This window comes from Xanthobacter sp. NM-59, from assembly GCF_021401125.1.
In the GTDB taxonomy this organism is placed as follows: domain Bacteria; phylum Pseudomonadota; class Alphaproteobacteria; order Rhizobiales; family Xanthobacteraceae; genus Xanthobacter.
Map to the genome: position 1 here is coordinate 168,889 of NZ_JACBFQ010000008.1, position 56,305 is coordinate 225,193.

The following is a 56,305-nucleotide window of genomic DNA, read 5'->3' on the forward strand; positions in this document are numbered from 1 at the left end:
GGTGTTCAAAGCGTTGCCCGCCAACGCGCTGCCCGGCCCCGCCCCCAATGCTTCGCCCCCCCGCTCTCCCCGTCAGCACGAACGGCGGCGCGTGGCGCCCCTTTGCGCTTGGCAGCAGCCTCGCCAGGCTCGGGGGCCGGCAACTTCATCCCCGCCGTGGCGCTGTTGCGACCGGCGGGTGTGCCCGAGCCCGGCAGGTGGCGTCGGGCAATCGCGGCGAGATTATTTAATAAAATCAAAATTATCCGGCTCAGGTGGGGGCAGGCGCCGGATTTTGGGCGCGGGCGGGCCGTGAACGCTTGACGCGAGATATATCTAAAGATACAAACGACTCAGGTCATATCGAAAGATACATCTTAGGAGTCTAAAAATGTTTGGATGCAGATCCCATCGAGAAGGTCGCCGCTTTGGTGAGGACCATTTTGCCGAAGCGCGTTTCGCCGACATGGGCGACCGGGGTGAGATGCGCGGCCCGCGCGGTGGCCGGGGGCGTGGGGGCGGCGGAGGCGGCGATATGTTCCGCATCGGCCGCATGCTCGCCCATGGCGACCTGAAGGTTCTGGCGCTCGCGCTCATCGCCGAGCAGCCGCGCCACGGCTATGAGATCATCAAGGTGATCGAGGAGAAGACCGGCGGCTGGTATTCCCCGAGCCCGGGCGTGGTTTATCCCACTCTTACCTTCCTGGAGGAGGCGGGCTACGTGACCGCGACGCCGGACGGGGCCAAGAAGCTCTATTCCATCACCGAGGAAGGCACCGCCTATCTCGACCAGAACCGCGACTTCGCCGACGCCATCCTGGCCCGCCTGTCCCAGCTCGGCGAGAAAATGAGCCGCGTGCGCAAGTGGATGGGCTGGAGCGAGAACGGCCCTAATGGCGGCGCCGAGCTTCCCCGCCTGGTGGAAGCGGCGGTGGAGAACCTGCGGGACGTGGCCCAGCAGAAGCTGGGGCAAAGCCGCTCGGCTGAAACCCGCATCGTCGAGATCCTGGCCCGCGCCGCCAACGACATTCGCGAGGCCTGACGCAGGGTCCGGAGCTCGGCGCTCCGGTTCCCCGCCCGTGAAACGCCCCGCGCGCCATTTGCGATGTGGCGCGCGGGGCTTTATTGAGCGCGCATGTTCGCGCGGTTCCGCGCCCCGCTTTTTTCCGCGCGCTGCTCCTGGACCCTTCCATGTATCCTCCCGAGACCGGCCTTCCCTTCGACGACATCCGCGCCCTCATCGCCACCATGCCCGGCCCCGATGAGGGGGCCCGCGGCGCGGCGCTGAAGCGCCAGGGCGAACTGGTGAAGCCGCCGGGCGCGCTGGGCCGGCTGGAGGAGATCGCCATCCATGTGGCGACCTGGCAGGGCAATTCCATGCCGCAGGTCAACCGGCCCATGGTGGCGGTGTTCGCCGCCACCCACGGCGTGGCCGACCGCGGCGTGTCGCCCTATCCGGGCGCGGTGACGCGGCAGATGCTGGACACCTTCACCGCCGGCAAGGCCGCCGTGAACCAGATCTGCGCCACATTCGACGCCGGCTTGCGCGTCTTTGACCTCGCCCTTGATTTTCCCACCCCCGACATCAGCCGCGAGGCGGCGCTGGACGAGAAGGCCTGCGCCGCCACCATGGCATTCGGCATGGAGGCTATCGCCGGCGGCTCGGACCTGCTGTGCCTGGGCGAGATGGGCATCGGCAACACCACCATCGCGGCGGCCATCTGCCATGGTCTTTATGGCGGGACGGCCGAGGAGTGGGTGGGCGCGGGCACCGGCTCCACCGGCGAAGTGCTGGCCCGCAAGATCGAGGTGGTGCGCGAGGCTGTGGCCCTGCACAAGGACCACCTGAAGGACCCGCTCGAACTGCTGCGCCGGCTCGGCGGGCGCGAGATCGCGGCCATGGCGGGCGCCATTCTCGCGGCCCGGCACGAGAAGGTGCCGGTGATCCTCGACGGCTATGTGGTGACCGCCGCCGCCGCCGTGCTCCACGCCATCGACCCTACCACCCTCGACCACTGCCTGGCCGGCCACGTGTCGGCGGAGAAGGCCCACCGTGCGGTGCTGGACCGGCTGGGCCTGAAGCCCATCCTCGATCTTGGCATGCGGCTCGGGGAAGGCTCCGGCGCAGCACTGGCCATCGGCGTGGTGAAGGCGGCGGTGGCCTGCCATCGCGGCATGGCCACCTTCGCGGAAGCCGGCGTTTCCGGCGAGGAGTGATCGCGCGCTGATCACCGCCCTCGCCCCTCAGGTCCGCAGTTCCCAAACCCCCTGTTTGCCGGTAGGATCATTCCATCCAACGTCAACCAGGGGGCGAACCGATCCGGCGTCACGATCACGTCGCGCCCATGTGCGATGACTTGACCCGGCAGAACACGCGACAATGCAGAAGCCCCGCAAGCTTTATGTGAAATCCTTCGGGTGCCAGATGAACGTCTACGACTCGCAGCGTATGGCGGACACTTTGGCGCGCGAAGGCTATGAGGAGACCCAGGACCCGGCCGACGCCGACCTCGTCATCCTCAACACCTGCCACATCCGCGAGAAGGCCGCCGAGAAGGTCTATTCGGAGCTGGGCCGCCTGCGCAAAGCCAAGCAGGAGGCGGCCAGCGACACCATGATCGCGGTGGCCGGCTGCGTCGCCCAGGCCGAGGGTGCCGAGATCATGCGCCGCGCGCCGGTGGTGGACCTCGTGGTGGGCCCCCAAAGCTACCACCGCCTGCCCGAGCTCCTGGCCGAGGCCAAGACCGGCAAGCGTATGGTGGATACCGAATTCCCGGTGGAGGACAAGTTCAACCACCTTCCCGCGCCCAGTCTGGCCGTCACCCGCTCCCGCGGGCCGGCCGCGTTCGTGACGGTGCAGGAAGGCTGCGACAAGTTCTGCACCTTCTGCGTGGTGCCCTATACGCGCGGCGCCGAGATGTCGCGCCCGGTGGCCCGCATCCTCGACGAGGCGGCCCGGCTGGTGGACCAGGGCGTACGCGAGATCACCCTCATCGGCCAGAACGTCAACGCCTTCCATGGCGAGGGGGAGGACGGGTCCACCTACGGGCTGGCCCGCCTGCTGGAGCGGCTGGCGCGCATCGATGGGCTCGCCCGCCTGCGCTACACCACCTCTCACCCGCGCGACATGGACGATGGGTTGATTTCCGCCCATCGCGACCTGCCGCAGCTGATGCCCTATCTGCACTTGCCGGTGCAGTCCGGCTCTGATCGCATTCTTGCGGCCATGAACCGCAAGCACGGGCGCGAGGACTATTTCGCCATCATCGAGAAGATGCGCGCAGCACGACCGGACCTGGCTTTGTCGTCGGATTTCATCGTCGGCTTCCCGGGCGAGACCGATGCCGATTTCGAGGACACCATGGACCTGGTGCGGCGCATCGGCTTCGCTAGCGCCTATTCCTTCAAATACAGCCCCCGCCCCGGAACCCCCGCCGCCGACCGCGACGCCCAGGTGCCGGAAGACGTGAAGAGCGAGCGGCTCGCCGTGCTCCAGAAGGAGCTGGAGGCCTCCAAGGCCGCCTTCGACGCGGCGTGCGCGGGCCGCACCTTCGATATTCTGCTGGAGAAGCCCGGGCGGCAGGCAGGCCAGCTCATCGGCCGCTCGCCCTATCTCCAGAGTGTGGTTGTGAATGATCCGCCGGCCCGCATCGGCGACATCATCACCGTCACCATCACCGACGTGGGGCCCAACAGCCTCGCCGGGCGTTGCGAGGGCGTCGCCCCTTCCCGCGCCCCCACCGACAGCCTGGCGCCTTTGGAGGCCTGAAGCTTGCGCAGACCCGGCAGCGACCGTGATCGTCCGGACCGACCCGCGCCCGGCCCCGCCCGCGCGGCGGTGACCGCCCCCTGGGCCCTGAGGGAAGACGAGACCCCCACCCATGTGGTGCTCGCCTTCGATGACAACCAGCTGGCGACCCAGCTCTTTGGCCATTACGGCCGCAACCTCGCTTTGCTTGAGCGCAAGCTGGGCGTGAAGGCGGATTCGCGCGGCAACCACGTGACCCTCGAAGGGGGCCAGGAAGGCTGCGAACAGGCCAGAGCGGTTCTGGAGCACCTCTACGACGCCCTAAAGAAGGGCCGCGACATCTCCCAGGGCGATGTGGACGGAGCGATTCGCGAGGTCACGTCCCAGGGCTCGCTGTTCGATTTCGACCCCGCCGCCCAGCGCCAGACCTTTGACGAGATCCAGCTGCGCCGCCGCCCGGTGCGCGCCCGCACCCCCGCGCAGGATGCCTATATCCGCGCGCTCAAGCGGCATACCCTGGTGTTCGGCGTGGGCCCGGCGGGCACCGGCAAGACCTGGCTCGCGGTGGCCTATGCGGTGCACCTCCTGGAACGCCGCATGGTGGACCGCATCATCCTGTCGCGGCCGGCGGTGGAGGCGGGCGAGCGGCTCGGCTTCCTGCCCGGCGACATGAAGGACAAGGTGGACCCCTATCTGCGCCCCATCTATGACGCGCTCTATGATCTGATGGACCGGCCGTTCGTGGAGCGGGCGCTGCAATCGGGCGAGATCGAGATCGCGCCGCTCGCCTTCATGCGCGGGCGCACGCTCTCCAACGCCGCCGTCATCCTGGACGAGGCACAGAACGCCACCTCCATGCAGATGAAGATGTTCCTGACCCGCCTGGGTGAGAACTCCCACATGATCGTCACCGGCGATCCCAGCCAGACCGACCTGCCCGGCGCCCAAACCTCGGGCCTTGCCGAGGCGGTGGGCCTGCTCGGCAATGTGGAAGGGGTGGGCGTGTGCACCTTCAAGGCCGAGGACGTGGTGCGCCATGAGCTGGTGGGGCGTATCGTCGCCGCCTATGAACAGGCGGGCGCGCAGCGCAGCCTGCGCGCGGAGGGCTGAGCCATGCCGGACGACACCACGCTCACGGCCGCAGCCCTGCCCCCCGACGCCATCGAAATCGACGTGCAGGTGGAAGCCGCCCTCTGGTCCGAGCTGCCCGACGCCGAGAGCATCGCCGTGGGCGCCGCGCTGGCGGCCCTCGCGGCCGTGAGTGAGGAAGTGCCTTCCCCGGCGGAAATGAGCATCACCCTCACCGACGACGCCCACATCCAGGTGCTGAACCGCGAGTGGCGCGAGATCGACAAGGCCACCAACGTGCTCTCCTTCCCGGCACCCGAGCTGCCGGAGGACCTTGACGAGGCCGCCCAGCCCCTAGGCGACGTGATCGTTGCCTATGAAACGCTGAAGCGCGAGGCGGAGCTGGAACAAAAGCCCATCGCGCACCATCTCACCCATCTGGTGGTGCATGGGACCCTGCATTTGCTAGGGTATGATCACCTCGAAGACGACGAAGCAGAAGAAATGGAGGGCTTGGAGCGCCAGATCCTCGCCGGGCTTGGGATCGATGATCCCTATCGCCTGCCGCAGGACGGTGGCTGAAGCTGAAGAGAGGCCATGGCCAATACCGACCAACCGACCGAGACCAGCTCCTCGGAGCCGCAAAGTTTTCTCGATCGATTGCGTGCCCTCCTCGGCACGTTCCGACCGCACGGTTCGCTCCGCACTGACCTGACGGAGGTGCTGGACGCGTCGAGCGCACCCGGGGAGGAGAGCGAATTCACGCCCGCTGAGCGCAAGATGCTGCGCAACATCCTTCACCTGAAGGAAGTGGGCATCGGCGATATCATGGTGCCCCGCGCCGAGATCGTCGCCGTGCGCAAGGACATTTCCCTGGGCGAGCTCCTGAAGGTGTTCGTCTCAGATGCCCATTCTCGGCTGGTGGTCTATGATGACACACTGGACGATCCGGTAGGCATGGTGCATCTGCGCGACCTGATCGGCTTCCTGGCCAGCGGCATCACCTCGAGCCCGCCCGGCGCCAAGCTGGACCTGTCCAGTGTCGATCTCGACAGCACCCTGGAAGAGGCCGGCCTCACCCGTCGCCTGCTCTATGTGCCGCCCTCCATGCCGGCGGTGGACCTGCTGGTGTCCATGCAGGCTGCGCGCACCCACCTCGCCCTCGTCATCGACGAATACGGCGGCACCGATGGCCTCGTTTCCATCGAGGACGTGGTGGAGGAGATTGTCGGCGAGATCGAGGACGAGCACGACGAGGCCGCCGAGAGCCTTCTGGAAGCCCAGGAGGACGGCAGCTATCTGGTCGATGCCCGTGCCCCGCTTGAATCCATCGTCGAGGTCCTGGGCCCCGGCTTCGCCTCGGAAGACGAGCTGGAGGAGGTCGACAGCATGGGCGGCCTGGCGGTGCGCCTGGCTGCGCGCGTTCCCGAAACGGGAGAGGTCATCACCCTGCCCGGGCAGTACCAACTGGAAGTGGTGGAGGCCGACCCGCGCCGGGTGAAGAAGCTCCGCATCATTCCGCCGCCAAAATCGAGCGGCACTGAAGACACCGTCGCCGCCGGAGAGGCATAACCGGCGGCGGCCGCCCGGCGGGGTTGGCTGAAGCCATCGCCGCCGGCTTCCACGCCGCGCCAGCGGCCCATTCAGGGTCTCCCATGACATCCACCACTACGGCCGCGCCTCTGGGGTCACCTCGCGCGCGCAGCTGGCGCGGGCGTCTTGCCGAACGCCTGCGGAGCCTGCGCGACCTGAGCGGTTGGCGGCGCCTGCTGGCGGCGATGGCCGCCGGGGCCAGCGGCGCGCTGGCCATGCCGCCGTTCGGGCTGTGGCCCGTGCTCGCCCTCGCCTTCCCGGCCCTGGTGTTGATGATTGACGGCATTCAGGGCCGTCCATGGGCGCGCCTGCGGACGGCCGCCGCCGTGGGGTGGGCATTCGGCTTCGGCTATTTCCTGGCCTCCCTGTGGTGGATCGGCGCCGCCTTCCTGGTGGAAGCGGACGTGTTCGCCTGGCTGCTGCCATTCGCGGTGCTCGCCATGCCGGCCGGGCTCGGCCTGTTCACCGCGTTCGGTGCGGTCGTGGCCCGGTTGCTGTGGTCGCACGGGCCGCTGCGGCTGTTTGCGTTCGCCTTCGCGTTCACAGCTGCCGAATGGCTGCGAGGCCACGTGCTCACCGGGTTTCCCTGGAACACGTTCGGCTACGCCTTCGCGCAATCGTTGCCGCTGATGCAGAGCGCGTCGCTCATCGGCGTTTACGGGCTCACCTTCTTCGCCCTGCTGCTGCTGTCGACACCTGTTCTCGGCCTCGCTGGCGGGCGCCGGAACCTCATGGGCATCGCCGCAGCGGCGCTGGTGATCGCGGGTGCCGCCGTGTGGGGCGAGGCGCGCCTCAACGCCAACCCCAGCCGCTTTGTCGCGGATGCGCATCTGCGGATCATGCAGCCGGCCCTGCCGCAGGACCAGAAATTCAACTACGGACGCCGCGAGGAGATCTTCGCGAGCTACCTGCAGCAGAGCGCGGAGGCCTCGCCCACCTATCCGGGCGGGCTGAAGGACGTGAGCGTGCTGATCTGGCCCGAAAGCGCCCTGCCCTTCATCTATGAACGCGAGCCGTGGGCCGGCGCGGCGATCGCAGCCACCCTGCCGCAGAATGTCACGCTGGTGACCGGCGCCGTGCGTTATGGCGCCCCGCCCAGGGGCCAGCATTCGCCCTTCTTCAATTCTGTCCGCGTGATCGACCACGACGGGAACGTCTTGCTGAGCACCGACAAGTCCCACCTCGTTCCGTTCGGTGAATACTTGCCGTTCCAGGATGTCCTGGAGAGCTTAGGAATAGAACAACTCACGCGTGTGCGCGGCGGATTTTCCTCCGCAGCGTCGCTGCGGGCGCTGGAGGTCCCCGGCCTGCCCCTCGCAGCGCCGCTGGTATGTTATGAAATTATCTTTCCTGGAAACGTGATTCCGGAAGGCAAAAGACCACGTCTGCTGCTGAATCTGACCAATGATGCATGGTTCGGCACCACGCCGGGACCCTACCAGCACTTTGTCCAGGCAAGGTTGCGCGCGGTTGAGGAAGGCCTGCCTCTGGTACGCGCAGCCAATACGGGCATTTCCGCCATCGTCGACCCAGTGGGGCGAATCGTCGCATACGGAGCGCTGGGCGAGCGGGTGGTGGTGGACGGGCCGTTGCCCCAACCGCTGGAAACGGTTCCCCTTGCTGCACTGCATGCAGGATCGTTCCTGTTTTGGGTGCAATTTTTCAGTCTTCTCCTTGCGCTATTACCTCTTGCGAGGCGTATTACACGCAAAAGTTGATCGACGCTCACCCGTTGTATGCCTATGTTCGCGCTCAATCAGGGCAGCCTTCGCATTGCGAAGTAACAATACTCTTTTCCGACATAGCCGGAGAGACCATGGCCAAGAAGGCGCCGAACCCTATCGATAAGCATGTTGGCTCACGTGTACGCATGCGTCGCATGATGATCAGCATGAGCCAAGAGAAACTGGGTGAGCACCTCGGCATCACGTTTCAGCAGATTCAGAAGTACGAAAAGGGGACCAACCGCATCGGGGCGAGCCGATTGCAGCAGATCTCCATAGTGCTGGGCGTGCCCGTGGCGTTCTTTTTCGAGGGAGCTCCCACCGTGGGGCCGGAACCCGACGGTTTTGCGGAGGCCCAGTCCCCCGCTTACGTGTCGGACTTTCTCGCCACTTCGGATGGACTTGCCCTTACCCGCAACTTCATGCGCATCCAGGATGCCCGCGTTCGTCGCCGCATCGTGGATCTCGTCATCGCCATCGCTGGCGAGGCGGAAGGCTGACGTTCGATTTGACGAACGCTGTTCCCTCGGTGATCTTGACCGCACCCCGCCGCGTTGCGAAAAGCAACACCCGTAACGCGGTGCGGGCGCAAGAAAGGCCGAAACATGGCGCGTCAATCCTACCTGTTCACGAGTGAATCCGTCTCCGAGGGGCATCCGGACAAGGTGTGCGACCGCATCTCCGACGAGGTGGTCGATACGTTCTTCCGAACTGCCGAGGCCGAAGGCTTCGACCCGACCCAGGTCCGTGTCGCCTGCGAGACCCTCGCGACCACGAACAAGGTGGTGATTGCCGGCGAAACCCGCGGCCCGGCCTCCATCACCCATGACCTGATCGCCCATGTGGCGCGCCTTGCCATCCGCGACATCGGCTACGAGCAGGCCGGCTTCCACTGGCAGACCGCCGACATCGACGTGGTGCTGCACTCCCAGTCGGCCGACATCGCCCAGGGCGTGGACATCGCCGGCAACAAGGACGAAGGCGCCGGCGACCAGGGCATCATGTTCGGTTACGCCGTGCGTGAGACCCCGGAGCTGATGCCCGCTCCCATCTATTACGCCCACAAGATCCTGAAGACCCTGGCGGAAGCGCGCCATTCGGGTGCCACCACCGCGCTGGGTCCGGATGCCAAGAGTCAGGTCACCGTGCGCTACGAGAACGGCAAGCCCGCCGGCGTGACGCAGATCGTGCTCTCCACCCAGCACCTGGACGAGCACCTGTCCTCTCAGGACGTGCGCGCCATCGTCGAACCCTACATCCGCGCGACCCTGCCCGATGGCTGGATCTCCAAGGACACGGTGTGGCACGTCAATCCCACCGGCAAGTTCGTGATCGGCGGGCCTGATGGCGATACTGGCCTGACCGGCCGCAAGATCATCGTGGACACCTACGGCGGCGCGGCGCCCCATGGCGGCGGCGCCTTCTCCGGCAAGGATCCCACCAAGGTTGACCGCTCCGCCGCCTATGCCGCGCGCTACCTGGCGAAGAACGTGGTTGCCGCCGGCCTTGCCGATCGCGCCACCATCCAGCTCGCCTACGCCATCGGCGTGTCGGATCCGCTGGCGGTCTATGTGGACCTGCACGGCACCGGGCAGGTGGACGAGGCCAAGCTGGAGACAGTTCTGCGCGAGGCGGTCAATCTGCGTCCGCGGGGCATCCGCGAGCATTTCGGCCTGTGCAAGCCCATCTATGCGCGCACCGCGGCCTACGGCCATTTCGGTCGCCCGCCGGAGGCCGATGGCGGCTTCTCCTGGGAGAAGACCGACATCGTGGACGCACTGAAGTCTGCCTTCGCCTGAGCGCGAAGCGTCTGGTGACCGGCGCGCGATGCCAAACGTGTCATGGCCGGGTCCGTCCCGGCCATGTGCTTTTCAGCCCGGCGGTTGCGCCTTCCCCACAACGCCTTACCCAGGCATCGGGAACGAAACCGGCGCGGTGCTATTTTCAACCCTGACCGCTTGTGGAGTCGCGAACGGAGGCTCCGCTGGCATCCTCGCAAACTTCCATGCCCTGCGGCATGACGAGTGCTCCAGCTTGGCCAATCCCAATATCCGCCCCTCCGCCGCCGACCCCTTGAGCCCCGGCGCCTTCTATGGACGCCGCATCGGCAAGGCCCTGCGCGCGACCCAGCAGGACGCCATGGGCCGCCTGCTGCCCCGCTATCGCTTCAGCCTGGACGAGGCAGAGCGGCCCGCATCCCTGTTTCCCTTCGTTCCGGAGGACCTGTGGCTGGAGATCGGGTTCGGCGGCGGCGAGCATCTCATCGACCATGCGGCGCGCCGCCCGCGCACCGGCTTTCTCGGCGTCGAGCCGTTCATCAACGGCATGGCGCGCATGCTGGTGGATCTGGAGAAGAGCGAGCGCGACAATATTCGCCTGTTCGATGCCGATGCCGCCCTCTTGCTGGAACGCCTGCCCACAGGCGTGCTCGCGGGCGCCGATCTCTTCTATCCCGACCCCTGGCCTAAGAAGCGGCATTGGAAACGCCGTTTCGTGCGGCCGGACAATCTCGATCGCCTTGCCCGCGTGATCCGGCCCGGCGGCCTGTTCCGGGTCGCGTCCGACGTCACCGATTATGTGGGCTGGACGCTGGCCACGGTGCGCGCCCACGGCGCCTTCCGCTGGACCGCCCGCGCCGCGGCCGACTGGACCCAGCCCTATGCCGACTGGCCCGGCACCCGCTACGAGGCGAAAGCCCTCCAGGACGGGCGCATTCCCAGCTATTTGACGTTTGAGCGCATCTAGGCCGTTTCGGTTTCCATCGAGACACCGAACCGGTCCGTACGTCCCCCAGAGGTGCCCCTAGACCGCGCGGCCTTCGCCAGCGGAGGCCAGGGCATCGAGCCCTTCGCGATAGGTGGGGAAGGCCAGCTCCACGCCCAGCTCGTCCTTCAGCCGCCGATTGGACACCCTCTTGCTCGCACCCCAGAAGCTGAGCGCCATGGGCGACATGGTGCGGGCAGCCTCCTCGAACGGCACGATCGGCGGTGGCTCGCACCCCAGCAGCTTCGCGCCATAGATCACCGGTTCGCCGGGCGCGGTGGGCAGGTCGTCCGCCACGTTCAGCACACCGGTGAAGTTTTGCGCCATCACCGCCTCAATCGCGCGGCTGATGTCCTCCACATGGATGCGGTTGAAGACCTGGCCGGCGCGCGCGATGATTTTCGCCTCTCCGGCCGCGAGCTGCGCAAGCACATTGCGACCGGGGCCATAGATGCCCGCGAGACGCAGCACCGCCACGGCCTTGCCGTACCGGCGGCCGAACTCGAACCATGCCGCTTCCGCCTGCAGGCGGCGCTCGAGACGGCCCGTGCCCGCGCGCGGGGGCGTGGCCTCGTCGACCCAGGCGCCGCCATGGTCGCCATAAACACCAAGGGTGGTAAGATAAATCACCTGCCGCAGGCGGCCGCTGCCCAGCACTTCGGCAGCCAGGCGGAGCAGCGGATCGCCAGCTGCATCGGGCGGCGCCGAGGCGATGAGCACATCAGCAGTCGCGAGCGCTTCCGCCAGTTGCGGAGAAAGGGTCTCGCCGTCAAACTGGAAGGCCTGCACATCGCGCGGCATCCGCGCCATGCCCTCCGGTCCACGGGCTGTCGCGATGACACCGGAAAAGGCCGCGCCACGCGTGGTGACGAGGTGGCGGGCGCAATAGCCAAGGCCAACTGCCGCTAGAATGGTCAAGGCCGCTCCCCATTTTCCAAAGGAAATGATTTTATTTTGCCGTCTATATATCCCGGCCGGCAAGGGTCATTGCCAGCTGGCGGCGCACCTGTTCCTCGGCCCCGCGGGTCACGCTCTTGCGGTCGTGGCTCGCGTCGAGCCGCAGCGGCTCCGTAAAGGTCACCTCCACGTCGAGGGCCCCCTGGCGGAGCACCTCGAGGAGATGGGGCGCCAGATCCATATCCCCGAACCAGGTGGCGAGGTGACGCCGGCTGCGCCCCAAAGGCAGCCCCTGCAGCCGCGTGTACGCGACCACCAGCGGCTGAACCACCACTTCGTCGTGGGTCGCGAACACGTCGCGCACCGCCCCCACCAGCGCGGTGCGGAAGGGCAGCACGCGGTTTCCATCGCCGGACGTGCCCTCGGCGAACAACACCACCGGATCGCCATCCACCAGCCGCTCGGCGATCTCCCGATTGACGTCACCGGTGGCGTGTCGCTTCTGCCGGTCGACAAACACGGTGCGCTGGAACTTGGCCAGCAGCCCGATGAGCGGCCAGCTGGCCACCTCGCTCTTGGCCACGAAGAACAGCGGCGTCAGCGACCCGATCACCGAGATATCGAGCCAGGACGTATGGTTGGACAGGATCAGAAGGGGCCGGTGCGGATCCGCGGCGCCCTTCACCTTGACCCGCACGCCGAGGGCCCGCAGCACGATGCGGTGGTAGAGCATGGGAATGACGCGCCGGCTCGGCAGGCCCATGCGCAGCGACAGCCACTGCAGCGGAATGCCAATGGCGGTCACGACCCCGATGCCGGCCATCACCGCGCCCATGCGCAGGCCATCCAGCAGCCGCGTGGCGATCGGGCATTCCGGGCCGAGATCCGGCACACCTTCGCGTTTCCGGCGTGCCCGGGCGGGTGGATCGAGCTCGGGCAGTGCCTGTGGCACAACGGCGGAAGGGCCCCGCCTGCGTTCCATCATTTTCGCCTCGCCGCGCCGGTGCAGCCTGAAGCGTGCGTGAATCGCCTGGAAAAAGGCGTTTCAGCGCTTCATCACGCTGCAATGCCCGGTGCAAAAGCCGCAATTCGGCTTGCCTGAAAACTCACGAGAGCAGCCCCGACTTCACTGCAGCAGGGCCCTGCTCCAACTTGGTGAAGTGCGCGTTTTTCCCGTGCGATCCGCACCCCGCTTCGCGCGAAAGCGCTCTATTTGTCGTCATCCAGCGGCACGGCATAAAGCTCTAGCCGGTGGCCCCGCAGCTTGAAGCCCAGCTTGCGGGCAATTTCTTCCTGCAGCTTCTCGATTTCCTCCGAGCGGAATTCGATCACCTTGCCGGTTTTCATGTCGATGAGGTGGTCGTGATGCTCGTCGGGCATCTGCTCGTAACGAGCACGGCCATCGCCGAAGTCGTGCCGCTCGATGATGCCGGCATCCTCCAGCATCTTCACTGTCCGATAGACCGTGGAGATGGAGATGTTGTCGTCGATGGCCGAGGCGCGCCGATGCAGCTCTTCCACGTCCGGATGATCTTCCGCGCCGGAGAGAACCCGCGCGATCACGCGACGCTGCTCGGTCATCCGCATGCCCTTGGCCAGGCACGCTTCCTCGATGACACTGATTTTTCCGCTCAAGCGGCACCTCCGGGATGTCGGCGCGACATGAACGCCTTATCGCCCTGCGAACGCTTTGCCGCAAGAGGGTCTCGCCCGTCGCGATGCGCCTGCGACCGAAGCCCTCAGAAGTCGCGCCGCAGCAACAGGGCGTCGGTTCCCCGATAATAGCCCTTGCGGCGGCCGACCTGTTGATAACCCGTCCGCGCATAGAGTTTTAGCGCGGGCTCGTTGCCTTCCTCAACCTCAAGGAAGGAGGTCGTCACGCCTTCCGCGGCGAGGCGCGCGAGGTGGTAGCCCAAAAGCTCGCGCCCAAGGCCCCGATTACGGGCGTCACTCGTCACCGCGATGGAGAGAACCTCCGCTTCGGGCACCACCACATGGGAGAGCACGAAACCCAGCAGCGCGCCGCGACCGCCGGCGCTCGCCACATGGGCGCGGGCGGCCTGCTCCGACAGCAGGCGCTCGAACTCCTGCTGTGCCCAGCCCTGGGCGAAGCAGGCGCCATGGAGCGTCGCGAGGTCCGCTGCGTCGTCCACCGTGGCGGCGCGCAGCGAAGGCGGAGTTGCGGGGAAGAAATAGTCGATCAGGGACATTATCGGCGCGCGATGCGGGCTTTGTCCTGCGGCTTGGCATCCGGCGGCCGCAAATAGAGGGGTTTGGCTTCCGCCGCCTCCGGGTTCGCCGCCACGCCAAGGCGCGCCACCCAGGCCACATCGGGAGCGGGCACCTCATCCACCGAAACCGGGGCAGCTTCCCCCGCGGGCCACGCCTCGGCCAGAACTGCGGCGCCAGAACCCACCAGCCGGGCCGGGCCGATGGCCACCGCCCGCGCCGCCTCGCGCACCGAAGTCACCTTGGGTGCGATAAGGGTTCGTCCGCCAACCCCGAACATCTGCAAGAACACGTGGCCATGCTTGGCATCAATGGCGCTCACCACCGGCACGGCATCATCCATGGCCAGGAACGGCGCGGCGAGCGCGGCAAGGGTCGTCACGCCCACCACCGGGCGGTTCACGGTGAGCCCGAAGCCGCGGGCGGCCGAAAGGCCGACGCGCAACCCGGTGAAGCTGCCCGGACCTACGGTGACCGCGATGCGCCCGAGATGCTCGAAATCGAGCCCGGCATCACCCATCACCCGTTCCACCAGAGGAATGAGGTGCTCGGCGTGCCCGCGTTCCATGAGCAGCGAATCACCGGCCACGATGCTGTCGCTCTCGGCGTCGAGCACCGCTGCGGAACACGCTGAAAGCGCTGTATCTATGGCCAGGACGAACATGAACGCAAAAGCCCCTCTTGCCGCCACGATTGCCTGAATCCGGCGCAAACGGAAGGGGACCCGCCCCGCTCACCTTGCCAAAAGGTTAATTTCGGAGCCGGACGGCAACACCCGGCTCCCTCCGACGCGAACAGGATACCGGCGCGCCCGCTCAGGCCGCCTGCACTTCGCGGATTTCCGGCACGAAGTGCTTCAGCAAATTTTCCACGCCGTTCTTCAGCGTGGCGGTGGACGACGGGCAGCCGGAGCAGGAGCCCTTCATGTTGAGGTACACCACGCCATCCTTGAAGCCGCGGAAGGTGATATCCCCGCCGTCATTGGCCACCGCCGGGCGCACGCGCGTATCCAGCAGCTCCTTGATGGTGGCGACGATTTCCTCGTCGGCGCGGTCGTAGAACTCATCGCCGTGGTCGTTGGCGTCAAGGGCCACGCCCTCCGCCACGATGGGCGCGCCAGACATGAAGTGCTCCATGATGGCGCCGAGAATGGCCGGCTTCATCTGCCGCCAATCACCCTGCGTCTTGGTCACCGTCACGAAATCCGGGCCCAGCATCACGCCATCCACGCCTCGCACCTCGAACAGGCGCTGCGCCAGCGGCGACATGCCGGCATCTTCGGCGCTGCGCACGTCAAGCACGCCCTCGCCCAAAACCGGGCGGCCGGGCAGGAACTTGAGGGTGGCGGGATTGGGGGTGGCTTCAGTCTGAATGAACATGGCCTGATCCTGAAAAAACGGGGGGCCGGCAACGCCGGCTTCTGAGGATGAAGATAGGTCTTCCCCCCGCAATGCGAAAGGCCGGCCTCGGGGGATGTCCGGAGTTGACAATCCCGAGGCCGGCCTTGGTTCGCGACAGCCCGGCACGTCCGTGCCGGACGGCCAAGTGTTCATCTGAGGTCTTAATCCTCAGGTGTTCATGGAGTCGAAGAAGTCCTGGTTGGTCTTCGTCTGCCGCAGCTTGTCGAGCAGGAACTCGATAGCGTCCACGGTGCCCATGGGGTTCAGGATGCGGCGCAGCACATACATCTTCTTGAGCGTGTCGCTGGGAACCAGCAGCTCTTCCTTGCGGGTGCCGGACCGGGTGATGTCGATGGCCGGGAACACGCGCTTGTCGGACACCTTGCGGTCGAGGATGACCTCGGAATTGCCGGTGCCCTTGAACTCTTCGAAGATCACCTCATCCATGCGCGACCCGGTCTCGATGAGCGCCGTGGCGATGATGGTGAGGGAGCCGCCTTCCTCGATATTGCGCGCGGCGCCGAAGAAGCGCTTGGGGCGCTGCAAAGCGTTGGCGTCCACACCGCCGGTGAGCACCTTGCCCGAGGACGGCACGACCGTGTTGTAGGCACGGCCCAGGCGTGTGATGGAATCCAGCAGGATCACCACATCGCGGCCATGCTCCACCAGCCGCTTGGCCTTCTCGATGACCATTTCCGCCACCTGCACATGGCGGGCGGCGGGCTCGTCGAAGGTGGAGGAGATCACCTCGCCCTTCACCGAGCGCTGCATGTCCGTCACTTCCTCCGGCCGCTCGTCGATGAGCAGCACGATGAGGTAGCATTCGGGATGGTTGGCGGTGATGGACTTGGCGATGTTCTGCAGCAGCACCGTCTTGCCGGTGCGCGGCGGCGCCACGATGAGGCCGCGCTGGCCCTTACCGATGGGCGCCACCACATCGATGATGCGCGGCGAGAAGTCCTTCTTGCCGCCGCCGGTATCCTCGTGCTCGAGCTTGAGCCGCTCGTCGGGATAAAGTGGCGTGAGATTGTCGAAATTGATCTTGTGGCGGGTCTTCTCAGGGTCTTCGAAATTGATCGTATTGACCTTGAGCAGCGCGAAATAGCGCTCGCCCTCCTTGGGAGAGCGGATCTGCCCTTCCACCGTGTCGCCCGTGCGCAGGCCGAAGCGGCGGATCTGCGAGGGGGAGACGTAAATGTCGTCCGGACCCGGCAGGTAATTGGCTTCCGGAGAACGCAGGAAGCCGAAGCCGTCCTGCAGCACCTCCACCACGCCTTCGCCGATGATCTCGGTTTCGCTCAATGCCAGCTGCTTCAGGATGGCGAACAGCAGCTCCTGCTTGCGCAGAGTGCTCGCATTCTCCACCTCGTTCTCCTCGGCAAAGGCGAGCAGCTCGACAGGCGTTTTGGATTTCAGGTCTTGAAGTTTTACTTCCCGCATATGGGAAAGCCTCGATTAAGGTCTTGATGAGTCGGTTCGCGAGGGCCCGCGAGCCAGACATGTGAGGAAGGAAACGGGGAATCGCAGGTCTTCAGGAGTCGCCGGAGCGAGGGCTTCCGCCTGACGCGCGCGCTTGAGCCACGATGGATGAACCCAGGACCCAAGCCTCAGCCAGCGCGTTTGCCTGCGTTGAGGAAAGTACCGGGAGGATAGGCACACCACGCGCGGTGTGCAAGTCCCTCCTTCGGATAAAGCATCATCAAAACGGCTTAACCACCACAAGGATGACGATGCCGATCATCAGCAGCGTCGGCACTTCGTTGGCGATGCGGTAGAATTTCGCCGGCCGCTGGTTCGCATCGGCGGCGAAGTCGCGCACCCAGCGGGCCTGGAAGCCGTGCACCGCCGACATGGCCAGCACCAATGCCAGCTTGGCGTGGAACCAGCCGTCCGTATACCAGCCCCCCTCATAGGCCAAAAACAAGCCGGCCAGCCAGGTGACCACCATGGCGGGGGTGGAGATGGCCTTCAAAAGCCGCCGTTCCATGACCTTGAAGGTCTCGGACTGGGCCGAACCCTTCGGGGCCATGGCGTGATAGACGAACAGGCGCGGCATGTAGAGCAGCGCCGCCATCCAGGCGATGACGGCCATGATGTGCAAGGCCTTGATCCACAGATAGAGCATGGCTGCTCCTCGATTGCTTGGCCAACTGAGACCGCTTCAGCCGTTCATGGAAACGCAGAAGCGATCGATCCGTTTGTTCCGGCGCGTGTCCTTCACGCAAACCGGCTCCCGCGCCGCTTGGAAGCGCTTCAGAACGCCGCGCGCACCGCGGCCACCAGCGCGTCCACATGGGCGAGCGGGGTTTCGGGGCGGATGCCGTGGCCGAGATTGAAGATGTGACGGCAGCCGGCAAAATCCGCGCGGATCCGCCGGACTTCATCCTCCAGGGCCGCGCCGCCGGCGATCAGGCGCAGCGGGTCCAGATTGCCTTGCAGTGCCACGCGGGCGCCGAGCCGAGCGCGGGCGGCAGAGCGATCCGCGGTCCAGTCGAGCCCCACGGCGGTGATACCCACCTGGGCAAGGCGTTCCAGGGCTTCCATGCTGGCGCCCTTGGGGAAGGCGATGACCCGCACATGGGGGTGCTCCGCCTTCAGCCCTTCAACGATGCGCTTCAGCGGCTCCACGCACCACAGCTCGAAGGAGAGGGGATCGAGCACGCCGGACCAGGTGTCGAAAATCTGCACCGCGTCGGCACCCGCGCGCACCTGAGCCGACAGATGGGTGATGGACGCTTCCACCAGCCGGTCGATGAGCGCCTGGAACACCGCCGGCTCGCGCAGCGCCAATAGCCGGGCCGGCGCCTGGTCGGCAGTGCCCTGCCCCGCCACCATGTAGGTGGCCACCGTCCATGGCGCGCCGCAGAAGCCGATCAGCGCCACTTCCAGAGGGAGCTCGGCGCGCACCGCCGCGACCGCTTCGTAGACCGGCTCGGTCCGCGCGGGGTCGAGCCGATCGGGCAAGGCGGCAATGCGCGCGGCATTGTCCACCGGCTCCAGGCGCGGCCCCTCTCCGGCGGTAAAGGTGAGGCCGACGCCGAGCGCGTGGGGCACCACCAGAATGTCCGAAAAGATGATGGCCGCGTCGAAACCGTAGCGGCGGATGGGCTGGAGCGTCACCTCGGCGGCGAGCTTGGGCGTGTAGCACAGGGTGAGGAAGTCCCCGGCTATGGCCCGCACCTCGCGATATTCGGGAAGGTAGCGGCCGGCCTGTCGCATCATCCAGAGCGGAGGCGGGTTCAGCGGAGTTCCGTCCAGGACGGCGAGAAAGGGCGATCGCGTCGCCGGAGAGCGGCTCATCCCATGCCTACAATCAATGAGAGTCTTATTTAAAGAGAGAGTCTTTAGAGTCTTTACGGTTGATTAACCAGTCGCAGCGCCATCGACAACCAATCCACACGCCATCCCGATTCAGATACCGCATTTGCCGCACCCGCGAGGGCCGGCGGAGGCCGGTTAACAAAGGATTAACGCGGGAGGTGGCATGAGATATTCACATTGGCCCACAGGAGGGGTTCTGAATCTCTCCTTTCGAGTCGAAATGTGGATGGCGATGCCCCCTTTCCCCAGGCCGATCTTGCGTCGGCGAAGGGAGCGTGCCTTCTTCAACAGCCTTCCACAGCGGTGGTGGATAAAGTGACGCCCACGAGAGCTCCGAGCGAAAGCTATTTTCACCTGCATCTGGTGTCCGACGCGACGGGCGAGACCCTCATCACCGTGGGCCGCGCGGCCTGCGCCCAGTATGCGAACGTGCTCGCCATCGAGCATGTTTATCCGCTGATCCGCTCCATGAAGCAGCTGGACCGGGTGCTGAGCGAGATCGAGGCCAATCCGGGCATCGTGCTCTACACGCTGGTCGACAACGAGATCCGCTCCAAGCTCAAGCAGAGCTGCCAGGACCTGGGCGTGCCCTATCTGTCGGTCATGGCGCCCATCGTGCGGCTGTTCCAATCCTATCTCGGCGGCGAGCCGACGCCGCGCATCGGCGGGCAGCACTCTCTTGATGCGGGCTATTTCAAGCGCATCGACGCGCTGAATTTCACCGTCATGCACGATGACGGGCAGATGACCGACGATCTAGAGAATGCGGATGTCGTCCTTCTGGGCGTGTCGCGCACTTCGAAGACGCCGACCTCCATCTATCTCGCCAATCGCGGCATCAAGACCGCCAATATCCCGCTGGTGCCGAATGTTCCGCTGCCGCCGGGGATGGAGCTGCTGAAGAAGCCGCTTCTGGTGGGTCTGGTGGCGAGCCCGGAGCGCATCGTCGAGATCCGCCAGAACCGCCTTCTGGGGCTGAATGCGGCGGACACAGGTACCTCCTATACGGACCGGCAGGCAGTTTCGGAGGAAATCGCCTTCTGCCGCCGCTTGTGCGCGCGCAACGGCTGGCCCCTCATCGACGTCACCCGCCGGTCCATCGAGGAAACGGCGGCCACCATCCTGGCGCTGTTCAATGAGCGTCGCCGCAGAGCCATCGCCGAGACCTGAGATAATGGAAAACAAGACCCTGTGGCGCGGCGAGCAGTCGCTGGTGCTGGCCTCGAAAAGCGCCACCCGCTTGAGCCTTCTGGTGCATGCCGGAATGCCGGTGGAAACCGTGTCCATCGACGTCAATGAGCGTGCGCTCCAGGCCGAGGCGCGGGAACTTGATCCCAGCCGCATCGCGTTGATGCTGGCGCGGGCGAAGGCCGCGGCTGGCGCGGTGGCGGCGCCGGGACGCGTGGTGCTGGGCGCCGACCAGACCCTGGCTCTTGGTAGCGAGATTTTTCACAAGCCGCAGACGGTGGAGGCCGCCCGGGCCCAGCTCATGAGCCTGTCCGGTAAGACCCATGCGCTGCATTCGGCGGTGACGGTGGTGATCGACGGAGAGCTGGCGTTCGAGACGGTGGTGAACGCTTATCTCACCATGCGCACCCTCACGCAGGACATGCTGGATACCTATCTGGCGGCGGCGGGACAGAGGGTGCTGACCTCGGTGGGGGCCTATCAGCTTGAATCGGTGGGTGTTCATCTCTTCACCAAGGTGGAGGGCGACCACTTCACCATTCTGGGGCTGCCGCTGCTGCAGCTGCTGCCTTTCTTCCGCGAGCGGGGCATGTTGCCGTGACCATTCGTGCGTGCGTCACCGGGTTTCCCATCGCCCATTCCCGTTCGCCTTTGCTGCATGGCTATTGGCTGGCCCATTACAAGATTGATGGCACCTACGGCCGGGAAGAGGTTCAGCCGGCGGACGCGGCGGCGTTTTACCGCAGCCTGGGCGAGCGCGGCTATGTGGGCTGCAACGTGACGCTGCCGAACAAGGAGACGGCGTTCTCTGTTCTCGATGAGGCGGACGAGAGCGCGGCTGCCCTGGGCGCGGCGAACACGCTGTGGCTGGAAGGCGGGCGGCTCCATGGCGCCAATACGGATGGCTATGGCTTCCTGGCCAATCTCGATGCCGGTGCGCTGGGGTGGGATGGGCGGCGGGGAAGCGTGGTGGTCGTTGGGGCCGGCGGCGCCTCCCGTGCCGTTGTCCACGCATTGGTCAGTCGCGGTTTCGAGCGGATCATGCTCGCCAATCGTACCCTGTCGCGGGCGGAGGCGGTGGCAGCGCCCTATGGCGGACGGGTGCGGCCGCTGGCGCTTTGCGATGTGGGGGGAGCGCTCGCCGACGCAGATCTGGTGGTGAATTGCACCTCCCTCGGCATGAAGGGCTCCGATCCGCTGGATCTTGATCTTCGGCCCCTGCGGGCGGACGCGGTGGTGACGGATATCGTCTACGTTCCCTTGAAGACGCCGTTTTTGCAGGCGGCTGAGGCGCGCGGCCTGCGCACCGTGGATGGGCTGGGAATGCTGCTGCACCAGGGCGTTCCCGGCTTTGAGCGCTGGTTCGGCGTGCGGCCGCAGGTCACGTCCGGCTTGCGGGACGTGCTGGTGGCGGACCTGAAGGCGAAGGGCCAGTTGGAGGCGTGACGCCATGTGGATTCTCGGGCTTACGGGTTCCATCGGCATGGGCAAATCCGCGACCGCTGCCATGTTCCGCAGCCTTGGCGCGCCGGTGCATGACGCGGACGCCGCCGTGCACAGCCTCTATCGGGGAGATGCGGTGGAGCCGGTGGAGGCCGCCTTTCCCGGTGTGGTTCGGGATGGGATCATCGACCGCGCTGCGCTGGCGGGGCGGGTTCTGAACGATCCGCAGGCCATGGCGCGACTGGAAGCCATCGTTCACCCTTTGGTGTGGGCGCAGGAGAAGGCGTTTCTGGATCGGGCGCGGGAGAGTGGCGCGCGGCTCTGTGTCCTCGACATTCCTCTTCTGTTTGAGACGGGCGCCATGGGGCGAACCCATGCGGTGGCGGTGGTGAGTGCGCCACCGGAGGTGCAGCGCGGCCGTGTGCTGGACCGGCCTGGGATGACGATGGAAAAGTTCGAGGCCATCCTGGCAAAGCAGATGCCCGATGCGGAGAAGCGCCGGCGGGCTCATTTCATCATCGATACGGGACGCGGCTTCGAGGCGGCACGCCACCAGGTGGCGGGCATCATGCGCGCCTTGAGCGGACCCGGGCGGCGGCGGCCGCAGATCTGACGAAGGAAGACCACCATGCGGGAGATCGTGCTCGACACCGAAACCACGGGCCTTGAGGCCAATGGGGGTGACCGGCTGGTGGAAATCGGCTGCGTGGAGATGGTCAACCGCATCCTCACCGGCACGGTCTATCACGTCTACATCAATCCCGAACGGGACATGCCGCAGGAGGCCTTCAACGTGCATGGCCTCTCCAGCGAGTTCCTGTCGGACAAGCCGGTGTTTGCCGCCGTGGCGGACGAGTTCCTGGAATTCATCGCCGACGACACGCTGGTCATCCACAATGCCGCGTTCGACATCGGCTTTCTGAATGCGGAGCTCGCGCGGCTCGGTCGACCGGCAATTTTGCGTGATCGGGTTGTGGATACGCTCGCGCTGGCGCGGCGCAAGCACCCGGGTGCGAGCAACAGGCTCGACGACCTGATGAACCGCTACGGCATCGACAGCTCCCGCCGGGTGAAGCACGGGGCACTGCTCGATGCGGAGCTTCTTGCCGAGGTCTATAGCGAGTTGCTCGGTGGCCGGCAGGCAAGTCTTATCGGCCTAGTGCAGGAAGAGAGTGAGGCGCCGCGGCTGGTGGTGGAGGCTAAGGCCGCCCGCCCGCGACCCACCGCTCTGCCGCCCCGGGTGAGCGCGGACGAAGCCGAAGCGCATGCGGCGTTCGTCGCGGCGTTGGGGGAGAAGGCACTCTGGCTCAAATACGCGCCCGGTGGCGACGGCGAGGTCAGCCAGAGCTGAAACACCTCAGCACAACCGGCGGCGCATCTAATAGGTGTGTTTTTCTGATATTGCCCGAAAAAGTCGATCGAATAGGAACGCCTCTGGCGGCAAGATCGCAACGAATTCGATGTCTGCGTCGCGGAGACCAGGATTGCCGCCTGTGACGGTCTTATTCGATTTGAGGGTATATGGCCTAAGATCGCGGCTGCGGATCAGGAAATTGAGGGGCATTCCGCCGTCATTGCCGATCTCAGCGGTTATCCCAGCGTCACGGCATGGCGGCCACGCAAGTTCGCGGTCATCGGGACGAAGATCGGTTCGGAGGGTTGTCATTGCGGGACAGGATCCGAGAAGGATCGACGGATCCCGGTTGGCTGCACGACCCTTTGCACTGTTACTCGGTGTTTCTTGAAACTGGAGCGAGGGACCATGGCGGCCGATTCGATCTTTGCCCTGTCGTCTGGCCGGCTTCCTTCCGGGGTCGCGGTGGTGCGCATCTCCGGTCCTGCTGCGCGGAATGCTCTGCTGGCTCTGTGTGGCGAAGTGCCGGCGGCGCGACAGGCACGCTATGGCGCTCTGCGCGACCCCCGCCGGGGCGAAGTGCTGGACCGCGGCTTGCAGCTCTTCTTCCCTGCCCCGGCGAGCGCGACGGGTGAGGACATTGCAGAACTGCATCTGCATGGCGGTCGTGCCGTGGTGGCGGCTGTTCTCTCGGCGCTGTCCGCGGTGCCAGGTTTGCGGCCGGCGGAGGCTGGAGAGTTCACGCGGCGGGCGCATGCAAACGGCAAGCTGGACCTATCCGAGGTGGAGGGCTTGGCCGACCTCATCGCGGCTGAAAGCGAGGCGCAACGCCGGCAGGCTCTGGCCCAGGCTTCCGGGGCTTTGTCGCGGCGGGTGGAAAACTGGCGTGGCGCTCTGCTCTGGGCGCTGGCCATGACGGAAACGGGGCTCGACTTCGCCGATGAGGGAGATGTCGAAGACCGCTTGAAGGACGATGTACGGCAAGCCCTGGCGCCCGTGGTCGCGGATATGGAAGCGGCCTTGAGGGATTCGCAGCGGGGTGAGCGGGTTCGCGATGGGGTCACCATCGCCATCGCCGGGCCGCCGAATGCGGGAAAATCAAGCTTGCTGAATCGGCTGGCGGGACGGGATGTCGCGATCGTTTCGCCCATCGCCGGGACGACCCGGGATGTGCTGGAAGTGCATCTGGAGCTTTCCGGCCAATCGGTGCTGCTGCTCGATACGGCGGGTCTGCGTGAGACCGCCGATCAGGTGGAGAGCGAAGGCGTGCGACGCGCTCTCGCCCGAGCGGAGGAAGCTCAGCTCGTGCTCTGGCTTTCGGATGATGCGGCGCCCCCTCCACCAGGGCTGGGTCACGCGGTTCTGGTTCGGAGCAAGATGGATCTTGGGGGCGTGTGCCCTTCGGGGTGGATTGCGCTGTCGACCAATGAGGAAGCCGGCCTCGAAGCTCTGTTGGGTGTCGTCTGTGGCTTGCTCGAAGCGCTGGTTGGAGGCGAGCCGGCATTGATCACGCGGGAGCGGCAACGCCGTGCGCTGGATTTGGCGCTGGGCTATCTGAGGGCGGTGGTGGAAAACCCTTGGGTCAGCGACGAACTTCAGGCGGAGGAATTGCGATTGGCCGCACGAGCGCTGGATCGCACCATTGGGCGTATCGACGTTGAGGACGTTCTGGAGCACATCTTCTCCACCTTCTGTATCGGGAAGTAGCAGTGCGTGGGCGCCGACCATCGGCTGTTTCACGTGAAACATCGCGCCCCGCCAAATGCGGATTTGATCGAGCGACCGCTTGACGCGCAGCTGCCAACGGCGTTTCCAAGACTCATGATGAACAAATCCGAGCCCTGCGCTCTCTTGCCTGGTGAGACCGGGAGCACGTTTGACGTGGTGGTGGTCGGCGGCGGCCACGCCGGCTGCGAAGCAGCGGCCGCTGCAGCGCGGGCCGGCGCGCGGACTGCGCTTGTAACCCACGATGCGCGGACTGTCGGTGCAATGTCGTGCAACCCCGCGATTGGTGGGCTCGGCAAGGGCCATCTAGTGCGGGAGATTGATGCGCTGGACGGCCTCATGGGGCGCGTGGCGGATGCCGGCGGCATTCAGTTCCGGGTGCTTAATCGCCGGAAGGGGCCGGCCGTGCGGGGCCCGCGGGCACAGGCGGACCGGAAGCTGTATGCCCGCGCGATGCAGCAGGCGCTGCGGGAAACCTCTGGTCTGGTGATCCTGGAAGGAGAGGCGGACGACCTTGAGGTGCAGGCTGGGCAGCTGGTGGCCGTGCGGCTGGCGGACGGGCGGCGCCTGACGACGGGAGCGGCGGTGCTCACGACGGGCACCTTCCTCAACGGCCTTATCCATATGGGCGATGTCAGCTTCCCAGCCGGACGGATCGGTGAAAAGCCCGCCCTCGGCCTCTCCCCTGCCCTCACCCGCCTGGGCTTGACCCTGGGCCGTCTGAAGACCGGCACGCCGGCGCGGCTCGACGGGCGTACCATCGATTGGGCAAGCCTCGAGATGCAGGCGGGCGATGACCCGCCCGAGCCCTTTTCCGCCCTCACCACTGTGCTTCCAAATCCGCAGGTTCAGTGTGGCATCACCCGGACGACGGCGCGCACCCATGAGCTGATCCGTGCGAACCTGTCTCGATCCGCCATGTACTCCGGCCGCATTGAAAGCACCGGCCCGCGTTACTGTCCGTCCATTGAGGACAAGATCGTCCGGTTCGGCGACCGTGATGGGCACCAGATCTTCCTGGAGCCGGAGGGACTGGATGACGATACGGTTTATCCCAATGGGCTCTCGACCTCGCTTCCGGAGGACGTGCAGCACGCATTTCTGAGGACGATCCCGGGGCTGGAGCAGGTCCGCGTGCTGCGCCCTGGCTACGCGATTGAATACGACCATGTTGATCCACGCGAGCTGGCGTCCACGCTCGAGACGCGGGGGGTGAAAGGGCTTTTTCTGGCGGGCCAGATCAACGGCACGACCGGATATGAGGAAGCGGCGGCGCAGGGCCTTCTGGCTGGCCTGAATGCCGCGCGGCGCGCGGGCGGCCAGGATGGCATCCAGCTGGACCGGGCGACGGCCTATCTGGGTGTGATGGTGGATGATCTGGTAATGCGCGGTGTCAGCGAGCCATACCGCATGTTCACCTCGCGCGCGGAATATCGGCTGACGCTGCGGACCGACAACGCGGATCAGAGGCTGACGGCTTTTGGCGAGCGACTGGGGCTGGTTGGCCAAGAGCGGTCGCGCGTGTATGCGGCGCGGCAGGCCCGGCTGGCGGAGGGGCTCCATCTCACACGATCGCTGAGCCTCACGCCGAACGAGGCCGCGCGCCAAGGCCTGAACCTGAACAAGGACGGTCTGCGGCGCACGGCGTTCGACCTTCTGGCGTATCCGGACGTGGACATGAAACGCCTTGCGGGGATCTGGCCGGAGCTTCGCGGCCTTGATGTCGGGATCGCGGAACAGATTGAGGTGGACGCGAAATACGCTGTCTATCTGGAGCGGCAGGCGGCAGATATTGCGGTGTTGCGACGTGACGAAGGGCTGCGGCTGCCGGAGGAGCTTGCGTATGACACGCTGCCAGGCCTATCCAATGAGCTGAAGCAGAAGCTCGCGCGCGTGCGCCCTGGCACAGTTGGTCAGGCGGGACGTATTGAGGGCATGACTCCGGCGGCGCTCGCCTTGCTGGCGACACATGCCCGACGTGGGGTGGGGTCTTCTGCAAAGGCAGCCGTGAAGGATCTTGGCTGAATCGCTCCACACGGAAAGGTGCAAGGGCTTGGCGCGGGAGAGGGACGTCGGCATGGACGACTTGGCGCAGCAACGGCGCGTGCGAGAGTCTGTTTCACGTGAAACATTCGAGCGACTCGCGCTTCTCGTCGAGCTGCTGACCAAGTGGCAAAGGACGATCAATCTCGTCGCCCCTGCCACCCTGCCCCAAGTCTGGCGCCGGCATATTGCCGACTCCCTCCAGGTGGTCGAGCTCGCTCCGCCCACCGCACGCATTTGGGTGGATCTTGGATCCGGCGGCGGCTTTCCGGGCCTTGTTGTCGCCGCTGTCCTGGCGGACCGTGAGGGTGCGCAGGTGCACCTTGTTGAGAGCGATACGCGAAAGGCGGCATTTCTGCGCGAAGCCAGCCGCCTCGCGCGCTTGCCGGTCGAGGTTCACGCGCAGCGCATCGAAAAGGTGGCCTCTGTGCTCGCCGCGGGTTGCGATGTTGTCTCGGCCCGCGCCCTTGCACCCCTGCCTAAACTTCTGGACCTTGCCGCTCCCTTCCTTGCAGCCGGCGCGCTTGGCGTCTTTCTGAAGGGGAAGGATGCAACGCGCGAATTGACCGACGCGGCCAAAGGCTGGACACTCGAGGTCGAGCTCGCCCCCAGCCACACGGATCCCGATGGGAGAATCGTGGTGGTGAAGGGTGCGAAACCTAAGGCTGAAGCGGGCGAAACAGGCTTTTCCGCCGCCGCTCGGCCGGACACGCAGAACCGCTGATTCGGTCTGCCGCTGCTGATATCTGATTCGATTTGATCGAGGATCGTCGACCCATGAGCGATCTTGGCGCTTCTTCCCCTTCGTCCTCTTCCCCTCCCCGGGCTCGCGTGCTTGCGCTCGCCAATCAAAAGGGGGGTGTGGGCAAAACCACGACTGCGATCAATCTCGGGACGGCCCTCGCCGCCATCGGCGAGAAGGTTCTGGTGGTGGATCTGGATCCGCAGGGTAATGCTTCCACGGGCCTTGGCATTGACCGCCGCGCGCGGCAAAGGTCCACCTATGATGTCCTCGTAGGGGAAGCGTCCTTTCGCGACACCATCATGGAAACCGGAGTGCCGGCCCTCCATGTGGCCCCGTCCACACTCGACCTGTCGGGTCTTGAGCTTGAGATCGCGTCGGCGCGGGATCGGGCGTTCCGGCTGCGGAACGCTCTGCAGGCCCTGGCTGAGGACCCCTCGGCACCGCGCTACAGCTATGTTCTCGTGGACTGTCCGCCGTCCTTGTCACTGCTCACGGTGAATGCCATGGCGGCGTCGGATGCCATTGTCGTTCCCCTGCAGTGCGAGTTCTTCGCGTTGGAAGGGCTGTCTCAGCTGATGACCACCGTGGATCAGGTTCGGGCCGGACTTAATCCCAATCTCGTGATCCATGGCATCGTTCTCACCATGTATGACGGGCGAAACAACCTTTCCGATCAGGTGGTGCAGGACGTCCGGGCGTTCATGGGTGAGAAGGTATATGATACCGTCATCCCGCGGAATGTGCGGATTTCAGAGGCTCCGTCCTACGGTAAGCCGGCGCTGCTTTACGACCTGAAGTGCGCGGGCTCCCAGGCCTATCTGAAGTTGGCGTCGGAGGTGATCCAGCGCGAGCGAGCGGCGCGAGCGGCGGCGTGAATGTGATCGTGAAGACAGGGGAAAACGCTGCCATGGCGGATGAACCGCGCTCTCGGCTTGGCCGAGGCCTTGCTGCGCTGATCGGCGAGATGAACGACCCAGAGCCGCAGGCGGTGCCGGTCGCTCCGGCCCCGGCTGCCCCACCGCGCCGGCTGCCCATCGAGCAGGTGCGGGCCAATCCGCGCAATCCTCGGCGCGCCTTTCTCGAGGAAGGATTGGAAGACCTGACGGCATCAATCCGTGAAAAGGGGATTATTCAGCCGATCGTGGTTCGACCTCTGGCGGGGCTCAGCGCCTATGAGATCGTCGCGGGCGAGCGGCGGTGGCGCGCGGCGCAAAGGGCGGCATTGCACGAAGTCCCGGTGATCGTGCTGGAGCTGACCGATCGGGAAGCTCTCGAAATTGCAATTATCGAGAATGTTCAGCGCGCCGATCTGAACCCGGTGGAGGAAGCGCAGGGCTACGAGTCTTTGATGGCTGAGTTCGCTTATACGCAAAGCGATCTTGCAAAGGTAATTGGTAAGAGCCGCAGCCATATCGCAAACACGCTCCGGCTTCTGAAGCTGCCTGATGAGGTGAAGATCTATCTGGAGGATGGGCGCCTGACGGCGGGCCATGCGCGCGCGCTGGTCGGCCATGAGGACCCGGCTCAGATCGCGCGTCAGGTTGTCGAAAAAGGGCTGAACGTGCGCGACGTGGAAGCGCTGGTGAAGGCCCGTCCGCCCGTTTCCGCTGGTCCCTCCAAGGCCTCGAAGGAGAGTGAGAAGTCGGCGGATGTTCGCGCACTTGAGCGTCGACTGTGTGATGGCCTGGGCTTGAATGTCACGTTGGAAAGCCGGGGCGAAGGCGGCGAGCTGCGGATTCGGTTCTCCAACCTGGACCAATTGGACGACCTGTGCCGCCGACTTGGCGTTGATTGAACAGGTGAGCGCCAGCGGCCCCGTTCTCCAGCGACGGTTGGTCAATGAACGAGAGCGTGGCTAGGCCGGAAGGCGAAAGAAGACATGCGCGTCCCGAGGGCGCGCCGGCGGACGCGTAGGGCATGCCCTCTGGACGCGCTCGTATGTATTGATCAGTGAAAGCCGTGTGGAGACGGAACGACCCTAGTCGAGGCTCGTTTGAGTTCCTCCACGTGACGCGGGTCTATTTCCGGCCGGAAGTGTTTGTGCTCTTGAAGCGGAAACCTGGCTGGTGCGGAGGCGACAGCCGCCGCAAGTCCTGGCATGGTCATGCCGCTGGCTTGACGGGAAATCCAGGCCGACTTGTACAGCAAACCTGCGAGGTCGGCAGGAGATCGCGCCTCTTGGATGCCGAAGAATTGGCAACGGCACTGCGGCCAGCTGGCCGCACGTCTCAATGGCGCGGATATCTTCCGGGGTCTGTCGTCATCGGTCGTGAACGACGAGGCAGCAGCTCCGGTGCGAAGGTGCCCAGTTGGGCTGTCACTCTCGCACCGGATTGTCGGCAAAAAAGATCTTCGTCACGCCAGCGTAGAAATAGCCGCCGTGAGTGAAGGATCAGGCCGTGGCGGCGCGCCGGCGGGTGGGCTTCTTCGCAGGGGCCACCGGGGCCTTCTTCCGGCTCTGGCCGAGGCCCATATTCTTTGCGAGCTCCGAGCGCGCGGCAGCATAGGCCGGGGCGACCATGGGATAATCCTTCGGGAGACCCCACTTTTCGCGGTAGGCGTCGGGAGTCATGCCGTAGCTGGTGCGCAGGTGACGCTTCAACGACTTGAACTTCTTACCGTCCTCGAGGCAGACGATGTATTCCGGGGTCACGGACTTCTTGACCGGAACAGCGGGTTTCTGCTCTTCCACCGGCGGGGCCACAGGAGCGCCGAGCTGGCCCAGAGCGCGATGAACGGACTCGATGAGCGCCGGAAGATCTGCTGCGGCCACGCTATTGTTGCTCACATAGGCGGCAACGATGTCGGCGGTGAAGTCGATGTGGCTCGGCGACTGCGGATTGGAGGAGGAGTCGCTCACGGGGCATCCCTTTCTGCTTGCACGCTACGGCTGTCCGTTTGGACAGCACTGATGTTGTAGAAATATCTGTAAAGTCGAAGCTTTGCAAATATTCTATACCCGGGCGTAATCTCGCTACAATCGGGTGTTTCAAAAAACTTCGAAACCAAGCATCTATGCGGGTTTGAAGATGAAACAGCCAGGGGATGCCGCTGGGAGATGAAAGGCGTTCAGGAGCGCCGGTTATGGTCATGATTCGTTATCAAAATGCGGAATGCCGGTGGCTCGGCAAGTCCTGACAACAACCGATGGCTGTAGCGCGCGATGAACCCGCTCATTCTTGCACTGCGAATTCGGGGTGGATGCCTTGGCCGGCTGCGGGGTGGCCGTGCGGCGAAGATTTCGTGTGGCGCACTTTCGTAGAGTGCAGGGAATAACGCCTTCAGCGAAGGCAGCGCGGTGCCGTCTTCAACGGGTGCGTGGCATCAACATGCCGTTGCCTGAAGAGCGAAGAAAAGGAGCTCTGCCGGCTCAAGATCGCAGCGGAGTGAGGTCCGCGAAGATTGGTGATCATTCGGCATTCAAGGTGAAAGCAGGATGCGCAGCGATGCGGCGCATGCTTTCCGCTGGAATGATGTAAATGTTCGCGTCCGGGGATGAATATCCAAAAGGTGGACCCGTCGATGCCGAGCGCGAAAATGGCGATACGCCGTAAGGGGTAGAATAACCACAGGCTGGTGCGCGGGTCGGCGGGAGCCGATGACTTGCCACGGATGCCGGGGGGCTTCGCGGCGGGGGGCTTCGCAGCGGGTTGGTTGGCGCGGGCGCCGCAAAGGTTTACACGCGCCCTCAGCTCTTGCTCAGGAGATGAAGAAGGCCATGCCTCGCGCTGTCGCCGGACCGGAAATCGAACGTCTCATCCAGCTCCTGGCGCGGCTGCCCGGCCTTGGCCCCCGCTCAGCCCGACGCGCGGTGCTGCAGCTCATCAAGAAGCGCGAAGGCCTGATGGTGCCGCTTCAGCGCGCGCTGAGCGATGTACTCGACAAGGTCGTGGAATGCCGGGTCTGCGGCAATGTCGATGTTTGCGACCCCTGCACCGTGTGCACGGACCCGGTGCGGGACGGGCGGGTGCTGGTGGTGGTGGCGGATGTGGGGGATCTGTGGGCGATGGAGCGCGCGGCGGTGCTCAGCGCACGCTATCACGTGCTGGGCGGCGTGCTGTCGCCGCTCGATGGCATCGGGCCGGAAGATCTCAATCTCGCGAAGCTCGTGGCGCGCGTACATGATGAGAAGATCGCCGAGGTCATTCTTGCACTCGGCGCAACGGTGGATGGGCAGACGACCGCCCATTACATCACCGATCTTCTGCGAGACCTTCCGGTGCGCGTGACACGCCTCGCGCAAGGCGTGCCGGTGGGCGGCGAGCTGGACTATCTCGACGAGGGTACGCTTTCGGCGGCGATCCGGGCCCGCACGCAGATGTGACACGGCGCAGGCGCAAAGCCGCTTCGGTGTTTCAGGGAGACGCGGAAGCGGCTTGTGCTTTCATTTTCGAGCGCGCTCTCGCGGCGCGTGCTCGCTTTTCGAGCGTCAGCTTCACGCTGGAGCCCTGCGCGTCAGGGGGCGCGCAGCTGTGGCGTTCGAATCGAGGAAGAAGCCGACATTGGCGCGCAGGGCGGCATCCGCGCGGCGCAGCGTATCGGCGCCGTCGCGGCCGTTGCGGGCGAGGCGGCTCGCGGCCCGCTCCAGCGCATTGGCGACGCGGCCAGGGTCTTGCGGCAGCAGGCGGAAGCTGGCGAGCGCTGCGTGCAGGGCCCGGGCGAGGCTGTCGGGAATATCCGGTTCGCGCGAGGCGGCATGCAGGGTGCGGATGGCGGTGCCCAAGGCCAGGGCGGCGAGGCCCCCGTCCACGGCGGCGAAATCCCGGTCTCCGGATTTCTCGGTCCAGCGCACCAGCCGCAGCAGCCGGTGGTAGAGCCGCGCCCGCCAGCGCGCCACCGCCGCGGCGTCGAGCGGCGCGCGCGCCATGGCCCTCAGCTCATTCACCATCATGCCCACCAGCATGGCGCGCCGCCGCCGTGCATCCATGGGGAAGGCCAGGCGGAAGGCGAGCATTGCGATGAGTGGTCCAAGCAGCATGGCGAACACCATCTGCGCCATGCCCACCACCGTTCCGTGGAGGGGGAAGGCGGGCTGGAGCAGCAGCAGCAACGACATGTTGTAGTCCATGCCGGCGAGCATCGTCCTGCGGTGGGCCATCACCAGGGCGCCGATGAGGATGAAGGGCACGGTGAGCGCGATCACCTGCACCAGATCGCCGGCGTGGGGCAGCACCAGCCAGCGCGCGGCCAGCGCCGCGAGCCCGCCCGCCACCGAGCCGCCGAGCACGAAGCGCATGGTGAGAGCCGGATTGTCGAAGGTGGAGAACAGAGAGGTCATGATGGCCGCGCCCATCAGCATGAAGGGGCCATAGGTCCAGCCCGTGGCCAGCCACAGGGCGCCCACCACCAGCACGGCGCCGGCCGCGCGCAGGGTGGCGGCGCGGGCGCCCACCACGTCGCGGTGGAGCAGAAGCTGCGGCAGGTCGTCCGTGTCTTCCTCCAGCGCGGGGAGCTGCGGGGCCTGAAGGGCCTGGTAGGCGCGTGCCAGGGTTTCGGCCACTTGGGCGAGGCCGGTGTCGTCGCGGTCCCGGGCGAGCCGCGGCGGCAGGTGCGCGAGGGGCACCGTATCGGGCGTGGAGGCATCGAGGGCATCGGCGGCGGCGCGCAGGGCGGCGATCCCTTCCTCGCGCTGCAGCGGCGTGGGGGAGGTGCCGGCCCGGCCACGCGCCAGAACCAGCGCGCCGAGCAGGGCCGCCATCAGGGTGCGGATGTGGCGCACGACGCGGCGGCTGCGCGCAGACCCGGCGGCGTGGGGGTCCAGCGCATCGTCAATGGCGGCCATTTCCGAGATGATGGCCCGTTCTTCGGTGAAGAAGGGCGACATGTCGGCGGTGTCGAGGCCCTGCGCCAGATGTCGCAGCACCCGGGCCGTAAGCCGGCGGGCGCGGCCGAACAGATCGGATTCGGCGCTGGCGGGCGTGAAGAGCCAGCCTACGGCGAACGACACCGCCACACCCACGCAGATGGTCAGCACGCGGTCGAGCGCGAGGCCATAGATGTGGTCCGGGTGGCTGAAGTCCACCAGCGCCACCATGGCGGCGGAATAGCCGGCCAGAATGGTGCCATAGCCCGTGAAGCCGCCGATGAGGTTGCCGGCCCCGGCGCACAGGCCGATCCATGCGGCGAGCCCCACCACCAGCAAAGCGGGCGTGTCGGCGCAGCCCAGGATGAGGCCCACGCCCACCAGCGCCCCCGTGAGGGTACCGATGATGCGGAAGGCGCCCTTCTCCAGCAGCTGGCCGCGCGTGGGCTGGGCCACCACCCACACCGTCATGGCCGCCCACTGGGGATTGTCGATGTGTAGCAGCGCGGCCGCGGCCAGCGCCAGCGCGGAGGCGATTGCGGTGCGGACAGTGAAGGCGAGCCGCGGCCCGTCGAACCCGAGCCGGGTGAGGAAGCCTGGAGCGGACATCACGGTTCGATTTCCGTGCTGGAAGCGGACGCCTGGATGCGCCCCTCGATGCGGGCGAAGGCGGACATCAGCGCGTCAATCTCAGCGTCGGTGAGATCCTCGAGCAGCCAATCCTCGATATGCGCCAGCTTGATGCGGATATCGGCCACCGCGGCCCGGCCGGCGGGCGTGAGGTGCAGCAGCTTCAGCCGGCGGTCACGCGCGCTGACACGGCGTTCCACCAGGCCGTGTTCCGCCAGCAGGTCGATGAGGCGGACCAGGGTCGAATCATCGATACCCACGGCCAGCGCCAGTTCTTTCTGGCAGAGGCCATCGCCCCGTTCTGAAAGATGCACGAGAGGTGCCCAGGTGGCGTCGCTGAGGCCGATGGCGGCCAGACGCAGGTCCAGCGCCCGGCGCCAGCGGCGCGCAAGGCCCACCAGCTGAATGCCGAAACGGCGGCGGCTCGAGTCATTAGTTTGCATCCAATTTATTTGGATTAGGATAAATTGGATGACAATGCCCACCGCACTGCGCCGAGCGCATGGCTATGCGCGCGGGCCGTGCGCTGAACGCAGGCCGTCGGTGGCCACGGAGCCCCTGCCCCGTGCGTCCCCGCTTGCCGCCCCCGTCAGTTCTGCAGGTTTTCGTAGCGCTTGTCGGTGAGGGTCTTCAGGAAGGCCACCAAAGCGTCGATTCGTTTGTCGTCCAGGGCCGGGCCCGTCTCCAGTTCCTTCATGGAGATGTTCTGCGCAACTTCCGGCGGAGCAAAGGGCTTGCCGGTTTCCGGGTTGATGTGGCGGGCCGGATTCTGCGTGTTGTAGGTGTTGTAGAAGAGGATCACCGTGCGCAGGTCCTTGAACACTCCATTGTGCATGTAGGGGCCGGTCACCGCCACGTTGCGCAGGGTTGGCACCTTGAAGCGGCCCGCCTGTGTTTTCTTGTCCTTTCCCTTCAGGTGCGGATTCTGGGCCAGGCCCAGGTCCCGGCTGTCGGGCTTCAGGCCAGCGGCGGCGCGGGCCTCGTCGTTGCGCGGCACGCCGATATTGTGGAACTCGTAATTTGAGAAAGTCTCGCCCGCCTGGCCGCCCTGCGCGTTGAGCTGGTGGCACAGGCTGCAATTGGTGAACTGGTTGGAGAAGAACAGCACCCGCCCCAGTTCTTCCTCGTCCGTCAGCTTCACCTCGCCGCGCAGATAGCGGTCATATTTGGAGTCGAACGGAGCAAAAAGCGGGGTTTCCTCGAAGGCCGCGATGGCTTTGGTCATGGTCGCATAGCCCCGCTCCGGTTTGTCGAGCACGCCCTTGCCGTAGAGCGTGTCGAACGCGCTCACATAAGCGGGGTTCTCCTTCAGCCGGGCCACCACGCTTGCTTTGTCGGGCATGCCCATTTCCAGCGGATTGAGGGGCGGGCCGCCGGCCTGCTCGGCGAGATCGGCGGCGCGGCCGTCGAGGAACTGGCCACCGTGATAAAGGCCGGGCTTCGGGGATTTGCCGAAGGACGGGCTGAACCTGGCATACGCGGCCGTGGGCGCGTTGCGATCGCCGAGGGAGGTGCCGTCATCGCCCAGGGAGACGGCGCCGCCGGCCGCCGGGGTCTGGCGCGGGTCGATGAAGGCATGGTCGGGCGAATGGCAGGAAGAGCAGGACTGCGTGCGGTTCTTCGACAGGTTGGTGTCGAAGAACAGCGCCTCGCCCAGCTTTTGCGGTGTCGCGAGGTCCGGGCCATCCTCGGCGTGCGCGCCTTGCGGCGGGGTCGCCAACAGAGCGAGGCTGGCGGCGACGGCAAGGAACAGGCGGGGGCGAGGCCGCCGGATGCGTTCGTCGCGGGCGCCGCGACCATGGCCGCCGCTGGGGCCGGCGAACGGAAAAGTCACTGTCTTGCTCCTTGCCGGTGCGCGCGGAGCTTTGCCCGCACGGCACTGCCTGTGGTCCCTATGGGCCATTCGGACGCATTTTCAGGCATGAAGCGCGCTTCGCACCTGCGGGACAATCCGGAAAGTTACGAAACAGCGGCCCTGGCAATACATTGGAGGCGCTCTAAACGTCTTTCGCGGGCCGGGTCTGGATGCAGCGCAGCAACGGTTTCGCTTCGCTTGTTCAGCGGGCCGCTTTAATCTTGCAGGTTCAAGCGACACCGAGCCTCATGAGCCCATGCCCGCTGCTGCCTCTTCCGATGTTCGACCCGCCGATCTCGCGCATACGGTGGGGGAAACCTGCCTTTGCCTTGCCGTCCAGCGCGCGAGCCGCATCGTGGGCCGCTCGTTCGACGAGGCGTTCCGTCCTCTCGGCCTCACCAATTGGCAGTTCTCGCTGCTCGCGACGCTCAGCCGGTCCGAGCCTTTCACGGTGACACGTCTTGCGGAGGCCATGGGCATGGACCGCACGACCATCACGTCGAACCTGAAGCCGCTGGTGCGGCGCGGGCTGGCGGCGGTGGTGGCGGACGGGAGCGACCGGCGGGTGCGCCGCATCGCGCTCACCTCCAGCGGCCAGGAGCTGCTGGCGGAGGCGAGCGAGGTGTGGCGGCAGGTGAACGCGGAGGTGGAGGCGCGTCTGGGCGAGGTGGACCCCATCACCCTGCGCACGGCCCTCGGAGAGCTGGCGAAGAGCTGAGGGGCCAGCCCCGCGAGGGCTTTGGAAAGCGCCCTATTGCGCGGCGTCGAGACCGATGTCGAGGATGGGGGCGCTGTGGGTGAGCCAGCCCACGGAGATCAGGTCCACCCCGGCGGCGGCGATGGCGGGGGCGGTTTCACGTGAAACGCGGCCGGATGCCTCGGTGATCATCCGCCCGTCCACCAGCTCCACCGCCTCCTTCAGGGTCAAAGGCGACATATTGTCGAGGAGGACGGCATCGGCGCCGAGCGGCATCAGCTCGCGGAGCTGGTCGAGGGTGTCCACCTCCACCTCGATCTTCACCATGTGGCCCGCATGGGCCTTCACGCGCCGCACCGCCTCGGTGACCGAGCCGGCGATGGCAATGTGATTGTCCTTCACCAGCACCGCGTCATCGAGCCCGAAGCGGTGGTTGGAGCCGCCGCCCGCCCGCACCGCGTACTTCTCCAGCGTGCGCAGGCCCGGCGTGGTCTTGCGGGTGCACACGATGTGCGCCTTGTGCCCGCGCACCGCCTCCACCAGCGTGGCGGTAGCGCTGGCGATGCCGGAGAGGCGGCACATGAGGTTGAGGGCCGCGCGCTCGGCCGTGAGAATGCCACGCCCGGGGCCCGCCACGCGGGCGATGAGCATGCCCGGCTCCACCGGCGCCCCATCGGCCAGCTGCGGCTCGAAGGAAATGGCGTCATCCATCAAAGCGAAGGCGAGACGCGCGCAATCGAGCCCCGCCACCACGCCGGCCTGGCGGGCCACCAGATCCATGCGCGTGTGGTAGCCGGCGGGCACCACGGCATCGGTGGTGATGTCGCCGGCCCGGCCGAGATCCTCCACCAGGGCGGCGCGGACGATGGGCTCGACGAGGAGAGGCGGAAGCGGGGCGATATCCATGGCAATGTCCGTCAGTGAAGGCTGGCGCGGGCGGCGGGAGACGCGGTGAGTGTCTCAGCCGCCGCATGGGCCTGTTCGAGCGTGATGCGGGAGCGCAGCGCCCGCGCCGCCGTGGCGGGAAAGTCGGTGCGGCTGTGCGCCCCCCGGCTTTCCTCGCGGCCGAGGGCGCACACCGCCATCATGAGGCCGGCAAGGGCGGGATCGGCGGCGGGCCCGGCCGCGCGGGCGAGGGGCGCCAGGGCGGCGATGGCGGCCTTCAATCCCTCGGCATCGCGCAGCACGCCGAGATGGCGCGACACCACGGCCCGCGCCGGGGCGGCATCTGGCGCCGGCGGCATTTCCGCGGGAAGGCGCCGGGCCGGCGGGGCCGGCGGGGCGCCGGCGATGTTCTCGGCCACCCAGCGGCCGCAGACCGCGCCTTCCACCAGGGAGTTGCTGGCAAGCCGGTTGGCGCCGTGGAGCCCGGTGGACGCCACCTCGCCGCAGGCCCACAGCCCTTCGACGGTGCTGCGCCCGTCCGCATCCACCGCGATACCGCCCATGTGGTAGTGCGCGGCCGGGCGGATGGGGATGGGCTGGCGCGCGGGATCCACGCCGGCGGCGGCGCAGAGGCCGGCAATGGCCGGAAACCGCGCGGCGAAGCCCGCGCCAAGGGCTGCGCGCGCATCCAGGAACACCTCGCGCCCCGCCATCAGCTCCGCCCACACCGCCCGCGCCACCACATCGCGCGGGGCCAGCTCGGCGCCGGGCACATGGGCGAGGAAGCGGGTGCCGTCGGCGGTGACGAGAAGGGCCCCCTCCCCGCGCACGGCTTCGCTGACCAGGGAGAGCGGCCGCGCCCCGCCAGCCAAAGCGGTGGGGTGGAACTGCACGAATTCCAGGTCCGCCAGCTCGGCCCCTGCCCGCGCGGCCAGCGCCAGGCCCAGGCCAAAGGAGGAATCGGGATTGGTGGTGTGCTCGAACAGGGCGCCCACGCCCCCGGTGGCCAGCACCACCTGGCGGGTGCGCAGCAGGGTGCCGCCATGGCCGCCCGCCACCAGCACGCCGGCAATGGCCCCGTCCGCCGTCACCAGCCGGCGGACCTCCACCCCCTCCACCACCGTGACGGAGGGACAGGCGCGCACGGCGGCGGCCAGGGCGCGCACCAGTTCTCGCCCGGTGGCGTCGCCGTGGGCGTGGACGATGCGGCGGCGGCTGTGGGCCGCCTCCAGGCCAAGGGCGAGGCGCCCGCCCTGGTCGCGGTCGAAGCGCGTGCCGATGGCGGCCAGATCGGAGATGGCCGCAGGAGCGGCTAAGAGGATGCGGCGCGCCATGTCGGCGTCGCACAGGCCGTCGCCGGCGGCCAGGGTGTCGGCGAGATGCAACTCCGCGTCGTCATCTTCGCCCATGCTGGCGGCCATGCCACCCTGGGCCAGGGGGCTCGATCCGTCGTCGCCCAGCAGGGCGCGGGTGAGGAGAACCACCGGGCGCGGCGCCAGGAACAGCGCCGCCGAGAGCCCCGCCACCCCGCCGCCGATGATGACGGGCCGGTCATCGAGGCCGGCGAGGGAGCCGGTGACGGCGGTCACAGCTCCAGCATCCGTTCCACCGAGCGGCGGGCGCGGGCCGCCACGTCGGGGTCGATTTCCACCACGTGCAGGTTCTCCTCCAGCGCGGTGCGAATGTTGGCGATGGTGATCTTCTTCATATGCGGGCACAGATTGCAGGGCCGCACGAACTCCAGATCGGGATATTGCAGGGAGACATTGTCGCTCATGGAGCATTCGGTCAGCAGAACGACGCTGCTCGGCCGCTTCTCGCCCACATAATCGGCCATGGCGGCGGTGGAGCCGGCGAAATCCGCCACCTTCACCACCTCCGGCGGGCATTCGGGATGCACCAGCACCGTGACGCCGGGATGGGCCTCCCGCAGCTCCGCCACGTCGGCGGCGGTGAAGCGCTCGTGCACCTCACATTGGCCGGGCCAGGACACGATTTCGATGCCGGTCTCATTGGCCACGTTCGCCGCCAGATACTGGTCGGGCAGCATGATGACCTTCGGCACGCCGAAGGAATTGACCACCTTCCTGGCATTGCCCGAAGTGCAGCAGATGTCCACTTCCGCCTTCACCGCCGCCGAGGTGTTCACATAGGCGATGACCGGCAGGCCGGGATGCTCCCGGCGCATCTGCCGCACGCCTTCCGGGGTGATGGACTCGGCGAGCGAGCAGCCGGCGGTGGGATCGGGGATCAGCACCGTCTTGTCGGGATTGAGGAGCTTGGCCGTCTCGGCCATGAAATACACGCCCGCCAGCACGATCACGTCGGCGTCCGTGGTGGCCGCCTCGCGGGCGAGGGTGAGGCTGTCGCCCACGATATCCGCCACGCAGTGGTAGATTTCGGGGGTCTGGTAATTGTGGGCGAGGATGACCGCGTTGCGCTCGATCTTCAGATGCTGGATCGCCTCCACATCATCCGAAAGCAGCTCCCATTCCGCAGGATGAATGATGCGCTTCACCCGCTCGTAGAGGTGGGAGTTGCGCTGGGTCGCGGTGCCCACCGAGGGCATGTCGACACGGGTGACATTGGTCATATGGCTATACTCAGTTTGAGCATATATTGGCTATATGCTTACCCTGAGCATAAGCCCTGTCAAGTGCGGGCGAGGGGGAGTTTTGTTCCCGCGAAGGCGCGCTCGGCCAGAACGGCGTGGCGGAAGCGGAAGAGTTTCGCAGGCCGGCCAATGCTTTCGGAGGTCATTTCGCCGGTTTCCTCAACCAGCTCCTGCTGCTCCATGAGCCGGCGAAAATTCTGCTTGTGAACGGTGCGTCCGGCAAGGGCTTCAACGCAACGTTGCAGTTGTAGCAGGGTGAAGGTGTCCGGCATCAGCTCGAACACCACCGGGCGATATTTGATCTTGGCCCGCAGCCGGGCGATGCCGGTGGCGAGGATGCGGCGATGATCACCGATCATGGCGCTGCCAGGTACCAGCTCTTGGACCAGCCCTTGGGGGTCGACGCCCCGGCCGTTGCGACCCTCGGGCACCAGACCGGCCTCGTACAGCAGCTCGTAACGCTGCAGGGTCAGCTCCTCATTCCAGGGCTGCTCGTCGAGCCCGAAGGCGGTGGCGGCGCGCTGGTGGCGGGCGTCGCGGGTCGCCGCGCCCGGCGCCTCCCCGCTCCAGTCCGCGAGGGCGGGAGCAATGACCTGGCCGATAACGGGCGGAAGCCCGGCGCGGTGGTCCTCCCAGGGGAAGTAGTCGTACCAGCTGCGCCAGCCGCCCTCCCCGTCCGAAAGCTCGCGGGTGAGGCCGAGATAGCTGATGGAAATGGTGCGCGCCCCGCTCTCCCCGCCCCGATCCTTGTCGGCGAAGGTGTAGAGCTGCTCCACATAGCCGAGCGGATGGTGGGTCTGCTGTTCCACCCACGCGCGCAGGCCCGATTGCAGTGAGCGATGGCCGAGCTCGAACGGGCCGGAAGGCAGGGCCCGCCCGCGATCCAGCGTCATCACCCGCGGCGCGCCCGACGATACCGCCACCAGAACGGCGATGAGGTCCGCCTGGATGGCGTGGACGGCGGCGGGGTCAGCGCCCTCGCCGGGCTTGGTCCGCTCGCTGGGCTGTGTCATGGACGCGGCTTCCACGGAGATGGCATCGCGCGGGGCTTGGAGGGCCGCTTCGGGGCGGCAGGCCGGCCCGCGTGCGGCGGCCGGGCCTCAGGCATTGGCGGCCAGACCCTGCAGCTCGGCCGGTTCGGGCGCGGCGAGCCGTACACTGCCCTTGCCGCTCTTCTTCACCTCATACATGGCCGTATCCGCGCGCCGCATCAGGGCGGCGGCATTGTTGGCATGCAGGGGATAGAGGGCGATACCGATGCTGGCGCCGACGGTGACGGAGGCGGGCGGAGTGGCCTGGCTCAGCTCATAGGGCTCGCGCAGCGCCGTGCACAGCCGCTCGCCCTGGGCGAGGGCCACGCGCTCGTCCGGCAGGTCCACCATGATCACGGCGAACTCGTCGCCCGACAGCCGCACGGCGAAATCCTCGTGCCGCAGGTTGGTGCGCAGGCGCTGGGCAATGGTGCACAGCAGCTCGTCCCCGGCGGCGTGGCCGTGGCGGTCATTCACCTGCTTGAAGCCGTCAATGTCGATGTACAGCAGCGCGAATGCGCGGCCGGCCTGCTCAGCCTGGGCGAAGGCGCGGGAGAGGTGCTCCATGAACAGGATGCGGTTGCCGAGCCCGGTGAGGGAATCGTGGGTGGCCATGTGGCGCACCTGCTTTTCCACCCGCCGGCGTTCCTCTATCTCCACTTCGAGCTGGCGATTGCGCTTCTCCAGCTCCTCCATGGCGGCCTTCAGGCGCATCTTGGAGGTGTGCAGTTCCAGGAACACCGTGACCTTGGAGAGCAGGACGGCATCATTGATGGGCTTGGCGATGTAGTCCACCGCGCCGAAGGTGTAGCCCTTCAGGCGGTTGATGTCGTCGAGATAGGCGGCGGTCACGAACACGATGGGGATGTCACACGTGGCCGGATCGTTGTTGAGGAGGGAGGCCACCTCGAACCCGTCCATGTCCGGCATCTGCACGTCGAGCAGGATCAGAGCGAAGCGGTGGTCGAGGCACAAAGCGAGCGCCTCGTTGCCGGATTTCGCCTCGTAGATGTCCGCATCGACAGCCGCCAGCAGGCGGCGCATGCCGGCGAGATTGGCGGCGACATCATCCACCACCAGGATCTTGGGACGGGCTTCGACGCCGGATGTCTCGTTCATGACCGGCAGGCCTCGTTGATGAACCCCGCGAGCTCCTCGATGGGGCCGCACAGGTCCGCGCCAGCGCGCTCCAGGGCCGCCCGCGGCATCGTCGCCACTTCGGCATCTTCCGGAGCTTGTACCAAGGCGAGGCCTCCCAACTGACGGATCTGCGCAAGACCCTCCGCACCGTCGCTGCTAGCTCCGGTGAAAACGACACCAATAAGGCTTTTCTGGTACGCCCGCGCTGCCGTTTCGAACAGGACGTCGATCGAAGGTCGGGAGAAGCACACTTTCGGGTCCACTGAAAGGGAAAAGTGCCGATCGCGCTCGATCAGCAGGTGATAGCCGGCGGGTGCCACATGCACGTGTCCCGCGCTCACGGGGGTGCGTTCCTGCGCCAGTTGCACCGGCAGCCGCGAGCGCTGCGCCAGCATCTCATGGAGCAGATCAGGCCCCTGCGAACCCACGTGATTCACCACCACCACCGCCGCGGGAAGATCGCCATCGAGACACGCCAACAGGCGCTGGAGGGCGCTGGGCCCCCCGGCGGAAGCGCCGATCACGACCGCTCCTCCCATCGCGTCAACCTCCGCTCTTGCGCCGGTAGAGCTGGGCATCAAGGTCGAGAACCTGGAACTTCTCGCGGGCGGCGCTGAACTGCAGGTTCTCGCGGGTGCCGATGCACAGGAAGCCGCCGCGCACCAAGCTGTCGGCGAACATGCCCAGCACCCGGTCCTGCAGCGGATTGGAGAAATAGATGAGCACGTTGCGGCACAAGATGAGGTGCGCTTCGCAGAACACCGCGTCGGTGACGAGATTGTGCTCGGCGAAGGTGACGTGGGAAATCAGCCGCTCGTCGAGTTTCAGGAAGTCGTAGCGCGCGTGGTAATAGTCGGAGAAGCTGAGCGCGCCGCCGCTGTCCAGGTAGCGGCGGGAGGCATCGCGCGCGTCCTGGAGGGGAAAGATGCCCTCCCGCGCCCGTGCCAGGGCGTCGGCCGAAATGTCGGTGGCGTAGATGCGCGCGCGCTCATAGAGCCCGGCTTCCATGAGCAGGATGGCGAGCGAGTACACCTCCTGCCCGTGGGCGCAGCCCGCCTGCCAGATGTTGATGGCCGGGTATGAGGAGAGGATGGGAAACACCTTCTCCTTCAAGGCCCGGAATACGTGCGGATCGCGAAAGAACTCCGATACCGGCACCGACAGGTTGGAGATGGCGTCGGCGACGCGATCGGGGTGATGCAGCAGCAGGTCCGTGAGCGCGCTGATGGTGGGCGCGCGGAACTGCGTCTGAAGATTGCGCACGCGGCGCGTGAGCGAGGCGCGGCTATAGCCCGAGAAGTCGTAGCCGTAGCGCCGGTCCAGCGCCGTCACGAACAGGTCGAGCTCCAGCTCTTCCAGGGCCAGAAGATCGTTGGGGTCGGTCATCGGGGCGGCAGCCAGGCGCGGATCATGGAGAGCAGCTTCGGCACGTCGATGGGCTTGGAGAGATAGTCGCTGGCGCCGGCGGCCAGGCACTTCTCGCGGTCATCCTTCATGGCCTTGGCGGTGAGGGCGATGATGGGCAGCTTGGCGAATTGCGGCCGCTTGCGGATCTCCTCCATGGCCTCGTAGCCGTCCATCACCGGCATCATGATGTCCATGAGCACGATCTCGAGATCCGGGTGAGTGTCCAGCTGGCTGACCGCCTTGGCGCCGTCCTGGGCCAGTGTCACCTCGATGCCCTTGCCGCGCAGCACCTTGGCGAGGGCGTAGATGTTGCGCATGTCGTCGTCGACCAGCAGCAGCCGGCGGCCCTTCAGGTCGCCGTCCGGGTCGTCGCCGAGGGCCTTCGCCTCCTGCCGCACCGAGTGCAGGAACAGGCTCACCTCGTCCATGAGCCGCTCGGGAGAGCGCGCGCCCTTGATGACGATGCTGTCGGTGAAGGCGCGCAGCTTCAGGCTTTCCTCGGGGGTGAGGTCGCGGCCGGAATAGACCACCACCGGCACCTGCCGGCCGCTGGCGGCGATGCGCTCCAGAAGCTCGAAGCCGGACATGCCGGGCAGGCCGAGATCCAGCACCACGCAATCCACGCTCTCGCGGCCGATGAGCTCCAGCGCCTCCTCGCCGCTGCCGGCCTCCAGGATCTGCACATGCTCGCCGCCGATGAGCTTGCGCACGGCCAGGCGCGCGCCCGCATCGTCGTCCACCACCAGCACCGAGCGCGGCTGGTTGAGGGAGAAATGAGTGAGGGTGGCGAGGGCGCCGCTGAGGTCTTCCGCGCTCACCGGCTTGGTAAGGAAGCCCACCGCGCCGAGGTCGCGCCCGCGCTTGGCCTCGTCGAGGGCGGAGACGAAGTGCACCGGAATGTGGCGGGTGGAGGCGTCCGCCTTCAGCCGCTCGATGACGGTCCAGCCGTCCATGCCGGGCAGCATCACGTCCAGCAGGATGCCGGTGGGCCGGTAGCGGCGGGCGAGGTCCAGCCCGCTCTCGCCGTCCATGGCGGCGAGCACCTGATAGCCCTTGCGTCGGACTAGGTTCACCAGCGTGCGGGCGAAGGCGGGGTCGTCCTCCACCACCAGGATGGTGGTGCCGCCCTCCTTCAGGGCTTCGCGATCATCCTCCACCACCAGGGCGGGCCGCGGCCGGGGCGCGGGCATCACCGGCGGGCGGGCCGGGGCGGGGACCGGCGCGGGGCCCGCCACATCGGCGTGGTCTACCTCGCCGACGGGCAGGGTGACGCGGAAGGTGGAGCCCTGGCCGAGCTGGCTTTCCACCGTCACGTCGCCGCCCAGCAGGCCGGCCAGCCGCTGGGTGATGGCGAGCCCGAGGCCGGTGCCGCCGAACTGCCGGCGGGTGGAGGCGTCCACCTGCTCGAAGGCCTGGAAGATGCTTTCCTTCTTGTCCTCGGGAATGCCGATGCCGGTGTCGGTCACGCTCACCACCAGCTTGTCCCCGGCGCCGGGGGCGAAGGTGACGCTGACGCCGCCCTCGCTGGTGAACTTGAAGGCATTGGCCAGAAGGTTGTTGGTGATCTGCTCCAGCTTGCCGTCGTCGGTCAGGATATGGGCCGGCGCGTCGGGCTGCACGGTGACGGTGAAGTCGAGGCCCTTTTCCTGCGCCACATGGCGGAAGTTGCGCTCCATGCGGGTGGCGACGGCGCCGATGCTCACCGGCTCGTGCACCACGTCCATCTTGCCCGCCTCCACCTTCGAGAGGTCGAGGATGTCGTTGATGAGGCGCAGCAGGTTGGTGCCGGAAGAATGGATGATGCCGGCGGCTTCCACCTCGTCGGCGTCGAGGTGCTTGTTGTGGTTCTCGGACAAATCGTGGGCGAGGATGAGCAGGCTGTTGAGCGGCGTGCGCAGCTCGTGGGACATGTTGGCCAGGAACTGGGACTTGTACTGGTTGGCGCGGGCCAGCTCGTCGGCCCGGGCCTCGGCCTCCTGGTTGAGGGTCTCAAGCGCCGCCTTCTGCTCGGTCAGCTCCTCGGAATTGCGGCGCAGCCCGTCATTGGTGCGCTGGAGCTCCTCGGCCTGCACCCGCAGTTCTTCCTCGGAGGCGGCCAGCTTCTGCGACTGCTGCTGAAGCTGCTCGTTGGTGGCGCGCAGCTCCTCCTGCTGGGTGCGCAGCTCCTCCTCCGCCACCCGCAGCTCGGTGGTCTGGCGCTGGGTCTGCTCCAGCAGCTCCAGGGTGCGGATGGCGCGCGAGAGGTTGTCGAGGGACAGGGCGATGACGGGCGCCGTGTCCTTCAGCAGGCGCTGGCGGGCGCCGGCGATGGGCTCGAAGCTCGCGAACTCGATGACGCCCAGTAGCCGATCCTTGTTGATGACGGGCACCGCCGCCACCGCCAGCGGCGGGGCCTCGCCGGTGCCGGAATGGATGCGGACATAGTCGCCGGGCACCGGGGAGAGCACGATCGGCCGGCGCTCACGGGCGCACTGGCCCACCAGCCCCTCGCCCAGCTTGTAGCTGGTGGACAGGTGGCGCCGCGCCTCATAGGCATAGGTGCCGGTGAGGTTCAGCGTCCGGCTGGCGTCGTCGAAGGCGTAGAACACCCCCACCCCGGCATTGAGCCGCGGCGCCAGCTCCTCCAGGAGATCGTTGGCGAAGGTGGAAAGGTCTTCCGCCTGCTGCAGCTTCTCGGACACCGCGGCGACGCCGGTCTTCACCCAGTCGCTCTCGTGAGTGTCCACCGCCATGGCCTTGAACACCTTCAGGGCGCGGGCGATGGTGCCGACCTCGTCGCGCCGGTCGGCGAATGGAATCTTGATGCTCAAATCGCGATTGGCGATCTGCTCCATGTGGGAGGCGAGCTGCCGCAGCGGCCGGCTGATGAGGCGCGAGGTGATGAACAAGGCACCGATGCCGGCCGCAAGCGTCATGATGAGCGCGATGGCATCGATGAACTTCAGCATGTTCTCGACACGCTCGAGCTGGTTGCGCGCCCCTTCCAGGCGCGCGGCGGCAAAGGAATCGATCTGCTCCAGGGTGCGCAGCAGGACGAAGCTGCCGTTCGCGCCCTGCTCGGCCTCCAGGAAGCGCCGCAGGGCGAAATTCTCGGCATCCGCCGAGGTGTCGCCGCGCTCGGTGAGGGCGACCAGGGGCGCGGCGGAGTTCTCCGACCAGCGCTCGTTGATCTGCCCCGCCCGATCGGCCGCCGCGCGCATTTCTGGGGTGTCGGCGGTGGCCTGCTGGAGCGCCTCGATGGCGTCGGAGACGGCATCGTCCGCGCCTTCCAGGCGCTTGGCGAGGGTGGCCGGCGCGCTGAACGCGGCGTGCACCACTTCCAGCCGGCGCCGGTTGACCGCGCGCGTCGCCGTATTGGCAAGGGTGACCTCTCGCACCAGCATGTCGGACTGGGCCTGCAGGTCGTTGGCCACCTTCAGCGTCAGGCTGTTGGCGCCGAGCACCACCAGGAAGAACACCAGCAGGATGATGACCACCCCGCCGAACTTCCATTGCAGCGGCAGGTTCGCCAGCCAGGAGCTGTTCGAGGCGCTGGCGGGCGCCGAGGCCGATGCGGTGGTCGAGGTGGCCTCGGACGTTACGCCGGACGTTGCGTCGGACATGCGCTTCCCCATGATGCTGCGACGGGCTCGGCCGGCAATGAAACAGGCAATCGGAAAAAAGTGCTGAAGCGACGGGGGAATTTCCCCGCGCTCAGGGCAGGATTTCCCGCACGCGCTCCATGGGCCGGCACAGGCGCACGCCCTTTTCGGTGAATACGAACGGCCGCTCGATCAGGGCCGGATGGGCGATCAGGGCATCGAGCAGCGCATCGTCCGAGAGGGAGGGGTCGTCGAGGCCCAGCTCGGTGTAGAGCGCGCCCTTGCGGCGTACCACGTCGCGCACGCAAACGCCCGCCGCGGTGATGGCCGCGGCCAGCTCCGCGCGGGTGGGCGGCGTTTTCAGATATTGCACGATGGTCGGCTCGATGCCTGCCTCGCGCAGCAAGGCCAGCGTGTTGCGCGAGGTGCCGCAGGACGGGTTGTGCCAGATGGTGACGGGGGACGAGCCGCTCATGGGCGAAGGCTCCGGAACAGGTGGGGAAGCGGCGCCGCGAACGTGGCGCGATGCCATCAAGCGGCTGTGGAATGGGGCTGTCAATCGCCGCCTCGATCGCCCTCCCCCGCCGGTTTGGATGGCTGCGCGCGGCGGCCGCGCCATTCGGTCGCGGCCGCGCCTTGGTAGCCAAAGACCGCGCGGCCTTTCCGCCACGGGATGGCGACGGGCGGCGCCTGGGGTGTGGCGCGGGGGCGGCGGGTCTGGCATTCTCGCCGCCGACCGTGCCAATCGACATGTATAAAGGCCGGACCATGGTACCTGAAATGGCATCTGGCGCCGAAGGCCAGACGGAAGGCAGCGGGCGCGTGGTCGCCCTGCGTGGCGCGGTGATCGATGTCCGCTTCACCGCCGGCACGCTGCCACCCGTGGAGGATGCGCTGTGGGTGGAGGATCCCCAGCGCGGCCGGGTGCTTGCCGAGGTGCAGAGCCACCTCGATCTCGAAACCGTGCGCGCCATCGCGCTCCAGCCCACCTCGGGCCTCAAGCGCGGGGATGTGGTGGCGCGGGTCGGCGGCCCGCTCTCGGTGCCGGTGGGAGACCACGTGCTCGGCCGTCTCCTGGATGTGGCCGGCAATGTGGGCGACAAGGGCGCGCCTTTGCCCGCCGACGGGCCGCGCCGGCCCATTCATGCCGCCCCGCCCGCCTTCGCCGACCAGAGCGGCGCCACCGAGATCTTCGCCACCGGCATCAAGGTGCTGGACCTGCTGGCCCCCCTCGCCCAGGGTGGCAAGGCGGCCATGTTCGGCGGGGCCGGCGTCGGCAAGACCGTGCTGGTGATGGAGCTGATCCACGCCATGGTGGCGAGCTATCAGGGCATCTCGGTGTTCGCCGGCATCGGCGAGCGTTCCCGCGAGGGGCATGAGATGCTGCTCGACATGACCAATTCCGGCGTTCTGGAACGCACTGTCCTGGTCTATGGCCAGATGAACGAGCCGCCCGGCGCCCGCTGGCGGGTGCCCATGACGGCGCTGACCATCGCCGAATATTTCCGCGATGAGAAGCACCAGAACGTGCTGCTGCTGATGGACAACGTGTTCCGCTTCGTCCAGGCGGGTGCGGAGGTGTCGGGCCTGCTGGGCCGCCTGCCCTCGCGCGTCGGCTACCAGCCCACGCTCGCGAGCGAAGTGGCGGCGCTGGAAGAGCGCATCGCCTCCGTGGGCGGCGCTGCCGTCACCGCCATCGAGGCGGTCTATGTGCCGGCGGACGATTTCACCGATCCGGCGGTGACCACCATTGCCGCCCATGTGGATTCCACCGTGGTGCTCTCCCGCGCCATGGCGGCGGAGGGCATGTATCCGGCGGTGGACCCCATCGCCTCCTCCTCCATCCTGCTCGATCCGCTGATCGTCGGCGAGGAGCACGCCAAGGTCGCCATCGAGGTGCGCCGGGCCATCGAGCACTATCGCGAGCTGCAGGATGTCATCTCCCTGCTGGGCATGGAGGAATTGGGGGCGGAGGATCGCCGCATCGTGGAGCGGGCGCGCAAGCTCCAGCGTTTCCTCACCCAGCCCTTCGCGGTCACGGAGGCCTTCACCGGCGTGCCCGGCCGCTCGGTGCCGGTGAAGGCGACGGTGGCAGGCTGCAAGGCCATCCTGGCGGGGGACTGCGACGACTGGCGCGAAAGCTCGCTCTATATGGTCGGCGACCTGGAGGAGGCCCGCGCCAAGGAGGAGGCCACCCGCAAGACCGCCCCCGCAATGCCGGGAGGTGGATCGTGAGCCGGACGCTGACGCTCACCGTCACCACCCCCACCAAGGTCCTGGTGCAGGGCTTGGAGGTGGCGTCCGTGCGGGCTGAGGACGAGAGCGGCAGCTTCGGCATTCTGCCGGGCCATACGGATTTTCTCACGGTTCTGCCGGCCTCGGTGGTGCGCTGGCGCACGCCGGACGATGTGACCCATTATTGCGCCCAGGGCGGCGGCCTGCTCACGGTGGAAGGCGGCGCCAAGGTGGCGGTGGCCTGCCGGCAGGGCACCCTGGGCGACGACCTCGCCACCCTGGAAAGAGAGGTGGAGCGCCTGCGCGCGGCGGAGACCGACACCGAGCGCAAGGCCCGCGTGGAGCAGATGCGCCTTCATGCCAATGCGGTGCGCCAGCTCATGCGCTTCCTGCGGCCCGAGCGGCCCGGCACCTTTGGCGCCGTGGGCGCGGAAGCCGACGGCACCAATACGGACGAGGTGTCGTGATGGTCGGGCTCGAACCCCTGGACGCCCCGGAAGACGGGCGCGGCGCGCAAGATGGAGCGCAAGGCCGCGCGGCGGACCGGCTGGCCGCGGCGGCGCGCCAGGCGGCGGACCGGGCGCGGCGCGGGCGGGAGAATCCCGAGCCTTCCCTCGGCGCGCGGCTGGGGCAGATGGGCATTCTGGGCTGGACCATCGTGGTGCCCACCCTCATCGGCATGGTGGTGGGGCGCTGGCTCGACGGGGTGTTCCATTCCGGCATCACGTTCGCCGCCGCGCTGCTCATGCTCGGGGCGGCGTTCGGCCTGTGGTCGGCCTGGCGCTGGATGCACCGGGCCGTGGGGAAGGACCAATGAGCATGCCGCTTTCCGCCTTCGTGTCGAACCTGCTGCCGGCTGTGCCTGAGCTCGGCCCCGTGTCGGGCGCGGCGGTCGGTCTCGGCGTGGGGCTCATCGCCGGCGGGGCCTATTTCGCCTCGCTGTGGTGGAACACGCGTCTTTATCTGGAAGGCGGACGGGCACTGCTCGCCATATTGCTCCAGGTGGTGCGCTTCGCGCTGCTGCTGGTGGCGCTGGCGGCCTTGGCCCTGTTCGGCGCGCTGCCGCTGCTGATGGGGGCTGTGGGGCTGCTGATCGCCCGCACCCTGGTGGTGCGGCGGCTGGGAAGGATGGCCTGATGCAATCGCCCCTCGCCATCGAGCCATTGTTCCATCTGGGGCCCGTGCCGGTGACCGAGCCGGTGGTGGTCACCTGGGGTATCCTTCTGGCCCTGGGAGGCGGCGCCTTTCTCGCCACCCGCCATCTCAAGCTGGTGCCCGGGCGCGGACAGGCGCTGCTGGAGGCTGTGGTGTCCACCATCGACAGCCAGATCCGCGACACCATGCAGGTGGATCCGGCGCCCTATCGCGCGCTCATCGGCGGCATCTTCCTGTTCGTGCTCACCGCCAACTGGGTGTCGCTCATCCCCGGCCTGGAGCCGCCCACGGCCCATGTGGAGACCGACGCGGCGCTCGCCCTCATCGTGTTCGTGGCGACCATCGGCTACGGCATCAAGGCGCGGGGATTGGCGGGCTATCTGAAGACCTTCGCCGAGCCCACCTGGGTGATGATCCCGCTCAATGTGGTGGAGCAGATCACGCGCACCTTCTCCCTGGTGGTGCGCCTGTTCGGCAATATCATGAGCGGGGTGTTCGTCATCGGCATCATTTTGTCCCTGGCGGGGCTTCTGGTGCCCATTCCCCTGATGGCGCTCGACCTGCTCACCGGGGCGGTGCAGGCCTATATCTTCGCGGTGCTCGCCACCGTCTTCATCGGCGCGGCGGTCAGCGAGGGCGAGGCGCCTGCCCCTCAAGCCCCTGCCCCACCGCAGAAGACGGAGGCGCCGTGAGGTCTGCGCCCCCTGCCCTCCCCCTTTCCTCCGCTATGTTCGCGAAACCCTTGCGGCGCCGGCGGCCCGCCGGGGCTCTCTTTGAGAAGGAGCGCTAGACGCCATGGACAATCTCATCCAAGTGGTCTCCATCGCCGCGGCCGCCATGGCCGTGTCGTTCGGCGCCATCGGCCCGGCGCTGGGCGAAGGGCGCGCGGTGGCGGCCGCCATGGACGCCATCGCCCGCCAGCCCGAATCCGCCGGCACCCTCTCGCGCACGCTGTTCGTGGGCCTCGCCATGATCGAGACCATGGCCATCTACTGCCTGGTCATCGCGCTCTTGGTGCTGTTCGCCAATCCGTTCGTGAAGTAGCGGCCCATGACCATCGACTGGTGGACGCTCGCGCTGCAGGCGATCAACGTCCTGGTCCTGCTCTTCATTCTCTCGCGCTTCCTGTTCCGCCCCGTGGTGGCCATGATGGCGGAGCGGCAGGCGGCGGCCACCCGCGACCTCGACGCCGCCCGCGCCGCCCGCAAGGCCGCCGAGGCCGAACAGGCCAAGGCCAAGACAGAGGCCGCCGCCATCGCCGCCGCGCGCAAGGACAAGCTGGACGCCGCCGCCACCGATGCGGAAGCGCAGAAAAAGGCCCTGCTCGCTGCCGCCCGGGCGGAGGTTGAGGCGCTGCGCAAGGGTGCGGAAGCCGAGATTTCCGCCGCCCGCGCCACCGCCGAGCGGGAGGATGCGGACCGCGCCAGCCATCTGGCGGTGGACATCGCCGCCCGCCTGCTCACCCGCGTGCCGGCGGAGGCGCAGGTTTTCCCCTTCATCGGCGATCTGGCGGACGGCGTGGCGGCGCTGCCCGAGGCCTCGCGCACCACCCTCGCAGCGGCGGAAGGCCCGCTCGCCCTCAAGGCCCCCCGCGCCCTCACCGAGGCGGAGGCGGATGCCTGCCGCACGAAGCTCGCTGCCGTGCTCGGCCGGCCGGTGACGCTGGCGGTGGAGGTGGTGCCGGAGCTGATCGCGGGCCTGGAACTGGATGCGCCCCATGCGGTAGTGCGCAACACCTTCCGCGCCGACCTCGATCGCATCCTGAAGGAGCTCACGCGCCATGGAGCATGATGCGCCCACTTCGGACGCGGCCCCCGCCGACTGGCTCGCCCGGGGCCGCCAAGCCGTCGCCCGCGCCGACCTTTCCGTGGAAGCCGAGGCCATCGGGCGGGTGGAGGAGGTGGCGGACGGCATTGCCCGCGTCTCCGGTTTGCCCGACGTGCGGCTCGATGAGATCCTGAAATTCGAGGGCGGCCGCCTGGGCTACGCCTTGACCCTGGACGCCGACGCCATCGGCGCCGTGCTGCTGGACGATGCGGCCGGCATCGCCGCCGGCTGCAAGGTCACCGGTTCCGGCGAGGTGGTGCGGGTGCCGGTGGGCGAGGGGCTGCTCGGCCGCGTGGTGGACCCGCTGGGGCGTCCGCTGGACGGCGGCCCGCCCATTGCCGCGCAGGCGCTCCACCCCATCGAACCGCCGGCGCCCGCCATCATCGAGCGCGACCTCGTGAGCGCGCCGGTGGAAACGGGCGTTCTGGTGGTGGATTCCCTGTTCGCCTTGGGGCGCGGCCAGCGCGAGCTGATCATCGGCGATCGCGCTACCGGCAAGACGGCGGTGGCGGTGGATGCCATCATCAACCAGAAGAATTCCGACATCATCAGCGTCTATGTGGCGGTGGGCCAGCGCGCGAGCGCCGTGGAGCGGGTGATCGAGGCCATCAAGGCCCATGGCGCGCCCGAGCGCTGCATCTTCGTGGTGGCGGAGGCCTCGGCCGCACCGGGGCTGCAATGGATCGCCCCCTTCGCCGGCTTCACCATGGCCGAATATTTCCGCGACAAAGGCGGCCATGCGCTGATCGTGGTGGACGATCTCACCCGTCACGCCGCCACCCATCGCGAGCTTGCCCTCCTCACCCGCGAGCCGCCGGGGCGCGAGGCCTATCCCGGCGACATCTTCTATGTGCATGCCCGCATGCTGGAGCGGGCAGCCAAGCTTTCGCCTGAGCTGGGCGGCGGCTCGCTCACCGCGCTGCCGGTGGCCGAGACGGACGCGGGCAATCTCTCCGCTTATATTCCCACCAATCTCATCTCCATCACCGATGGCCAGATCGTGCTCGATTCGCGCCTGTTCGCGGCCAATCAGCGGCCGGCGGTGGATGTGGGCCTCTCGGTCTCCCGCGTGGGCGGCAAGGCGCAGAAACGGGCGCTGCGCGATGTTTCGGGGCGGCTGCGGCTCGATTATTCCCAGTTCCTGGAGCTGGAGATGTTCACCCGCTTCGGCGGCATTTCCGACACGCGGGTGAAGGCGCAAATCACCCGTGGCGAGCGCATCCGCGCTCTGCTCACCCAGCCGCGCTTCGCCAATCTGCGGCTGGTGGATCAGGTGGCCTTGCTGGCGGCGCTGGCCGATGGCGTGTTCGACGCGCACCCGCCGGAGCTCATCCCCCTGCTGCGCGCGCGCCTGCCGGTCCATCTCGACCAGAATGGCGGGCCTGAGGTGGCGGAGCTCGCGCAGACGGGCCAGCTCAAGGACGAGACGCGGAAGAAGCTGACCGATTTGGTGCGGGGCTTGGCGGAGGATCTGGCCGGGGGGCTGCCGTCGTGACAGAACGGCTGATCGATGTCACCCAGCGCATCCGCACGGTGCATCAATTGTCCGCCGTCATCAGCGCCATGCGCGGCATCGCCGCCGCCCGCGCGCGGGAGGCACGGGCCCAGCTCGACGGCATCCGCGCCTATGCGCGCACCATCGGCGAGGGCATCGGCCACGCTCTGGCTTTTCTGCCGCCGGGGCAGGGGGCGCCGGCGCATCCGGAAGGCGGGCACCACGGGCGGCTCGTCATCGCCTTGTGCGCGGAACAGGGGTTCGCGGGGGCCTTCAGCGCCCATGTGCTGGATGCGGCCGAACGGGTGCGCGCGCGGGCGGCGGACCGGCCCTTCACCCTCTTCATCGTGGGCGATCGGGGCCTGTTGGTGGCGGAGGAGAAGGGCCTCTCCTATGACTGGTCCGCGCCCATGATCGCCCATCCCGACGAGGCGCCTGCTTTGGCCAGCCGCGTGGTGGACGCGCTCTATGCCCGGCTGGAGGGTGGGCCGGAAGTGAGCCTGCTGCATGCTCTGCCGGGCGAGGGAGCCGCCCAGGTGGCGGAAAAGCGCCTGGTGCCGTTCGATTTCGCCCGCTTCCCCCTGGCCCGGCACGCGGTGCCGCCGCTGACCAACCTGCCGCCGGACCTGCTGCTGGCGCGCCTTGTGGAAGAATATGTGTTCACCGAGGTGGCGGAGGCGGTCATGCTCTCCTTCGCCGCGGAGAACGAGGCGCGCATGCGGGCCATGATCGCGGCCCGCGCCAATGTGGACAAGACGTTGGAAACTCTTGTCGCCCGCTCCCGCCAGTTGCGGCAGGAGGAGATCACCAACGAGATTGTGGAGCTGGCCGGCGGCGCGGCCGCGAGCGCCAGCCGCCAGTGAGGGCAGGGGCTCCGGCGGATGGCAAAAAGGCCCCTGAGCTTTCGGCAGGGGCCTTTGGCCAAACCACGCGGTGTTCGAGCGAACACGCCCGGTCCGATAGCGGCCGATGGGGTCAGATCGCCGGCGTAAGGGGCCCGGAATCCTGCTCCACCGCCGCCTCGGCCGGCTGCTCCAGCCGGTGGGAGATGATGGCGAGCAGCATGGCGATGGCCGCAAGGGTCGCCCCCATCCAGGGCAGCTCCATATAGCCGAGGCCGATGGAGAGCCCGAAGCCGCCCAGGCCGGCGCCGATGGCATTGCCCAGGTTGAACGCCCCCTGATTGATGGTGGAGGCTAGGTTGGGCGCGCCTGCCGCTTCCTTCACCACCTGCATCTGCAGCGGGGCCACCAGCGCGAATGCGAGCGCGCCCCACACGAACAAGGTGATGGCCGCCGGCAGCGGATGGGCGCTGGTGAGCGGAAACAGGGCCAGCAGCACCACTTCCACCGCCGTCACGCCAATGACAGTCGGCATCAGGCTGCGATCGGCCAGCCAGCCCCCGCCGAAATTGCCCACCGTGAGGCCGACGCCGAACACCAGCAGCATCAACGTGACCCCATGGGCGGAGACGCCGGTATGCCCGGTGAGGATGGGCGCGATGTAGGTGAACACGCTGAACAGGCTGGACGAGGCCACGATGGAAATGAGCATGGCCAGCATCACCTGGACGCTGCCGATGGCCTTCGCCTCGCGCTTCAGCTCCAGGCGCGGCGCCGGCAGCTCACGCGGCAGCCAGACGGCGAGGGCGATCGCCGCCAGGATGCCGATGCCGACCACCGCCAGGAAGGTGTCGCGCCAGGAGAAGACCTCGCCCATGGCGGTGCCGAGCGGCACGCCCAGCACATTGGCGATGGTGAGGCCGGCGAACATCATGGCGATGGCCTGCGCCTTGCGGCTCGGCGGCGAAAGCTCGGCCGCCACCACCGCGCCCAGCCCGAAGAAGGCGCCATGGCACAAAGCGGTGACGATGCGCGCGCCCATCAGCAGCCAGAAATCAGGGGCCAGGGCGCACAGCAGGTTGCCGGCGATGAACACCCCCATCAGCAGCATCAGCGCATGGCGCCGGTTCATCCGCGCGGTGGCGATGGCGAGGAAGGGCGAGCCGAAGGTCACGCTCAGCGCATAGCCCGTCACCAGTAAGCCGGCTTGCGGGATGTTTACCGAAAGGTCGGTGGCGACATTCGGCAGCAGGCCGACAATGACATATTCGGTCGTGCCGATGCCGAAAGAGGCGAGCGCAAGCGCCAGCAGCGCGAGACGCACGGCCCTTGGCCCGGCGCCAGCGGCGGGGGAGGACGAGACATCCATGGAATGACACCGGAATTCGGGGCAGACGCCTGTGGCTCCCGCGGCCGCCGGATGCCCGGCGCGCCGCCGCCAACTCAGGACGCGGGCGAACCTTATGCCGTGCCGCAAAGTTACGACAATGAATTCTCCGACTACATTTAAGGCGTGGCGAGAATGCTGGCGGCACCGTGGATGGGCGGTGGCAAAACCAAGGCGGGCGGGGCGTGGTCCGTGTCCTGCGCGCCACGCCGTCCGATGTGTGAGGCCGGCCACGCGCACAGGCATTGGAAGGGGCTCGCCTTTGGCGCGGCTCAGGCTATATTGGCCGCGAATAGACCGGATGGCTCAGAGCTTCATGTTTCGCCTCACCTTGCCCCTGGCGCTCGTCGCCGCCTTCGCCCTGGCGGCGTGTGGCGTGAAGGGTCCGTTGGAGCCGCCGCCCGGCGCCCCGCAGCCTCACGTCCAGGCCCAGACGCCGGCGGTGATTGTGCCGCCGCCCTCCTCTTCGGTCGCGGGTTTCCACTCCGCGCTGTCGGCCTC

General features: G+C 67.1%; 55 protein-coding genes (1 of these 55 cut by a window edge). 32 read left to right on the forward strand and 23 right to left on the reverse strand.

Annotated elements, in window-relative coordinates:
• Window positions 1-514: 514 nt before the first annotated feature.
• From L0966_RS15210 to L0966_RS15255, 10 genes are all read left to right on the forward strand, one after another.
• Window positions 515-1,021 (forward strand): PadR family transcriptional regulator, encoded by a 507-nt coding sequence (locus tag L0966_RS15210; RefSeq protein WP_370640751.1) that lies wholly within the window; start codon window positions 515-517, stop codon window positions 1,019-1,021.
• 149 nt (window positions 1,022-1,170) lie between these two features.
• Window positions 1,171-2,196, forward strand: a complete 1,026-nt coding sequence (cobT, locus tag L0966_RS15215; RefSeq protein WP_234052800.1) for a nicotinate-nucleotide--dimethylbenzimidazole phosphoribosyltransferase — start codon at window positions 1,171-1,173, stop codon at window positions 2,194-2,196.
• Window positions 2,197-2,359: 163 nt separating this feature from the next.
• Window positions 2,360-3,748 (forward strand): tRNA (N6-isopentenyl adenosine(37)-C2)-methylthiotransferase MiaB, encoded by a 1,389-nt coding sequence (gene miaB, locus L0966_RS15220; RefSeq protein WP_234052801.1) that lies wholly within the window; start codon window positions 2,360-2,362, stop codon window positions 3,746-3,748.
• Window positions 3,749-3,817: 69 nt separating this feature from the next.
• Entirely contained in the window at window positions 3,818-4,837 is a 1,020-nt protein-coding gene (locus tag L0966_RS15225) for a PhoH family protein (protein WP_234052879.1), read from the forward strand.
• 3 nt (window positions 4,838-4,840) lie between these two features.
• Complete coding sequence (ybeY, locus tag L0966_RS15230; protein WP_234052802.1) at window positions 4,841-5,377, forward strand: rRNA maturation RNase YbeY; 537 nt, start codon at window positions 4,841-4,843, stop codon at window positions 5,375-5,377.
• 15 nt (window positions 5,378-5,392) lie between these two features.
• Window positions 5,393-6,367, forward strand: a complete 975-nt coding sequence (locus L0966_RS15235; RefSeq protein WP_234052803.1) for a hemolysin family protein — start codon at window positions 5,393-5,395, stop codon at window positions 6,365-6,367.
• A gap of 206 nt (window positions 6,368-6,573) precedes the next feature.
• Window positions 6,574-8,106 carry an apolipoprotein N-acyltransferase gene (lnt, locus tag L0966_RS15240; protein WP_234052804.1) on the forward strand — a complete coding sequence of 511 codons (1,533 nt, stop codon included), beginning with the start codon at window positions 6,574-6,576 and terminating at the stop codon, window positions 8,104-8,106.
• A gap of 98 nt (window positions 8,107-8,204) precedes the next feature.
• Window positions 8,205-8,612 carry a helix-turn-helix domain-containing protein gene (locus tag L0966_RS15245; RefSeq protein WP_234052805.1) on the forward strand — a complete coding sequence of 136 codons (408 nt, stop codon included), beginning with the start codon at window positions 8,205-8,207 and terminating at the stop codon, window positions 8,610-8,612.
• A 105-nt stretch (window positions 8,613-8,717) separates the two neighbouring features.
• Window positions 8,718-9,911, forward strand: coding sequence for a methionine adenosyltransferase (metK, locus tag L0966_RS15250; protein WP_234052806.1), 1,194 nt, complete (start codon window positions 8,718-8,720; stop codon window positions 9,909-9,911).
• Between the two features lie 235 nt (window positions 9,912-10,146).
• Window positions 10,147-10,857: a tRNA (guanosine(46)-N(7))-methyltransferase TrmB gene (locus L0966_RS15255; RefSeq protein WP_234052807.1), complete on the forward strand. Its 711-nt coding sequence runs from the start codon at window positions 10,147-10,149 to the stop codon at window positions 10,855-10,857.
• Between the two features lie 57 nt (window positions 10,858-10,914).
• Here the strand turns inward: L0966_RS15255 and L0966_RS15260 are convergent, their stop codons facing one another.
• The 9 genes from L0966_RS15260 to hemE all read right to left on the reverse strand — a co-directional run bounded on the left by L0966_RS15260 (window position 10,915) and on the right by hemE (window position 18,701).
• Window positions 10,915-11,793, reverse strand: coding sequence for an NAD-dependent epimerase/dehydratase family protein (locus tag L0966_RS15260; protein WP_234052808.1), 879 nt, complete (start codon window positions 11,791-11,793; stop codon window positions 10,915-10,917).
• Window positions 11,794-11,836: 43 nt separating this feature from the next.
• Window positions 11,837-12,664, reverse strand: coding sequence for a lysophospholipid acyltransferase family protein (locus L0966_RS15265; RefSeq protein WP_234052809.1), 828 nt, complete (start codon window positions 12,662-12,664; stop codon window positions 11,837-11,839).
• Window positions 12,665-12,981: 317 nt separating this feature from the next.
• Entirely contained in the window at window positions 12,982-13,359 is a 378-nt protein-coding gene (locus L0966_RS15270; RefSeq protein WP_234052880.1) for a transcriptional repressor, read from the reverse strand.
• Between the two features lie 152 nt (window positions 13,360-13,511).
• Window positions 13,512-13,982 (reverse strand): GNAT family N-acetyltransferase, encoded by a 471-nt coding sequence (locus L0966_RS15275; protein ID WP_234052810.1) that lies wholly within the window; start codon window positions 13,980-13,982, stop codon window positions 13,512-13,514.
• Window positions 13,982-14,665, reverse strand: a complete 684-nt coding sequence (gene tsaB / locus L0966_RS15280) for a tRNA (adenosine(37)-N6)-threonylcarbamoyltransferase complex dimerization subunit type 1 TsaB (protein WP_234052811.1) — start codon at window positions 14,663-14,665, stop codon at window positions 13,982-13,984. The genes L0966_RS15275 and tsaB overlap by 1 nt, the downstream gene beginning before the upstream one ends.
• A 151-nt stretch (window positions 14,666-14,816) precedes the next feature.
• Entirely contained in the window at window positions 14,817-15,380 is a 564-nt protein-coding gene (locus L0966_RS15285; RefSeq protein ID WP_234052812.1) for a NifU family protein, read from the reverse strand.
• 189 nt (window positions 15,381-15,569) lie between these two features.
• Complete coding sequence (rho, locus tag L0966_RS15290; protein ID WP_234052813.1) at window positions 15,570-16,841, reverse strand: transcription termination factor Rho; 1,272 nt, start codon at window positions 16,839-16,841, stop codon at window positions 15,570-15,572.
• 259 nt (window positions 16,842-17,100) lie between these two features.
• Window positions 17,101-17,526, reverse strand: coding sequence for a protoporphyrinogen oxidase HemJ (hemJ, locus tag L0966_RS15295; RefSeq protein WP_234052814.1), 426 nt, complete (start codon window positions 17,524-17,526; stop codon window positions 17,101-17,103).
• A 128-nt stretch (window positions 17,527-17,654) separates the two neighbouring features.
• The gene (gene hemE, locus L0966_RS15300; RefSeq protein ID WP_234052815.1) at window positions 17,655-18,701 is read right to left on the reverse strand and encodes a uroporphyrinogen decarboxylase; all 1,047 of its coding nucleotides are present in this window, start codon (window positions 18,699-18,701) and stop codon (window positions 17,655-17,657) included.
• 336 nt (window positions 18,702-19,037) lie between these two features.
• On the opposite strand from hemE, the gene L0966_RS15305 reads away from it, so the two are divergent.
• The 10 genes from L0966_RS15305 (at window position 19,038) to L0966_RS15350 (ending at window position 29,015) form a co-directional block, all read left to right on the forward strand.
• Window positions 19,038-19,892, forward strand: a complete 855-nt coding sequence (locus L0966_RS15305) for a pyruvate, water dikinase regulatory protein (RefSeq protein WP_234052816.1) — start codon at window positions 19,038-19,040, stop codon at window positions 19,890-19,892.
• Between the two features lie 4 nt (window positions 19,893-19,896).
• On the forward strand, window positions 19,897-20,511 hold the full coding sequence (locus L0966_RS15310) for a Maf family protein (RefSeq protein ID WP_234052817.1): 615 nt from the start codon (window positions 19,897-19,899) through the stop codon (window positions 20,509-20,511).
• Complete coding sequence (locus L0966_RS15315; RefSeq protein WP_234052818.1) at window positions 20,508-21,356, forward strand: shikimate dehydrogenase; 849 nt, start codon at window positions 20,508-20,510, stop codon at window positions 21,354-21,356. Before L0966_RS15310 ends, L0966_RS15315 begins: the two co-directional genes overlap by 4 nt.
• A 4-nt stretch (window positions 21,357-21,360) precedes the next feature.
• Entirely contained in the window at window positions 21,361-21,966 is a 606-nt protein-coding gene (gene coaE / locus L0966_RS15320) for a dephospho-CoA kinase (protein WP_234052819.1), read from the forward strand.
• 15 nt (window positions 21,967-21,981) lie between these two features.
• Window positions 21,982-22,704 (forward strand): DNA polymerase III subunit epsilon, encoded by a 723-nt coding sequence (gene dnaQ / locus L0966_RS15325; RefSeq protein ID WP_234052820.1) that lies wholly within the window; start codon window positions 21,982-21,984, stop codon window positions 22,702-22,704.
• Window positions 22,705-23,115: 411 nt separating this feature from the next.
• Window positions 23,116-24,414: a tRNA uridine-5-carboxymethylaminomethyl(34) synthesis GTPase MnmE gene (gene mnmE, locus L0966_RS15330; protein ID WP_234052821.1), complete on the forward strand. Its 1,299-nt coding sequence runs from the start codon at window positions 23,116-23,118 to the stop codon at window positions 24,412-24,414.
• Between the two features lie 117 nt (window positions 24,415-24,531).
• The gene (gene mnmG, locus L0966_RS15335) at window positions 24,532-26,457 is read left to right on the forward strand and encodes a tRNA uridine-5-carboxymethylaminomethyl(34) synthesis enzyme MnmG (protein WP_234052881.1); all 1,926 of its coding nucleotides are present in this window, start codon (window positions 24,532-24,534) and stop codon (window positions 26,455-26,457) included.
• A gap of 52 nt (window positions 26,458-26,509) precedes the next feature.
• A complete protein-coding gene (rsmG, locus tag L0966_RS15340; protein WP_234052822.1) occupies window positions 26,510-27,199 on the forward strand; it encodes a 16S rRNA (guanine(527)-N(7))-methyltransferase RsmG in 690 nt (229 codons plus the stop codon).
• Window positions 27,200-27,252: 53 nt separating this feature from the next.
• Complete coding sequence (locus L0966_RS15345) at window positions 27,253-28,095, forward strand: ParA family protein (protein ID WP_234052823.1); 843 nt, start codon at window positions 27,253-27,255, stop codon at window positions 28,093-28,095.
• A 32-nt stretch (window positions 28,096-28,127) separates the two neighbouring features.
• Window positions 28,128-29,015, forward strand: coding sequence for a ParB/RepB/Spo0J family partition protein (locus tag L0966_RS15350; protein WP_234052882.1), 888 nt, complete (start codon window positions 28,128-28,130; stop codon window positions 29,013-29,015).
• A 597-nt stretch (window positions 29,016-29,612) separates the two neighbouring features.
• Here L0966_RS15350 and L0966_RS15355 read toward each other — a convergent pair.
• Entirely contained in the window at window positions 29,613-30,080 is a 468-nt protein-coding gene (locus L0966_RS15355) for a MucR family transcriptional regulator (protein ID WP_234052824.1), read from the reverse strand.
• A gap of 858 nt (window positions 30,081-30,938) precedes the next feature.
• Here L0966_RS15355 and recR point away from each other — a divergent pair.
• Window positions 30,939-31,544 (forward strand): recombination mediator RecR, encoded by a 606-nt coding sequence (recR, locus tag L0966_RS15360; RefSeq protein ID WP_234052825.1) that lies wholly within the window; start codon window positions 30,939-30,941, stop codon window positions 31,542-31,544.
• Between the two features lie 111 nt (window positions 31,545-31,655).
• Here recR and L0966_RS15365 read toward each other — a convergent pair whose 3' ends face one another.
• The 3 genes from L0966_RS15365 to L0966_RS15375 form a co-directional block, all read right to left on the reverse strand.
• Window positions 31,656-33,632 (reverse strand): FUSC family protein, encoded by a 1,977-nt coding sequence (locus tag L0966_RS15365; RefSeq protein ID WP_234052883.1) that lies wholly within the window; start codon window positions 33,630-33,632, stop codon window positions 31,656-31,658.
• The gene (locus L0966_RS15370; protein ID WP_234052826.1) at window positions 33,632-34,096 is read right to left on the reverse strand and encodes a MarR family winged helix-turn-helix transcriptional regulator; all 465 of its coding nucleotides are present in this window, start codon (window positions 34,094-34,096) and stop codon (window positions 33,632-33,634) included. The genes L0966_RS15365 and L0966_RS15370 overlap by 1 nt, the downstream gene beginning before the upstream one ends.
• A 146-nt stretch (window positions 34,097-34,242) precedes the next feature.
• Complete coding sequence (locus L0966_RS15375) at window positions 34,243-35,427, reverse strand: cytochrome-c peroxidase (RefSeq protein ID WP_370640756.1); 1,185 nt, start codon at window positions 35,425-35,427, stop codon at window positions 34,243-34,245.
• Between the two features lie 337 nt (window positions 35,428-35,764).
• On the opposite strand from L0966_RS15375, the gene L0966_RS15380 reads away from it, so the two are divergent.
• Complete coding sequence (locus L0966_RS15380) at window positions 35,765-36,226, forward strand: MarR family winged helix-turn-helix transcriptional regulator (RefSeq protein ID WP_234052827.1); 462 nt, start codon at window positions 35,765-35,767, stop codon at window positions 36,224-36,226.
• Between the two features lie 33 nt (window positions 36,227-36,259).
• On the opposite strand, the gene nadC is transcribed toward L0966_RS15380, so the two are convergent.
• The 9 genes from nadC to arsC form a co-directional block, all read right to left on the reverse strand.
• Window positions 36,260-37,111, reverse strand: a complete 852-nt coding sequence (nadC, locus tag L0966_RS15385) for a carboxylating nicotinate-nucleotide diphosphorylase (RefSeq protein WP_234052828.1) — start codon at window positions 37,109-37,111, stop codon at window positions 36,260-36,262.
• An 11-nt stretch (window positions 37,112-37,122) separates the two neighbouring features.
• Window positions 37,123-38,679, reverse strand: a complete 1,557-nt coding sequence (locus L0966_RS15390; protein ID WP_234052829.1) for an L-aspartate oxidase — start codon at window positions 38,677-38,679, stop codon at window positions 37,123-37,125.
• On the reverse strand, window positions 38,676-39,683 hold the full coding sequence (nadA, locus tag L0966_RS15395; protein ID WP_234052830.1) for a quinolinate synthase NadA: 1,008 nt from the start codon (window positions 39,681-39,683) through the stop codon (window positions 38,676-38,678). Before nadA ends, L0966_RS15390 begins: the two co-directional genes overlap by 4 nt.
• 59 nt (window positions 39,684-39,742) lie before the next feature.
• Window positions 39,743-40,717 (reverse strand): hypothetical protein, encoded by a 975-nt coding sequence (locus L0966_RS15400; protein WP_234052831.1) that lies wholly within the window; start codon window positions 40,715-40,717, stop codon window positions 39,743-39,745.
• Window positions 40,718-40,804: 87 nt separating this feature from the next.
• Window positions 40,805-41,854, reverse strand: a complete 1,050-nt coding sequence (locus tag L0966_RS15405) for a diguanylate cyclase domain-containing protein (protein WP_234052832.1) — start codon at window positions 41,852-41,854, stop codon at window positions 40,805-40,807.
• Window positions 41,851-42,399 (reverse strand): chemotaxis protein CheB, encoded by a 549-nt coding sequence (locus L0966_RS15410; protein ID WP_234052833.1) that lies wholly within the window; start codon window positions 42,397-42,399, stop codon window positions 41,851-41,853. The genes L0966_RS15405 and L0966_RS15410 overlap by 4 nt, the downstream gene beginning before the upstream one ends.
• 19 nt (window positions 42,400-42,418) lie before the next feature.
• Window positions 42,419-43,261, reverse strand: a complete 843-nt coding sequence (locus L0966_RS15415) for a protein-glutamate O-methyltransferase CheR (RefSeq protein ID WP_234052834.1) — start codon at window positions 43,259-43,261, stop codon at window positions 42,419-42,421.
• The gene (locus tag L0966_RS15420) at window positions 43,258-46,884 is read right to left on the reverse strand and encodes a response regulator (RefSeq protein ID WP_234052835.1); all 3,627 of its coding nucleotides are present in this window, start codon (window positions 46,882-46,884) and stop codon (window positions 43,258-43,260) included. Before L0966_RS15420 ends, L0966_RS15415 begins: the two co-directional genes overlap by 4 nt.
• Window positions 46,885-46,975: 91 nt before the next feature.
• Window positions 46,976-47,338, reverse strand: coding sequence for an arsenate reductase (glutaredoxin) (gene arsC / locus L0966_RS15425; RefSeq protein ID WP_234052836.1), 363 nt, complete (start codon window positions 47,336-47,338; stop codon window positions 46,976-46,978).
• 305 nt (window positions 47,339-47,643) lie between these two features.
• Between arsC and atpD the strand changes: the two genes are divergently transcribed.
• The 9 genes from atpD (at window position 47,644) to L0966_RS15470 (ending at window position 54,438) form a co-directional block, all read left to right on the forward strand.
• Window positions 47,644-49,098, forward strand: coding sequence for a F0F1 ATP synthase subunit beta (atpD, locus tag L0966_RS15430; RefSeq protein ID WP_234052837.1), 1,455 nt, complete (start codon window positions 47,644-47,646; stop codon window positions 49,096-49,098).
• Window positions 49,095-49,565: a F0F1 ATP synthase subunit epsilon gene (locus L0966_RS15435; RefSeq protein ID WP_234052838.1), complete on the forward strand. Its 471-nt coding sequence runs from the start codon at window positions 49,095-49,097 to the stop codon at window positions 49,563-49,565. The genes atpD and L0966_RS15435 overlap by 4 nt, the downstream gene beginning before the upstream one ends.
• Window positions 49,565-49,915 carry an AtpZ/AtpI family protein gene (locus L0966_RS15440; RefSeq protein ID WP_234052839.1) on the forward strand — a complete coding sequence of 117 codons (351 nt, stop codon included), beginning with the start codon at window positions 49,565-49,567 and terminating at the stop codon, window positions 49,913-49,915. Before L0966_RS15435 ends, L0966_RS15440 begins: the two co-directional genes overlap by 1 nt.
• Window positions 49,912-50,235, forward strand: a complete 324-nt coding sequence (locus L0966_RS15445) for an ATP synthase subunit I (RefSeq protein WP_234052840.1) — start codon at window positions 49,912-49,914, stop codon at window positions 50,233-50,235. Before L0966_RS15440 ends, L0966_RS15445 begins: the two co-directional genes overlap by 4 nt.
• Window positions 50,235-50,945 carry a F0F1 ATP synthase subunit A gene (locus tag L0966_RS15450; protein WP_234052841.1) on the forward strand — a complete coding sequence of 237 codons (711 nt, stop codon included), beginning with the start codon at window positions 50,235-50,237 and terminating at the stop codon, window positions 50,943-50,945. The genes L0966_RS15445 and L0966_RS15450 overlap by 1 nt, the downstream gene beginning before the upstream one ends.
• Window positions 50,946-51,048: 103 nt before the next feature.
• Window positions 51,049-51,297: a F0F1 ATP synthase subunit C gene (locus tag L0966_RS15455; RefSeq protein WP_234052842.1), complete on the forward strand. Its 249-nt coding sequence runs from the start codon at window positions 51,049-51,051 to the stop codon at window positions 51,295-51,297.
• A 6-nt stretch (window positions 51,298-51,303) separates the two neighbouring features.
• Window positions 51,304-52,044, forward strand: a complete 741-nt coding sequence (locus tag L0966_RS15460; RefSeq protein WP_234052843.1) for an ATP synthase F0 subunit B — start codon at window positions 51,304-51,306, stop codon at window positions 52,042-52,044.
• Window positions 52,034-53,575 (forward strand): F0F1 ATP synthase subunit alpha, encoded by a 1,542-nt coding sequence (locus L0966_RS15465; protein WP_234052844.1) that lies wholly within the window; start codon window positions 52,034-52,036, stop codon window positions 53,573-53,575. The genes L0966_RS15460 and L0966_RS15465 overlap by 11 nt, the downstream gene beginning before the upstream one ends.
• The gene (locus tag L0966_RS15470) at window positions 53,572-54,438 is read left to right on the forward strand and encodes a F0F1 ATP synthase subunit gamma (RefSeq protein ID WP_234052845.1); all 867 of its coding nucleotides are present in this window, start codon (window positions 53,572-53,574) and stop codon (window positions 54,436-54,438) included. Before L0966_RS15465 ends, L0966_RS15470 begins: the two co-directional genes overlap by 4 nt.
• Before the next feature lie 112 nt (window positions 54,439-54,550).
• Here the strand turns inward: L0966_RS15470 and L0966_RS15475 are convergent, their stop codons facing one another.
• Entirely contained in the window at window positions 54,551-55,786 is a 1,236-nt protein-coding gene (locus tag L0966_RS15475) for an MFS transporter (protein WP_234052846.1), read from the reverse strand.
• Between the two features lie 319 nt (window positions 55,787-56,105).
• On the opposite strand from L0966_RS15475, the gene L0966_RS15480 reads away from it, so the two are divergent.
• Window positions 56,106-56,305: the 5' portion of a lipoprotein gene (locus tag L0966_RS15480; RefSeq protein ID WP_234052847.1), read on the forward strand. The gene runs 133 nt beyond the window's last position; 200 of the gene's 333 nt are visible here — the first part of the coding sequence; its start codon is at window positions 56,106-56,108; its stop codon lies off the right edge, out of view.

Excerpts from the sequence above, each read along its gene's own strand:
- L0966_RS15245 (WP_234052805.1), top strand. The coding sequence starts at position 8,205 with ATGGCCAAGAAGGCGCCGAACCCTATCGATAAGCATGTTGGCTCACGT.
- recR (WP_234052825.1), top strand. The coding sequence starts at position 30,939 with ATGCCTCGCGCTGTCGCCGGACCGGAAATCGAACGTCTCATCCAGCTC.
- L0966_RS15465 (WP_234052844.1), top strand. The coding sequence starts at position 52,034 with ATGGAGCATGATGCGCCCACTTCGGACGCGGCCCCCGCCGACTGGCTC.
- miaB (WP_234052801.1), top strand. The coding sequence starts at position 2,360 with ATGCAGAAGCCCCGCAAGCTTTATGTGAAATCCTTCGGGTGCCAGATG.
- L0966_RS15400 (WP_234052831.1), bottom strand. The coding sequence starts at position 40,717 with ATGACACAGCCCAGCGAGCGGACCAAGCCCGGCGAGGGCGCTGACCCC.
- tsaB (WP_234052811.1), bottom strand. The coding sequence starts at position 14,665 with ATGTTCGTCCTGGCCATAGATACAGCGCTTTCAGCGTGTTCCGCAGCG.
- L0966_RS15445 (WP_234052840.1), top strand. The coding sequence starts at position 49,912 with ATGAGCATGCCGCTTTCCGCCTTCGTGTCGAACCTGCTGCCGGCTGTG.
- L0966_RS15475 (WP_234052846.1), bottom strand. The coding sequence starts at position 55,786 with ATGGATGTCTCGTCCTCCCCCGCCGCTGGCGCCGGGCCAAGGGCCGTG.
- L0966_RS15310 (WP_234052817.1), top strand. The coding sequence starts at position 19,897 with ATGGAAAACAAGACCCTGTGGCGCGGCGAGCAGTCGCTGGTGCTGGCC.
- L0966_RS15365 (WP_234052883.1), bottom strand. The coding sequence starts at position 33,632 with ATGTCCGCTCCAGGCTTCCTCACCCGGCTCGGGTTCGACGGGCCGCGG.
- L0966_RS15270 (WP_234052880.1), bottom strand. The coding sequence starts at position 13,359 with ATGCGGATGACCGAGCAGCGTCGCGTGATCGCGCGGGTTCTCTCCGGC.
- L0966_RS15275 (WP_234052810.1), bottom strand. The coding sequence starts at position 13,982 with ATGTCCCTGATCGACTATTTCTTCCCCGCAACTCCGCCTTCGCTGCGC.
- rho (WP_234052813.1), bottom strand. The coding sequence starts at position 16,841 with ATGCGGGAAGTAAAACTTCAAGACCTGAAATCCAAAACGCCTGTCGAG.
- L0966_RS15380 (WP_234052827.1), top strand. The coding sequence starts at position 35,765 with ATGCCCGCTGCTGCCTCTTCCGATGTTCGACCCGCCGATCTCGCGCAT.
- lnt (WP_234052804.1), top strand. The coding sequence starts at position 6,574 with ATGGCCGCCGGGGCCAGCGGCGCGCTGGCCATGCCGCCGTTCGGGCTG.
- L0966_RS15405 (WP_234052832.1), bottom strand. The coding sequence starts at position 41,854 with ATGAACGAGACATCCGGCGTCGAAGCCCGTCCCAAGATCCTGGTGGTG.
- nadA (WP_234052830.1), bottom strand. The coding sequence starts at position 39,683 with ATGACCAATGTCACCCGTGTCGACATGCCCTCGGTGGGCACCGCGACC.
- L0966_RS15235 (WP_234052803.1), top strand. The coding sequence starts at position 5,393 with ATGGCCAATACCGACCAACCGACCGAGACCAGCTCCTCGGAGCCGCAA.
- mnmG (WP_234052881.1), top strand. The coding sequence starts at position 24,532 with ATGAACAAATCCGAGCCCTGCGCTCTCTTGCCTGGTGAGACCGGGAGC.
- L0966_RS15370 (WP_234052826.1), bottom strand. The coding sequence starts at position 34,096 with ATGCAAACTAATGACTCGAGCCGCCGCCGTTTCGGCATTCAGCTGGTG.
- L0966_RS15285 (WP_234052812.1), bottom strand. The coding sequence starts at position 15,380 with ATGTTCATTCAGACTGAAGCCACCCCCAATCCCGCCACCCTCAAGTTC.
- L0966_RS15455 (WP_234052842.1), top strand. The coding sequence starts at position 51,049 with ATGGACAATCTCATCCAAGTGGTCTCCATCGCCGCGGCCGCCATGGCC.
- L0966_RS15460 (WP_234052843.1), top strand. The coding sequence starts at position 51,304 with ATGACCATCGACTGGTGGACGCTCGCGCTGCAGGCGATCAACGTCCTG.
- metK (WP_234052806.1), top strand. The coding sequence starts at position 8,718 with ATGGCGCGTCAATCCTACCTGTTCACGAGTGAATCCGTCTCCGAGGGG.
- mnmE (WP_234052821.1), top strand. The coding sequence starts at position 23,116 with ATGGCGGCCGATTCGATCTTTGCCCTGTCGTCTGGCCGGCTTCCTTCC.
- hemJ (WP_234052814.1), bottom strand. The coding sequence starts at position 17,526 with ATGCTCTATCTGTGGATCAAGGCCTTGCACATCATGGCCGTCATCGCC.
- L0966_RS15345 (WP_234052823.1), top strand. The coding sequence starts at position 27,253 with ATGAGCGATCTTGGCGCTTCTTCCCCTTCGTCCTCTTCCCCTCCCCGG.
- L0966_RS15450 (WP_234052841.1), top strand. The coding sequence starts at position 50,235 with ATGCAATCGCCCCTCGCCATCGAGCCATTGTTCCATCTGGGGCCCGTG.
- coaE (WP_234052819.1), top strand. The coding sequence starts at position 21,361 with ATGTGGATTCTCGGGCTTACGGGTTCCATCGGCATGGGCAAATCCGCG.
- atpD (WP_234052837.1), top strand. The coding sequence starts at position 47,644 with ATGGCATCTGGCGCCGAAGGCCAGACGGAAGGCAGCGGGCGCGTGGTC.
- rsmG (WP_234052822.1), top strand. The coding sequence starts at position 26,510 with ATGGACGACTTGGCGCAGCAACGGCGCGTGCGAGAGTCTGTTTCACGT.
- ybeY (WP_234052802.1), top strand. The coding sequence starts at position 4,841 with ATGCCGGACGACACCACGCTCACGGCCGCAGCCCTGCCCCCCGACGCC.
- cobT (WP_234052800.1), top strand. The coding sequence starts at position 1,171 with ATGTATCCTCCCGAGACCGGCCTTCCCTTCGACGACATCCGCGCCCTC.
- hemE (WP_234052815.1), bottom strand. The coding sequence starts at position 18,701 with ATGAGCCGCTCTCCGGCGACGCGATCGCCCTTTCTCGCCGTCCTGGAC.
- L0966_RS15350 (WP_234052882.1), top strand. The coding sequence starts at position 28,128 with ATGGCGGATGAACCGCGCTCTCGGCTTGGCCGAGGCCTTGCTGCGCTG.
- arsC (WP_234052836.1), bottom strand. The coding sequence starts at position 47,338 with ATGAGCGGCTCGTCCCCCGTCACCATCTGGCACAACCCGTCCTGCGGC.
- L0966_RS15210 (WP_370640751.1), top strand. The coding sequence starts at position 515 with ATGTTCCGCATCGGCCGCATGCTCGCCCATGGCGACCTGAAGGTTCTG.
- L0966_RS15415 (WP_234052834.1), bottom strand. The coding sequence starts at position 43,261 with ATGACCGACCCCAACGATCTTCTGGCCCTGGAAGAGCTGGAGCTCGAC.
- L0966_RS15420 (WP_234052835.1), bottom strand. The coding sequence starts at position 46,884 with ATGTCCGACGCAACGTCCGGCGTAACGTCCGAGGCCACCTCGACCACC.
- nadC (WP_234052828.1), bottom strand. The coding sequence starts at position 37,111 with ATGGATATCGCCCCGCTTCCGCCTCTCCTCGTCGAGCCCATCGTCCGC.
- L0966_RS15440 (WP_234052839.1), top strand. The coding sequence starts at position 49,565 with ATGGTCGGGCTCGAACCCCTGGACGCCCCGGAAGACGGGCGCGGCGCG.
- dnaQ (WP_234052820.1), top strand. The coding sequence starts at position 21,982 with ATGCGGGAGATCGTGCTCGACACCGAAACCACGGGCCTTGAGGCCAAT.